Source organism: Mycobacterium sp. ZZG (genome assembly GCF_054786995.1).
On sequence record NZ_JBTBFV010000011.1, the window covers coordinates 1 to 57,671 of the forward strand.

46 protein-coding genes, 1 tRNA gene and 4 pseudogenes (1 of these 51 running past the window's edge) are annotated in these 57,671 nt (G+C 69.0%); 22 read left to right on the forward strand and 29 right to left on the reverse strand.

Going from position 1 to position 57,671, the window contains the following annotated elements; genetic code table 11:
* Positions 1-263, forward strand: a pseudogene (locus ACXMYJ_RS09035) (DNA topoisomerase IV subunit B); the annotation flags it as partial.
* Between the two features lie 16 nt (positions 264-279).
* On the opposite strand, the gene ACXMYJ_RS09040 reads toward ACXMYJ_RS09035, so the two are convergent.
* The gene (locus ACXMYJ_RS09040) at positions 280-600 is read right to left on the reverse strand and encodes a DUF202 domain-containing protein (protein ID WP_460355541.1); all 321 of its coding nucleotides are present in this window, start codon (positions 598-600) and stop codon (positions 280-282) included.
* Positions 597-962 carry a YidH family protein gene (locus ACXMYJ_RS09045; RefSeq protein WP_260757098.1) on the reverse strand — a complete coding sequence of 122 codons (366 nt, stop codon included), beginning with the start codon at positions 960-962 and terminating at the stop codon, positions 597-599. Before ACXMYJ_RS09045 ends, ACXMYJ_RS09040 begins: the two co-directional genes overlap by 4 nt.
* 276 nt (positions 963-1,238) lie before the next feature.
* Between ACXMYJ_RS09045 and ACXMYJ_RS09050 the strand changes: the two genes are divergently transcribed.
* The 5 genes from ACXMYJ_RS09050 (at position 1,239) to ACXMYJ_RS09070 (ending at position 8,149) form a co-directional block, all read left to right on the forward strand.
* Entirely contained in the window at positions 1,239-2,693 is a 1,455-nt protein-coding gene (locus ACXMYJ_RS09050) for an ABC transporter substrate-binding protein (protein ID WP_460355544.1), read from the forward strand.
* A gap of 37 nt (positions 2,694-2,730) precedes the next feature.
* Positions 2,731-3,612, forward strand: coding sequence for an ABC transporter permease (locus tag ACXMYJ_RS09055; protein WP_260757102.1), 882 nt, complete (start codon positions 2,731-2,733; stop codon positions 3,610-3,612).
* The gene (locus ACXMYJ_RS09060) at positions 3,609-4,364 is read left to right on the forward strand and encodes an ABC transporter ATP-binding protein (RefSeq protein ID WP_460355547.1); all 756 of its coding nucleotides are present in this window, start codon (positions 3,609-3,611) and stop codon (positions 4,362-4,364) included. The genes ACXMYJ_RS09055 and ACXMYJ_RS09060 overlap by 4 nt, the downstream gene beginning before the upstream one ends.
* Positions 4,365-4,385: 21 nt before the next feature.
* Positions 4,386-5,888: a SulP family inorganic anion transporter gene (locus ACXMYJ_RS09065; RefSeq protein WP_460355549.1), complete on the forward strand. Its 1,503-nt coding sequence runs from the start codon at positions 4,386-4,388 to the stop codon at positions 5,886-5,888.
* A 104-nt stretch (positions 5,889-5,992) separates the two neighbouring features.
* Positions 5,993-8,149 carry a molybdopterin-containing oxidoreductase family protein gene (locus ACXMYJ_RS09070; protein ID WP_460355551.1) on the forward strand — a complete coding sequence of 719 codons (2,157 nt, stop codon included), beginning with the start codon at positions 5,993-5,995 and terminating at the stop codon, positions 8,147-8,149.
* A 3-nt stretch (positions 8,150-8,152) separates the two neighbouring features.
* Here the strand turns inward: ACXMYJ_RS09070 and ACXMYJ_RS09075 are convergent, their stop codons facing one another.
* The 3 genes from ACXMYJ_RS09075 to ACXMYJ_RS09085 all read right to left on the reverse strand — a co-directional run bounded on the left by ACXMYJ_RS09075 (position 8,153) and on the right by ACXMYJ_RS09085 (position 9,826).
* Positions 8,153-8,416: a hypothetical protein gene (locus tag ACXMYJ_RS09075; RefSeq protein ID WP_443187388.1), complete on the reverse strand. Its 264-nt coding sequence runs from the start codon at positions 8,414-8,416 to the stop codon at positions 8,153-8,155.
* 155 nt (positions 8,417-8,571) lie between these two features.
* Positions 8,572-9,150, reverse strand: coding sequence for a TetR/AcrR family transcriptional regulator (locus tag ACXMYJ_RS09080; RefSeq protein ID WP_396885115.1), 579 nt, complete (start codon positions 9,148-9,150; stop codon positions 8,572-8,574).
* A gap of 97 nt (positions 9,151-9,247) precedes the next feature.
* On the reverse strand, positions 9,248-9,826 hold the full coding sequence (locus ACXMYJ_RS09085) for a TetR/AcrR family transcriptional regulator (RefSeq protein ID WP_260757108.1): 579 nt from the start codon (positions 9,824-9,826) through the stop codon (positions 9,248-9,250).
* A 361-nt stretch (positions 9,827-10,187) separates the two neighbouring features.
* Here ACXMYJ_RS09085 and ACXMYJ_RS09090 point away from each other — a divergent pair, with 361 nt between their 5' ends.
* Positions 10,188-10,595 (forward strand): RidA family protein, encoded by a 408-nt coding sequence (locus tag ACXMYJ_RS09090; RefSeq protein WP_260757109.1) that lies wholly within the window; start codon positions 10,188-10,190, stop codon positions 10,593-10,595.
* A gap of 31 nt (positions 10,596-10,626) precedes the next feature.
* Here ACXMYJ_RS09090 and ilvD read toward each other — a convergent pair whose 3' ends face one another.
* Positions 10,627-12,468 (reverse strand): dihydroxy-acid dehydratase, encoded by a 1,842-nt coding sequence (ilvD, locus tag ACXMYJ_RS09095; protein ID WP_460355556.1) that lies wholly within the window; start codon positions 12,466-12,468, stop codon positions 10,627-10,629.
* Positions 12,469-12,558: 90 nt separating this feature from the next.
* Here ilvD and ACXMYJ_RS09100 point away from each other — a divergent pair, with 90 nt between their 5' ends.
* Positions 12,559-13,404, forward strand: coding sequence for a helix-turn-helix transcriptional regulator (locus ACXMYJ_RS09100; protein ID WP_460355559.1), 846 nt, complete (start codon positions 12,559-12,561; stop codon positions 13,402-13,404).
* On the opposite strand, the gene ACXMYJ_RS09105 is transcribed toward ACXMYJ_RS09100, so the two are convergent.
* Together ACXMYJ_RS09105 and selD are read right to left on the reverse strand one after the other, a co-directional pair.
* Entirely contained in the window at positions 13,380-13,949 is a 570-nt protein-coding gene (locus ACXMYJ_RS09105; protein WP_460355561.1) for a TetR-like C-terminal domain-containing protein, read from the reverse strand. The genes ACXMYJ_RS09100 and ACXMYJ_RS09105 overlap by 25 nt on opposite strands.
* Positions 13,950-13,995: 46 nt before the next feature.
* The gene (selD, locus tag ACXMYJ_RS09110; protein WP_460355563.1) at positions 13,996-15,000 is read right to left on the reverse strand and encodes a selenide, water dikinase SelD; all 1,005 of its coding nucleotides are present in this window, start codon (positions 14,998-15,000) and stop codon (positions 13,996-13,998) included.
* Positions 15,001-15,040: 40 nt separating this feature from the next.
* Between selD and ACXMYJ_RS09115 the strand changes: the two genes are divergently transcribed.
* The 3 genes from ACXMYJ_RS09115 (at position 15,041) to ACXMYJ_RS09125 (ending at position 18,124) form a co-directional block, all read left to right on the forward strand.
* A tRNA-Sec gene (locus ACXMYJ_RS09115) sits at positions 15,041-15,135 on the forward strand.
* The gene (gene selA / locus ACXMYJ_RS09120) at positions 15,135-16,439 is read left to right on the forward strand and encodes an L-seryl-tRNA(Sec) selenium transferase (RefSeq protein ID WP_460355565.1); all 1,305 of its coding nucleotides are present in this window, start codon (positions 15,135-15,137) and stop codon (positions 16,437-16,439) included. Before ACXMYJ_RS09115 ends, selA begins: the two co-directional genes overlap by 1 nt.
* Complete coding sequence (locus tag ACXMYJ_RS09125) at positions 16,430-18,124, forward strand: SelB domain-containing protein (protein ID WP_460355567.1); 1,695 nt, start codon at positions 16,430-16,432, stop codon at positions 18,122-18,124. Before selA ends, ACXMYJ_RS09125 begins: the two co-directional genes overlap by 10 nt.
* Before the next feature lie 70 nt (positions 18,125-18,194).
* On the opposite strand, the gene ACXMYJ_RS09130 is transcribed toward ACXMYJ_RS09125, so the two are convergent.
* Positions 18,195-19,220: a TerC family protein gene (locus ACXMYJ_RS09130; RefSeq protein WP_260757116.1), complete on the reverse strand. Its 1,026-nt coding sequence runs from the start codon at positions 19,218-19,220 to the stop codon at positions 18,195-18,197.
* Positions 19,221-19,302: 82 nt separating this feature from the next.
* On the opposite strand from ACXMYJ_RS09130, the gene fdh reads away from it, so the two are divergent.
* Genes fdh through ACXMYJ_RS09155 form a run of 5 tightly spaced genes read left to right on the forward strand, consistent with a single transcriptional unit; the run spans position 19,303 to position 26,004 of the window.
* Entirely contained in the window at positions 19,303-22,605 is a 3,303-nt protein-coding gene (gene fdh, locus ACXMYJ_RS09135) for a formate dehydrogenase (RefSeq protein WP_260757117.1), read from the forward strand.
* On the forward strand, positions 22,602-23,534 hold the full coding sequence (locus ACXMYJ_RS09140) for a 4Fe-4S dicluster domain-containing protein (protein WP_260757118.1): 933 nt from the start codon (positions 22,602-22,604) through the stop codon (positions 23,532-23,534). The genes fdh and ACXMYJ_RS09140 overlap by 4 nt, the downstream gene beginning before the upstream one ends.
* Entirely contained in the window at positions 23,531-24,472 is a 942-nt protein-coding gene (gene nrfD, locus ACXMYJ_RS09145) for an NrfD/PsrC family molybdoenzyme membrane anchor subunit (RefSeq protein WP_260757119.1), read from the forward strand. Before ACXMYJ_RS09140 ends, nrfD begins: the two co-directional genes overlap by 4 nt.
* A 35-nt stretch (positions 24,473-24,507) precedes the next feature.
* On the forward strand, positions 24,508-25,437 hold the full coding sequence (locus ACXMYJ_RS09150; RefSeq protein WP_460355572.1) for an NAD(P)/FAD-dependent oxidoreductase: 930 nt from the start codon (positions 24,508-24,510) through the stop codon (positions 25,435-25,437).
* A gap of 21 nt (positions 25,438-25,458) precedes the next feature.
* Positions 25,459-26,004: a YceI family protein gene (locus ACXMYJ_RS09155; RefSeq protein ID WP_260757120.1), complete on the forward strand. Its 546-nt coding sequence runs from the start codon at positions 25,459-25,461 to the stop codon at positions 26,002-26,004.
* Between the two features lie 131 nt (positions 26,005-26,135).
* On the opposite strand, the gene ACXMYJ_RS09160 is transcribed toward ACXMYJ_RS09155, so the two are convergent.
* The 6 genes from ACXMYJ_RS09160 to ACXMYJ_RS09185 all read right to left on the reverse strand — a co-directional run bounded on the left by ACXMYJ_RS09160 (position 26,136) and on the right by ACXMYJ_RS09185 (position 35,558).
* Positions 26,136-27,728, reverse strand: a complete 1,593-nt coding sequence (locus tag ACXMYJ_RS09160) for an MFS transporter (RefSeq protein ID WP_460355575.1) — start codon at positions 27,726-27,728, stop codon at positions 26,136-26,138.
* An 84-nt stretch (positions 27,729-27,812) separates the two neighbouring features.
* Positions 27,813-28,871, reverse strand: coding sequence for a TIGR03617 family F420-dependent LLM class oxidoreductase (locus ACXMYJ_RS09165; RefSeq protein ID WP_460355578.1), 1,059 nt, complete (start codon positions 28,869-28,871; stop codon positions 27,813-27,815).
* Between the two features lie 35 nt (positions 28,872-28,906).
* Positions 28,907-32,281, reverse strand: a complete 3,375-nt coding sequence (locus ACXMYJ_RS09170; protein WP_460355581.1) for an ATP-binding protein — start codon at positions 32,279-32,281, stop codon at positions 28,907-28,909.
* Positions 32,274-32,966 carry a DUF4194 domain-containing protein gene (locus ACXMYJ_RS09175; protein ID WP_460355584.1) on the reverse strand — a complete coding sequence of 231 codons (693 nt, stop codon included), beginning with the start codon at positions 32,964-32,966 and terminating at the stop codon, positions 32,274-32,276. Before ACXMYJ_RS09175 ends, ACXMYJ_RS09170 begins: the two co-directional genes overlap by 8 nt.
* On the reverse strand, positions 32,963-34,435 hold the full coding sequence (locus ACXMYJ_RS09180; protein WP_260757124.1) for a DUF3375 domain-containing protein: 1,473 nt from the start codon (positions 34,433-34,435) through the stop codon (positions 32,963-32,965). Before ACXMYJ_RS09180 ends, ACXMYJ_RS09175 begins: the two co-directional genes overlap by 4 nt.
* Before the next feature lie 193 nt (positions 34,436-34,628).
* Positions 34,629-35,558, reverse strand: coding sequence for an NAD(P)H-dependent flavin oxidoreductase (locus tag ACXMYJ_RS09185; protein WP_460355715.1), 930 nt, complete (start codon positions 35,556-35,558; stop codon positions 34,629-34,631).
* 59 nt (positions 35,559-35,617) lie between these two features.
* Here ACXMYJ_RS09185 and ACXMYJ_RS09190 point away from each other — a divergent pair, with 59 nt between their 5' ends.
* Complete coding sequence (locus ACXMYJ_RS09190) at positions 35,618-36,364, forward strand: alpha/beta fold hydrolase (protein ID WP_260757125.1); 747 nt, start codon at positions 35,618-35,620, stop codon at positions 36,362-36,364.
* Positions 36,365-36,566: 202 nt separating this feature from the next.
* On the opposite strand, the gene ACXMYJ_RS09195 is transcribed toward ACXMYJ_RS09190, so the two are convergent.
* On the reverse strand, positions 36,567-37,385 hold the full coding sequence (locus tag ACXMYJ_RS09195) for a CHAD domain-containing protein (RefSeq protein WP_460355588.1): 819 nt from the start codon (positions 37,383-37,385) through the stop codon (positions 36,567-36,569).
* 67 nt (positions 37,386-37,452) lie between these two features.
* Between ACXMYJ_RS09195 and ACXMYJ_RS09200 the strand changes: the two genes are divergently transcribed.
* Positions 37,453-38,106 (forward strand): DUF6766 family protein, encoded by a 654-nt coding sequence (locus ACXMYJ_RS09200; protein WP_443187371.1) that lies wholly within the window; start codon positions 37,453-37,455, stop codon positions 38,104-38,106.
* On the opposite strand, the gene ACXMYJ_RS09205 is transcribed toward ACXMYJ_RS09200, so the two are convergent.
* The 4 genes and pseudogenes from ACXMYJ_RS09205 to ACXMYJ_RS09220 all read right to left on the reverse strand — a co-directional run bounded on the left by ACXMYJ_RS09205 (position 38,103) and on the right by ACXMYJ_RS09220 (position 42,515).
* Entirely contained in the window at positions 38,103-38,318 is a 216-nt protein-coding gene (locus ACXMYJ_RS09205; RefSeq protein ID WP_443187370.1) for a hypothetical protein, read from the reverse strand. The genes ACXMYJ_RS09200 and ACXMYJ_RS09205 overlap by 4 nt on opposite strands.
* Before the next feature lie 43 nt (positions 38,319-38,361).
* On the reverse strand, positions 38,362-39,393 hold the full coding sequence (locus tag ACXMYJ_RS09210) for a threonine aldolase family protein (protein WP_460355592.1): 1,032 nt from the start codon (positions 39,391-39,393) through the stop codon (positions 38,362-38,364).
* A 57-nt stretch (positions 39,394-39,450) separates the two neighbouring features.
* Entirely contained in the window at positions 39,451-41,835 is a 2,385-nt protein-coding gene (locus ACXMYJ_RS09215) for an AAA family ATPase (RefSeq protein ID WP_460355594.1), read from the reverse strand.
* Positions 41,832-42,515, reverse strand: a pseudogene (locus tag ACXMYJ_RS09220) (TVP38/TMEM64 family protein). The gene ACXMYJ_RS09215 and the pseudogene ACXMYJ_RS09220 overlap by 4 nt, the downstream one beginning before the upstream one ends.
* A gap of 106 nt (positions 42,516-42,621) precedes the next feature.
* Between ACXMYJ_RS09220 and ACXMYJ_RS09225 the strand changes: the two are divergent.
* Positions 42,622-43,452: a sulfurtransferase gene (locus ACXMYJ_RS09225; RefSeq protein ID WP_460355597.1), complete on the forward strand. Its 831-nt coding sequence runs from the start codon at positions 42,622-42,624 to the stop codon at positions 43,450-43,452.
* A gap of 14 nt (positions 43,453-43,466) precedes the next feature.
* On the opposite strand, the gene ACXMYJ_RS09230 is transcribed toward ACXMYJ_RS09225, so the two are convergent.
* The gene (locus ACXMYJ_RS09230) at positions 43,467-44,195 is read right to left on the reverse strand and encodes an SDR family NAD(P)-dependent oxidoreductase (protein WP_460355599.1); all 729 of its coding nucleotides are present in this window, start codon (positions 44,193-44,195) and stop codon (positions 43,467-43,469) included.
* Between the two features lie 11 nt (positions 44,196-44,206).
* A complete protein-coding gene (locus ACXMYJ_RS09235; RefSeq protein WP_260757136.1) occupies positions 44,207-45,220 on the reverse strand; it encodes an acetamidase/formamidase family protein in 1,014 nt (337 codons plus the stop codon).
* A gap of 48 nt (positions 45,221-45,268) precedes the next feature.
* Here ACXMYJ_RS09235 and ACXMYJ_RS09240 point away from each other — a divergent pair, with 48 nt between their 5' ends.
* A complete protein-coding gene (locus ACXMYJ_RS09240; RefSeq protein ID WP_460355603.1) occupies positions 45,269-45,700 on the forward strand; it encodes a nitroreductase/quinone reductase family protein in 432 nt (143 codons plus the stop codon).
* Between the two features lie 88 nt (positions 45,701-45,788).
* Positions 45,789-46,610 carry a DUF4344 domain-containing metallopeptidase gene (locus tag ACXMYJ_RS09245; RefSeq protein ID WP_260757944.1) on the forward strand — a complete coding sequence of 274 codons (822 nt, stop codon included), beginning with the start codon at positions 45,789-45,791 and terminating at the stop codon, positions 46,608-46,610.
* Here ACXMYJ_RS09245 and ACXMYJ_RS09250 read toward each other — a convergent pair whose 3' ends face one another.
* The gene (locus ACXMYJ_RS09250) at positions 46,611-47,669 is read right to left on the reverse strand and encodes an esterase family protein (protein ID WP_460355606.1); all 1,059 of its coding nucleotides are present in this window, start codon (positions 47,667-47,669) and stop codon (positions 46,611-46,613) included.
* Positions 47,670-47,820: 151 nt separating this feature from the next.
* On the reverse strand, positions 47,821-50,346 hold the full coding sequence (locus ACXMYJ_RS09255) for a glycogen/starch/alpha-glucan phosphorylase (protein ID WP_443187363.1): 2,526 nt from the start codon (positions 50,344-50,346) through the stop codon (positions 47,821-47,823).
* Positions 50,347-50,496: 150 nt separating this feature from the next.
* Between ACXMYJ_RS09255 and ACXMYJ_RS09260 the strand changes: the two genes are divergently transcribed.
* A complete protein-coding gene (locus ACXMYJ_RS09260; protein ID WP_460355609.1) occupies positions 50,497-52,392 on the forward strand; it encodes a sensor domain-containing diguanylate cyclase in 1,896 nt (631 codons plus the stop codon).
* Here the strand turns inward: ACXMYJ_RS09260 and ACXMYJ_RS09265 are convergent.
* The 5 genes and pseudogenes from ACXMYJ_RS09265 to ACXMYJ_RS09285 form a co-directional block, all read right to left on the reverse strand.
* On the reverse strand, positions 52,357-53,379 hold the full coding sequence (locus tag ACXMYJ_RS09265) for an NAD(P)/FAD-dependent oxidoreductase (RefSeq protein WP_460355612.1): 1,023 nt from the start codon (positions 53,377-53,379) through the stop codon (positions 52,357-52,359). The two genes, ACXMYJ_RS09260 and ACXMYJ_RS09265, sit on opposite strands and share 36 nt — an antisense overlap.
* Positions 53,376-53,891 (reverse strand): annotated as a pseudogene (locus ACXMYJ_RS09270) (isoprenylcysteine carboxyl methyltransferase family protein). The gene ACXMYJ_RS09265 and the pseudogene ACXMYJ_RS09270 overlap by 4 nt, the downstream one beginning before the upstream one ends.
* Positions 53,892-53,896: 5 nt before the next feature.
* Complete coding sequence (locus ACXMYJ_RS09275) at positions 53,897-54,958, reverse strand: type III polyketide synthase (RefSeq protein WP_443187419.1); 1,062 nt, start codon at positions 54,956-54,958, stop codon at positions 53,897-53,899.
* A gap of 8 nt (positions 54,959-54,966) precedes the next feature.
* Positions 54,967-57,202 (reverse strand): annotated as a pseudogene (locus tag ACXMYJ_RS09280) (MMPL family transporter).
* A gap of 99 nt (positions 57,203-57,301) precedes the next feature.
* Positions 57,302-57,671, reverse strand: the 3' portion of a protein-coding gene (locus ACXMYJ_RS09285) for a M15 family metallopeptidase (protein ID WP_260757947.1). The gene runs 353 nt beyond the window's last position; 370 of the gene's 723 nt are visible here — the last part of the coding sequence; its start codon lies beyond the right edge, outside the window; it ends in the stop codon at positions 57,302-57,304.

The window sequence follows — 57,671 nt, forward strand, 5'->3', positions numbered from 1 at the left end:
GTCTGCTCGAAGCCGGCCGCGCCGCGGGCAAGAAGATCAACGCAGAGGACGGCATCCAGCGCTACAAGGGTCTGGGCGAGATGGACGCCAAGGAGCTGTGGGAGACCACGATGGATCCGTCGGTGCGCGTGCTCCGGCAGGTCACGCTCGACGACGCCGCGACTGCGGACGAAGTGTTCTCGATCCTGATGGGCGACGACGTCGAAGCGCGGCGCAGTTTCATCACCCGCAACGCCAAAGACATCCGGTTCCTCGACATCTGAATCCGGACTGTGCCCGTCACAGCAGCGGCAGCACCAGATAGGTGACCACCAGCGCCGCCAAGATGAGCACCGCCGCCCCGGTGCCCATCACCGCCCGTCGGGCGGTGCGCGGCTGGGCGGCAAGCGTACGGCGGCGCACGACCCCGATCAGAATCACGACGCCGGTGACCACCGCGGCCGCGGCGCCGACGGCGATCCGCCCGGGCTGTTCGAACCCGTGGTCTTTGGCCATGAACAGCCCACCGGCCATCAGCGCCGCGAGTGAGGTGCGGGTCCAGGCCAGGTGCGTCCGCTCCGGCTGCAGCCCGCGATCCTGAGCCAGCGCGTCGCGGGTCATGCGGCGACCGCAACACCCACTGTGGTGACCCCGACCACCAGCAGGCCGACTGTCAGGCAGATCGGCGTGCGCGGGCGGGGCAGTGGACGGTCACGCCGCATCGCGTGGTCGACCTGATGCCAACGGTGCAGACCCGCCGCGGCAGTCACCATAGCGAGCAGTCCGACCGCGGCGCCGAGAGCGTGCCGCAGGCCCGGCGAAGCGAGCTCGGGCAGGAACTGCACCACCGCGACCGCGGCAGCCAGCAACCCGAGCGCCGTGCGCTGCCATGCCAGGAACGTGCGTTCGTTGGCCAGGGTGAACCGGTAGTCCGGCTCGAGGAGATCCGAGTCTCCCTCGGCGACAACATGTTCGGATTGCACCGTCCCAGTGTTCCGGGGGTCGATGCGAATGGCCAGCACGGTGTCGGTGGCGTAACCAAGTCTTCACCGGGCGGGGGCGCCGGGACCGCCCGGCGGGCGTGATCAGACGGCGTCGACGGTCGCGCCGGCGATCACGACGGTGGTGCGCCCGGCGGAACTGCGGGCATTTGTCGCCCGCTGCATCCTCGACCTGGGACGATGAACAGCGCCGATGGCGTAACTGTCAGGCAACGTCGGGTGACGGCGAGGTAACAGAAGACCTCGACTCTGGGTTGCGTGAACGACCCAACGCAGAATGTCCCGTCCCGGCGTCGCCGTGCCGCCGCCGTGCTGGCGACGCTGGCCACGGTGGGCAGCCAGGCGCTCACCGGGTGTGGTCTGCTGGCCGAACCGACGGTCACCGTCAACGTCGGATACCAGTCGAAGACCATCAACACCGTCAACGCCGGCACGCTGCTGCGTGACAGCCAGGAGTTCGAGCAGGCGCTGCGCCGCCTCGGCGCCGAGACCGGCCAGAGATACCGGGTGGTGTGGCAGGATTTCTCGTCCGGCGCTCCGCTGACCGCGCAGATGATGGCCACCCACGTCGACATCGGGTCGATGGGTGACTACCCTCTGCTGACCAACGGGTCCAAGACCCGCAGGTACGCCGACGCCGAGACCGAGATGATCGCGACCACCGGCTACAGCCTGCGCGGCTCGCTCAATCAAGTTGTGGTGCAGAAAAACTCGGATGCTCGCACCCTCGATGACCTGACCGGCCGCCGGGTGTCGACCAGCCTGGGCTCCGCCGGTGACGGCATGTTCTCGACGGCGTTGCAGCGCAACGACATCGACAAGAACGCCGTGCACGTCGTGAACCAGGACCCGGCGGTCGGAGCCGCGGCGATCGAAGGCGGGCAGGTCGATGGGCTCGCGCAGTTCGTCCCGTGGCCCCAACTGGTGATCTTCCGGGACCAGGGGCGGCTGCTCTACGACGGTGGTGACAACGAGGTCCCCACTTTCCACGGCGTCGTCGTCCGCAAGCACTTCGCGGACGACAACCCCGAGGTGATGTCCGCGTTCATGCAGGCGGTCAGGACCACCACCGAGGCGATTGTGGTTGACCCGCTGCGGGCCGCGCAGCGGGTCAGCGAGCTCACCGGCATCGAGCCCGAGGTGGTCTACCTCTACAACGGGCCCAACGGCCTGGTGTCGTTCGACATGACGATCAAAACGCAGTTCGCCGCCGCGTTCGATCAGGTCAAGCAGTTCCTGGTGAACCGCGGTTCGGTCACCGCCGACTTCGACATCCCCGGATTCGTCGACGACAGCTATCTACGCGCGCTGTACGGGCCGGATTACGAACGACGCCGCGACGACGTCACCAACCCGGCGGCGCTGAGCGGCACTGATGATTTGTGCCGGCTGCCCGTCGACGACCCGGGACAGGCGTCGGAGGTGTGGCCGGCCGGCGCCGACGCCACGTTCGTCGCCGCGACCCCTACCTGCCTGTTGCGCCGGGTCGCCGCGATCGAGCAGGTGCGCGCCGCTTATGTCCCCGACACCCTCACCGGCATCCGGCTGTTCGCCGACCATGCCGCGTGGCTGCACGACCCGGACGCTCCACCGCTGCGGCGGTACAAGCCGTTCGCCACCGGCGCCGGCGCCGACACCTATCGCGCCGACCATCCGCGGGCCACGCCTATCGGATTCGACACCGCGGTCTCGCAGTCGAGATCGTCCGGCTGACCCACCACTCGCCCCCACCCAACGAAGGAGACACGAGATGACCCTCACCGTCGACGACCTCGGCGCGGTGCCCACCCCGGCACCGGCCGCCCCGCCCCGAACCCCGCTGCGCGAATCCCTCGCCGGCCTGTTGCCGGCCCGGCTACGAAGCCGCAGCGCGGCATTCGTGCTGCCGCTGATCCCGATCGCCGGTTTCCTGGTGCTGTGGCATCTGCTCACCACCTATGGGGTGGTGGCGTGGTTGCGCTTCAACCGGATGCCCACCCCCGCAAGCGTTCTCGATGCGTTCGTCGCCCGGGTCGGCTCCGGCTCCTACTATGACGACCTGCTGGCGAGCCTGCAGCGCATCCTGTTCGGTTTCGGCCTGGCCGCCGTGATCGGTATCGCGCTGGGCATCCTGGTGGGCCGCTCCGAGATCGCACGAATGACGTTGAGGCCGTTCATCGAGATCATCCGGCCGATTCCGGCGATCGCGCTGGTGCCGCTGACGATCCTGCTGTTCCCGTCCAGCGAGCAGGGGATCGTGTTCATCACGTTCTTCGCGGCGTTCTTCCCGGTGGTGGTCAGCACCATCCACGCGATGGACTCGCTGCCGAAGGTGTGGGAGGAAGCCGCCAAGACGATGGGCGCCGGCCGGGTGTCGCTGCTGTTCCAGGTGATCCTGCCCGGAGCGCTGCCGGGTATCTTCGCGGGCCTGTCGGTGGCGATGGGCGTCGCGTGGATCTGTGTCGTCAGCGCCGAGATGATCTCCGGACAATTCGGCATCGGCTACTACACGTGGCAGTCCTACGGACTGCTCGACTACGCCGGCGTGGTGGTCGGCATGCTCTCGATCGGCGCCCTCGGACTGGCCACCGCGTGGCTCGTCGAGTACGTCGGACGCCGGGTCAACCGCTGGCTGCCGAGGGCCGCCCGATGAGCACCGGAGCCGTCACCCTCGACAAGCTGAGGCTGGGATTCAACGGCGTCCTGGCCGCCGACATCACCTTGACCGTGGACCCCGGCGAGGTCATCGTCTTCCTCGGTCCGTCGGGCTGCGGCAAGTCGACGATCCTGCGGGCGATGGCCGGCCTGCTCACCCCGATGGGTGGTATTGCCACGGTGGACGGCGCCAAGGTGACCGGCAACGCGGCCCAGTGCGCCATGGTCTTCCAGGAGGATGCACTGTTCCCGTGGCGCAGCGCTCTGAAGAACGTGCAGTACCCCCTCCGACTGCGCGGGGTCCGCGGCCGGGAACTGAAGAAGGCGGCCACCGCGCGCCTCGAACAGGTAGGCCTCGGCGCTTATCTCGACCATCTGCCCGCTCAGCTGTCGGGAGGCATGCGCCAACGCGTACAGCTGGCCCGCACTCTGGCGTGCGAACCCCGGGTGATGCTGATGGACGAACCGTTCGGGGCCCTCGACGCCCAGACCCGGCTCGACATGCAGCGGCTGCTGATGTCGGTGTGGGAGACGCAGAAGATGACGATCCTGTTCGTCACCCACGACGTCGACGAGGCGCTGCTGCTGGCTGACCGCGTCGTTCTGCTCAGCCACCGACCGGCGACCGTCGCCGAGGTCATCACCATCGACAGGCCCCGTTCGCCCGAGGCGCAGTTCCACGAGGACTACCAACTGCTGCGCCGCGACATCCTCGGCTTCCTCGGACACAGTCCCGCGCAGAGCGCCTGACGTCATCACCAGGAGATCATCGTGAGCACCACCCTTGCCCGGACGAGGGACCGTGTCCCGGCGGCACCCACTGTGCTGCAGGCACTTCGGTCTCCTGCGCTGTTGCGTACCGAGGTGCTGGCCGGACTGGTGGTGGCGTTGGCGCTGATCCCGGAGGCGATCGCGTTCTCGGTGATCGCCGGGGTCGATCCCCGGGTCGGGTTGTTCTCCTCGGTGACGATGGCGATCACCATCGCGATCGCCGGTGGCCGGCCCGCGATGATCTCGGCGGCGACCGCGGCTGTCGCACTCGTGGTCGCGCCGGTGGCCCGTGAGCACGGCGTGGGGTACCTGGTGGCGACGATCGTGCTGGCCGGGTTGTTCCAGGTGCTGCTCGCGGTCGGGGGCGTGGCAAAGCTGATGCGGTTCATCCCGCGCAGCGTGATGATCGGGTTCGTCAACGCGCTGGCCATCCTGGTGTTCGTCTCGCAGGTGCCACACCTGCTGGGGGTGCCGTGGCTGGTGTATCCGCTCACCGCGGTCGGCATCGCCGTGATGGTGCTGCTGCCGAGGATGACGACCGCGGTGCCGGCGCCGCTGGTCGTCGTGCTGGTGCTGACCGCGGCGGTGGTGCTGTTCGGGTGGGATGTTCCCGATGTCGGCGACCAGGGCGCCTTGCCGAATTCACTTCCGGTGCTGGGTATTCCGGTCGTACCGATGACTGTGGAGACGCTGCGTGTGATCGCGCCCTATGCACTGGGTGCAGCACTGGTGGGGCTGCTGGAGTCGTTGATGACGGCCAAGCTGGTCGACGACATCACCGAGACCCCGTCGAACAAGACCCGGGAGGCATTCGGGCAGGGGGCGGCCAACATCGTCACCGCGATGTTCGGCGGCATGGGCGGGTGCGCGGTGATCGGACAGACGATGATGAACGTCAAGGTCGCCGGCGCGCGTACGCGGTTGTCGACGCTGCTGTCCGGCGTGTTCATCCTGGTGCTGGTCGTCGCGCTGGGGCCTGTGGTCGGGATGATTCCGATGGCCGCGTTGGTGGCCGTGATGCTCGTGGTATCGGTGGCGACCCTCGACTGGCACAGCGTCATGCCCCGCACGCTGAAGGTGATGCCGCGCAGTGAAACCGCGGTGATGCTGGTGACCGTCCTCGGCACCGTCGCCACCGGCAACCTCGCGATCGGGGTATCGCTGGGGGTGGTCGCCGCGATGGTCGGCTTCGCGCGCCGGGTCGCCCATCTGACCACTGTGGAATGCGCCGACGAGCCGTCCGGCCGAAGGACCTACCGGGTGCGCGGCGAGTTGTTCTTCGCGTCCAGCAACGACCTGATTCACCAGTTCAACTACGCCGACGATCCCGACGAAGTGGTCATCGATCTCTCCGGCACCGACATCTGGGATGCGTCGTCGGTCGCGACGCTTGACGCGATCCGGCAGAAGTACCAGGCGCGAGGCAAGAGCGTCGTGCTCTCCGGGGTGGACGGGGCGAGCCTGGAACGGCTGACCAAATTGTCCGGCCGCCTGGGCGTATAACCCACCCGCCGCGGTCACAGCATCGTAATATCGGCGCAATTGCCCTGCCACACCGGTGTTTTCTACTGGGAGATGTCCGCAGCCCCCGTCACGAGGACACCACCGTGAAAGAACTGAAGATCGTGCGTGGCGCCTGCCCGCATGACTGTCCCGACACCTGCGCCATGCTCTACCACGTCGAAGACGGCAAACTCGTTGACGTCCAGGGTGATCCGAACCATCCCATGACGCGCGGCGGTCTGTGCGTCAAGGTCAAGAACTTTCACGAGCACCACTACCAGTCCGACCGTCTGCTGTACCCGATGCGCCGGGTCGGCCCCAAGGGAGCGGGCGAGTTCGAGCGCATCACCTGGGACGAGGCACTCGCCGAGATCAAGGCGCGGTGGTCGCAGATCATCGACGAGTACGGCAGCCAGGCGATCATGCCGCACGCTTATCTCGGACATCAGGGCGTGCTCAACGGGCTCACGTCCGGGGACGCGTTTTTCAACCGGCTCGGCTCCACCGTCGCGGAGAAGACCTACTGCGAGTCGGGCTCGTCGACCGCGTGGCACATGACCGTCGGCGGCAGCGGCGGCCTGGATGTCGAATCGATGGCGCACTCGAAGTACATCATCGTGTGGGGCATGAACATGACCAGCACCAATCTGCACGGCTGGCCTTTCCTGCTGGAAGCGCGCAAGAACAACGGCGCCAAGATCGTTGTGATCGACCCGGTCCGCAACCGCACTGCGCGGCAGGCTGATTGGCACATCCCGATCCGGCCCGGCACCGACGGCGCACTGGCGATGGGCATGATCGGTGAGATCATCGCGCAGGGGCTGGTCGACACCGAGTACGTCGAGAAATACACCGTCGGCTACGAGGAACTCGCTGCCCGCGCCGCCAACTACCCGCCCGAACGCGTCGAGCAGATCACCGGCATCCCCGCCGACGACGTCCGCAGGCTGGCCTACGAGTACGCCACCACGCAGCCCGCGGCGATCCGGCAGGGTGTCGCGCTGGAACGCAGCCGCGGCGGCGGACAGGCGATCCGGGCGATCACCTGTCTGCCCGCGCTGGTCGGTGCGTGGCGGCACGTCGGCGGCGGCACCATGGAGATGCCGATCTGGGAGTTCCCCACCAAGTTCGACGCGATCTGCAAGCCGGAGTGGATCCCGGAGGGCACCCGCGTGGTCAACGAACTCGACCTCGGCATGGCGCTGACCGGAGAGCTCGACCTGGACCCGCCGATCAAGTCGTTGTTCGTGTACAACTCGAACCCGGTGTCGCAGGGGCCCGCGCAGGAGAAGACGATGCGCGGCCTGATGCGCGAAGACCTGTTCACCGTCGTCAGCGAGCATTTCGTCACCGACACAGCGAAATTCGCCGACCTGCTGTTGCCGGCCACCATGCAGGCCGAACAACTCGACGTCATGGTGACCTGGGGCCACCTGTACATCTCGCTGAACCAGCCCGCGATCGAGCCGCCCGGGGAGTGCGTGCCCAACGTGGAGCTGTTCCGGCGACTGGCCAGAACCATGGAGTTCGACGAGGAGTCCATGGCGTACTGGGAGCGCACCGACCGGGAGATGCTCATCAACTTCCACGACTGGGACGCCCCCGCCCTGGCCGGCATCACCTACGAGAAACTCGAAGAGGTCGGCTGGATGCGCTTGGCCGTCGGCACCCCCGACACCCGCGCGCCGCACGCCGAGGGCAACTTCCCGACCCCGTCAGGCAAGTGCGAGTTCACGTCCAGCCTCGCCGCGGGCGGCAACTTCGTCGTCCCGGTCTGGCGGTCGATGTATGAGGGCATGCAACCGGGCGGCTACGTCGACCCGGTTCCCGACTACGTGCCGCCGTTCGAATCGCCGCAATCCAATCCGGAACTGGCCGAACGTTATCCGCTGTCGATCATCTCGCCGAAACCGCACGCCTTCCTCAACAGCCAATACGGCAACGCCGCGCACAAGCAGAAGGTGCAGGGCGGTCAGCAGGTGTTCATCCACCCCGCCGACGCGGCCGAGCGGGGCATCGCCGAAGGCGACGTCGTGCGGGTCTTCAACGACCGTGGCTCCTTCCAGGGGCCGGCGGCCTACGAACCGGGCCTGATGCCCGGACTGGTGATGGCCAACGTCGGGCACTGGCAGGGCAAGACCTCGGGCACCACCGTCAACGCGATCACCGCCGACCGGCACTGCGGTCTGGGCAATGCCGGGGTGTACGGCGACAACCTCGTCGAGGTGGAGAAGATCCAGGAGCAGGCCGTCGCCAGCTGAGCGTCACGCCCGCGCAGCGGTGCTGAGCAACTCGGCGAGATCCCGATCGAAGTAGTACACCTGCTGCAGGGTCAGGAGCCGGGCCAGCAGTGGACCGGGGAGCGGCTCGTCGCCGCGGGCTGCCGACTGCAGCGCGATGACCATCGCGTCGTTGTAGTCACCGACCCCCAGACGCACATACGCGGTGTTCCGCTCGGTGGGAGTCATCCCCGTCTGGCAGTGCTCCACCAAATCCCAAGCCGCGATGCTCAACTCGGAACTGTCCATAACTCATTCTCTTTCACGGCTGCCCAACGCGCTCGGCGAGATGGAGACTGTACACACGCCGGCTCCCACTTGCATTTCCGCGCCCTCGGCGTTCACCCGCTGATCTTGAATCGCTCATCTGGCCGCGTCAAGGTCAACCGTCCATCGGCGGTCGGTCAGTTCAGCCGGTGTTCCAGGATTTCCAGCGACTTCGCCAGAGCCTCCTCGGGGAACGGGTTGTTGTGTGACGCCGCGATCAGTACGCCGACGATCGCTCCGGCGATCACCCGCCGCTCCATCTCGTCGTCCGGCCCTTCGGGGCGCTCGGTCAGCGCGTCGGCGATGAGGTCGATGAGCCGCACGTATTCGGTGTAGATGAGGCCGCGGGCTTCCGGGATCGCGTACATGAACTGCTCGCCGGCGAGGACGTCGTCGCGTTCCTCCTGCGACAGGTGCCCGAACACGGTGGCGACGGCATGCCGGTAGGCGGCCACGATGGACAGTTCCGTGGGCGCGGCGATGAACGCCTCGACGATCGGGGAGATCTTGTCGTCAGAGAGCAGCAGCCTCTCCTTGACCCCGAAGTACCGGTAGAACGTGCGCGGGGAGACCTCGGCCGCCTCGGCAATCTGCTCCACCGTGGTGTTGGTGTAGCCCTGCTCATCGAAGAGGCGGAAAGCCTCCCGGCGAATAGCCAGGCGCGTGCGGAGCTTCTTGCGCTCTCGCAAACTCTGGCTCGGGACCGGCGCTGACACTCTCCCAGTTTCTCTCATCGGGCTCGCCCTCCAACAGGGGCGACGTTTCCCAGGATTGCGAAATAAGTCATTGACATCGAACAGGAATTGCGCTGAATCACGACATTTTGGTGTCCAGGATGGTCAGCGCCTTCGACAACGCCTCCTGGGGCAGCGGATTGTTGTGCGACATGGCGATGAGGACCCCGACGATGGCTCCGGCGATCACCCGCCGCTCGAGAGGTTCGGCGCCGTGGCCGAGGCGGCCATCGAGAACCTCGGCGATCGAGTCGATCAGCTGGACGTATTCGGTGTAGATCAGACCCCGCGCCTCGGGCACCTGGTAGAGCAGCCGTTGCCCGGTGACGGCGTCGTCGTACTCGTCGGCGGACAGGTTGCCGAACACCTCTTCCACCGCGTGCCGGTACGCGCCGACGACCGACATCTCCCGCGGGGCGGCGGCAAAGGCCGCGACGATGGGGGCGCTCTGGTCGTCCGATATCAGCAGGGCCTCTTTGAACCGGAAATACCGGTAAAAGGTCCGAGGCGAGACGTCGGCCGCTTCGGCGATCTGGTCGACAGTGGTGTTCGCGAAGCCCTGCTTGTCGAACAGCCGGAAGGCCTCCCGGCGTATCGCCAGACGTGTCTGCCGCTTCTTGCGCTCCCGCAGACTATCGGAGCTGTCCGGCCTTGACACCAGGTAAGTTTCCCTTATCAAAGACCATTCGCCAAAACCGGAAGCGGTTATTTCTCGCCGATCAGGTGTGCAGCGAAGCCGCACATACTCCAAAGACTGCCATAACAACGTCTGGATCACCGGATTTCGGTTACGCCCTTAGATATTGGACCAACTTTCCAATACAAATGACTTGTCGGGCAAACTGCAGGCTGGGTCCATTCGTGGGGGCGGTGTCGGTCAGTCGGCGTCGGCGTGAAGTCTTGTGCGGTTGCCGGCAAGGTACTGCCGCAAACTCCGCGGCCGGCGCCGCGCGGCACGCGCTCGCCCCGCACCCGGACCAGGTCCGGGACAATACCGACGACACCGAGAGGAGCTCACCGTGAGCCAGCCGATTCAGCGCATCAACCCACCTCAGCTGTTCGACTCGACCGCCAACCACCACTCGCAGGGAACCGTGGTGGAGGCAGGCAAGCTCGCGTTCTTCTCCGGGCAGGTGGCGTGGAGCCCGGCCCGGCCGACGCCGCCGTCCTCGCTGGCCGAGCAGGCACGGATGGTGACCGACAACCTGCAGGTGTGTCTGGAGTCCGTCGGCGCCACGCGCGACGACATCGCGATGGCGCGGATCTACGTCGTGAACCTGACACCGGAGCGGCTCGAGGAGGCGTTCCCGGCGCTGGGCGAGTTCTTCGGAACCTCGCTACCGAGCCTCACCGGAATCGGCGTGCAGGCACTGGCGGGCCCGGATCTGCAGATCGAGATCGAGATGGTGGTGCGGGTGCCGTCGTGAGGCGGCTGACGGCGCATCGCGTGTCATGGCCTCACACCGCGTCCACATCGCGCACCGCGCCCTTGTCCGCCGACAATGCCAGCGCCGCATAGGCTCTCAACGCCGCCGACACCACCCGGTCGCGGTTCTTCGGCCGGTATCCGCCGCCGGCCTCCAACACCGCACGGCGACGGGCCAATTCGGCGTCGGCGACGTCGAGTTCGATCGTGCGGTGCGGGATGTCGATGGTGATCGGATCACCGTCGGTGACCAGCGCGATCGTGCCGCCGGCTGCTGCCTCGGGCGACACGTGACCGATCGACAGACCCGACGACCCTCCCGAGAAGCGGCCGTCGGTGACCAGCGCGCACACCGTTCCCAGCCCGCGGCCCTTCAAAAACGAGGTGGGATACAGCATCTCCTGCATGCCCGGCCCGCCTTTGGGTCCCTCGTAGCGGATCACCACGACGTCGCCGGGCTGCACCCGCCCCGACAGGATCGCGTCGACCGCATCCTCCTGGGACTCCACCACCACGGCCGGCCCGGAGAACGCCAGGATCGACTCGTCCACTCCCGCGGTCTTGACGATGCAGCCGTCCGCCGACAGGTTGCCGCGCAGCACCGCCAGGCCGCCGTCCTGCGAATAGGCGTGGCGCACATCGCGAATGCAGCCCTCGGCCGCGTCGGTGTCCAGCGACTCCCAGCGTTCGGACTGGGAGAACGCCGACGCCGAGCGCACGCAGCCCGGCGCGGCGTGGAACAACTCGAGCGCTTCCGAACTCGCCTGTCCGCTGCGGATGTCCCAGCGGCGCAACCACTCCGGCAGCGAGCGCGAATGCACCGAGTGCACGGTCTCGTGCAGGTGCCCGGCACGCCACAGCTCACCGAGAATGGCCGGGATACTGCCGGCACGGTGCACGTCCTCCATCAGGTAGTGCCCGTTGGGCGCCACCTTGCACAGGCACGGGATCGCCCGGCTGCGCTTCTCGATGTCTTCCAGCGTGTAGTCGAGTTCGGCCTCGCGGGCCGCGGCCAGCAGATGCAGGATGGTGTTCGTCGACCCGCCCATCGCGATGTCCATCGCCATCGCGTTGTCGAACGCGTTCCGGTCGGCGATCGCGCGCGGCAGCACGCTGACGTCGTCCTCGTCGTAGTAGCGGCGGCACAACTGCATCACCGTCGTGCCCGCGTCCTCATACAGCCGCCGCCGCGCGGTGTGGGTGGCGAGCACCGAGCCGTTGCCCGGCAGCGCCAGGCCGAGTGCCTCGGTCAGGCAGTTCATCGAGTTCGCGGTGAACATGCCCGAACACGATCCGCAGGTCGGGCAGGCGGACTCCTCGATGCGCGCCAGGTCCTGATCGGACACCTCGGCGCTGGCGGAGTCGGCGATCGCCGAGATCAGGTTGAGCCGGGTCCGCACCGTGCCGTCGACCAGCACCGCGGTTCCGCCCTCCATCGGGCCGCCCGAGACGAACACCGTCGGGATGTTCAGCCGCAGCGCGGCCATCAGCATGCCCGGAGTGATCTTGTCGCAGTTGGAGATACACACCAGCGCGTCAGCGCAGTGCGCGTTGACCATGTACTCGACGGAGTCGGCGATCAGCTCCCGGGAGGGCAGCGAGTACAGCATGCCGCCGTGGCCCATCGCGATACCGTCGTCGACGGCGATCGTGTTGAACTCCCGCGGCACGCCACCCGCGGCCTTGACCGCCCCGGACACGATGCGGCCCACCGGCTGCAGATGGGTGTGGCCCGGCACGAACTCGGTGAAGCTGTTGGCGACCGCGACGATCGGCTTGCCGATGTCGGCGCCGTCCACGCCCGCCGCGCGCAGCAGTGACCGTGCCCCCGCCATGTTGCGTCCGTGAGTGACCGTCCGTGACCTCAGCTCCATGCCGTCCACGCTGCCGCTTCGCGCCGCAGGTCGGGAAGACGGTGCCGATACTGGTAGCGGCACCACCACCGTCGAATACTCTCGGAAGGCGTGGACAGACGCACGCAGCAACGCCACGCCCTCGGCGAGTTCCTGCGTGCCCGCCGGACCGCCGTGTCCCGCGCCGACCTCGGACTTCCCGACCTGCCGCGCTCGCGCACCGGCGGGCTGCGCCGCGAGGAGGTCGCGGTGCAGGCCGGGGTCAGCGTCACCTGGTACACGTGGCTGGAGCAGGGCCGCGACATCAACCCGTCCAAGCAGGTGCTCGACGCGGTCGCGAAAACCCTGCGGCTGTCGGCCGCCGAACACGAGTACGTGCTGGCCCTGGGTGGCTACGTGGTGGACCCGGCGGTGTCCGACGGCCCGCTGCCGCCGCAGATCCAGCGGTTCCTCGACGCGCTGGACGGCTATCCGGCGTTCGCGATCACCCCGGACTGGGGGATCGCCGCCTGGAACGCCGCCTACGCGGCGCTGTACCCGAACATCGAGCAGGCGCCGGTCGCCGACCGCAACCTGCTGTGGCTGGTGTTCATGGACCCCTACATCCGAGAGTTGTTGCCCGACTGGGAATCCGACAGTCGGCGCTTCCTCGCCGAGTTCCGCGCCGATGCCGGGCCGCGGGTGGGGGAGGCGTCCTACACGGCGCTGGTCTCCCGGTTGTCGGCCGGCAGTGAGCACTTCGCGGCGGCGTGGCGAGCCACCAGCATCGAGCGGTTCACCTCCCGCGAGCGGCTCTTCCGCCACCCGGTGGTCGGCGAGCTGAGGCTGGAGCACCACCAACTCGCGCCCGTCGATGTGCCGGAGGTGCAGATCGTGGCCTACCTCCCGGTGCCGGGATCAGGTGCGTCAGAACGCCTTGAGGAACTCGCCGGTCATGCGGCGGACACCGCGCGGTAGACCAGGTCGGCGACCGTTCGGCAGTATGCGTCGTCAACGGGCTCGCCGGTGTACAGCGCCCGCATGTTGATCGGTGCGAACAACAGTTCCAGCGCGGTGAAATGGTCGATGCCGTCGCGCAGTTCCCCGCGCTGGCCGGCTCGTTCGAACACCACCCGAAGGCCGTCTGCACGGGATCGCCACGCCGACCGCCGAACCTCGACGCTGGCGACATGGGAATCGGCGATCAGATGCCCGCCGTGCAATCTGCGGCCGGCGTCGGAGGTCACCATCGCGGCCATCCCGACGGCCAGCGCGAACAAATCGGTGCGCAAGGAACCGGTGTCGGGCAGGGACTGCTCGACACCCGGACGCCGTGCGAGCGCCTCCAAGACCAGCGTGTCGGATTCCGGCCACCGCTGCTGAATGGCCGCGATGTCCAGCCCGTGGCGGTGCGCCATTGCGCCGACATCGAAGCGATCTATGCCCCAGCGGGCGACCTCGTCATGGACGGCGGCGATCACCCGCTCGTGTTCATCGTCAGCACACGATTGGTCAACGGACACGGATCAACCTCCCCAGACTCATCCAGCGTCCACGATGCCACACCGCCTACCGGACGACGATGGTGTGGTCGCCGCGCGCGACGAGTTCGCCGATCACCGGCGCGCCCGGGATCTCGCCGGCGATCAGCAGCCCGCCGGAGGTCTGGGCGTCGGCCAGCAGCAGCGCCTCATCCTCGCCGACCGCGGACAGGTCGGTGTGCGGGGCGACCCAGTCGAGGTTGCGCCGGGTGCCGCCGCTGACGTAGCCGTCGCGCAGCGCCTCCCGCGCCCCGTCGAGATACGGTACCGCCGCCGACTCGAGCACCGCCGTGACACCGCTGGCGCGGGCCAACTTGTGCAGGTGGCCCAGCAGACCGAAACCCGTGACGTCCGTGGCACATTCGACACCGGCCGACACCGCTGCCTCGGCGGCCCCGGAGTTGAGGGTCGTCATCACCGCGATCGCCTCATCGAAGCGCTCACCGGTGCTCTTGTGCCTGCTGTTGAGCACGCCGATCCCGAGCGGCTTGGTCAGTGACAGCGGCACACCGGCTTTGCCGGCATTGTTGCGCAGCAACCGATTCGGGTCGGCGATTCCGGTGACGGCCAGACCGTACTTGGGTTCGGGGTCGTCGACGCTGTGCCCGCCGGCCAGATGACAGCTCGCCACGCCGCACACCTCGAGCCCGCCGCGCAGCGTCTCGGCGGCCAGCTCGAACGGCAGCGTGCCGCGGGGCCAGCCGAGCAGGTTCACCGCCACCACCGGCCGCCCGCCCATCGCGTAGACGTCCGACAGCGCGTTGGTCGCCGCGATCCGGCCCCAGTCGTAGGCGTCGTCGACCACCGGGGTGAAGAAGTCCGTCGTCGCGATCAGCGCGATGCCGCCCTCGATGCGCACCGCGGCCGCGTCGTCGCCGTCGTCGAGTCCGACGAGCAGTTCCCCGACCGGGTTCGTCGGCGTCGCCGCGGTGAGTCCGCGGACCACGTCTTCGAGCTCGCCGGGCGGGATCTTGCAGGCGCATCCGCCGCCGTGCGCGAACTGCGTCAGGCGGAAACTCTCTGCGGTAGCCATGGCGTCCATCCTGCCCTGTCATGATGGACGGGTGGGCCAGGGAGGCGTTTCCGGTCTGGTGACCGGCACGATCTTCAAAATCGGTGAGCGGCAGTTGCTGTCGCTGGCGGGTTCGATTCCCGTCCGCCTCCGCCATGGGTGATGACCCGCGGCGGCGGGTGCCGCGCACCGACGCCCTGCTGGCCGACCCGCGCCTGGCCGAGGCGGGGCAGCGGCTGGGCCGCACCCTGGTCAAGCGCGTGATCGCCGACGCGCAGCAGCGGGCCAGGGACGGCGACATCAGCCCTGAGGACGTCGCCGACCATGCCGTCGCCGCGCTGCCCGCCGGGGCCACCACCCTGCGCGCCGTCATCAACGCCACCGGCGTCGTCGTGCACACCAACCTCGGGCGGGCACCGCTGTCGCAGGCCGCCGTCGACGCGATCGTCACCGCCGCCGGCGCCACCGACGTCGAGTTCGACCTGGCCACCGGCCGGCGGGCCCGGCGCGGCCGGGGCGCCCTCGCTGCGCTGGCTTCGGCCGTGGCGACCGCGCGGGGCGTGCATGTGGTCAACAACAACGCCGCCGCTCTGCTGCTGGCCGCGCTGAGCCTGGCGCCGGGGAGGGAGATCGTCGTCAGCCGCGGCGAGCTGATCGAGATCGGCGACGGCTTCCGGTTGCCCGCGCTGATGGAGTCGACGGGTGCGCGCATCCGCGAGGTCGGCACCACCAACCGCACCCACGTGCGCGACTACGCCGACGCGATCGGCCCCGACACCGGTTTCGTGCTCAAGGTGCACCCGTCGAACTATCTGGTCAGCGGGTTCACCTCGGGGGTGTCGGTGCGTGAGCTTGCCGGACTGTGCCACGGCGCACGTGTCGACGGCCCGGTGCCGCTGGTGGTCGACATCGGCTCAGGGCTGCTGGCTCCGCACCCGCTGATGCCCGACGAGCCCGACGCCACGACCGTGCTGCGCGACGGCGCAGATCTGGTCACCGCCAGCGGCGACAAGCTGCTCGGCGGTCCGCAGGCCGGTCTGCTGTTCGGCGCGAGCGAGCTGATCGAGCGGCTGCGTCGTCATCCCGCAGCGCGGGCGTTGCGCGTCGACAAGCTGACGCTGGCCGCACTGGAGGCGACGCTCGTCGGCCCACCGGCGCCGGTCGCGCAGGCGCTCGACGTCGACGTGGACGTGCTGCGGCGGCGCGCCGAACGCCTGGCCGCCGCGCTGCCGGGCGCTGAGGCCGTCGCGTGTGTCGCCGCGGTCGGTGGCGGCGGGGCGCCCGGAGTCGAGCTGCCGAGCTTCGCGGTCAGCCTGCCCGAGGCCTGCGCCGCCGCCCTGCGCGTCGGTGACCCCTCCGTGGTCGGCAGGCTGGAGAACGGCCGCTGCCTGCTCGACCTGCGCACGGTCGCGCCGGACGATGACCCGCGGCTGCTGGAGGCGGTGCGGGCATGTATGTAGTAGCGACCGCGGGCCACGTCGACCACGGGAAATCCACGCTGGTGCAACGGCTTACCGGGATGTGGCCGGACCGCCTGGCCGAGGAGCAGCGCCGCGGGCTGACCATCGACCTCGGGTTCGCGTGGACGACGATCGACGGGCGCGACACCGCGTTCGTCGACGTGCCCGGCCATGAGCGGTTCGTCGCGAACATGCTCGCCGGGGTCGGGCCGGTGCCGGCGGTGATGATGGTGGTCGCCGCGACCGAAGGCTGGATGCCGCAGACCGAGGAGCATCTGGCCGCGCTGCAGGCGCTCGGTGTGCGGCACGTGCTGGTGGTGATCAGCAAGACCGACCTGGCCGACCCGGCTGCGGCGACCGCTCAGGTGCGGCAGCGGCTGCCCGATGCGCCGGTGGTGAACGGCGGGGACCTCGACGAGGTTCGCGCCCGGGTAGTCGCGCTGGTCGACGCGTTGCCCCCGCCGGATCGGGAGGCCGACGTCCGGCTCTGGGTGGACCGCTCGTTCACCGTGCGTGGGGTCGGCACGGTCGTCACCGGCACGCTGGCGGCGGGCACGCTGCGCGTCGGCGACGAACTGGAGCACGCCGGCCGGCGGGTGACGGTGCGCGGCCTGCAAACGCTGGAACGCGACCGCGCCGAGGTGGGGGCGGTAGCCCGGGTCGCGGTGAACCTGCGCGGGGTGGACCGCCGCGGCATCGGGCGCGGCGACACCGTGCGCACGCCCGGCGCATGGCTGGAGACCGGCGAGATCGACGTCGGGCTGCGGACCGCCGGGAAGCTGCACGAGCAGCTGGTGCTGCACATCGGCTCGGCCGCGGTGCCGGTGCGGGTGCGGCCGCTGGGCGAGACCGGCGCACGGCTGCGGCTGAGCCGGCCGCTGCCACTGCGTATCGGGGACATCGGGCTGCTGCGCGATCCGGGCGAGCACCGCATCGCGGCAGGCGTCGAGGTGCTCGACGTGCGACCTCCTGCGTTGCGCCGTCGCGGCGACGCCCGCGCGCGGGCCGCCGAACTCGCAACCGGGCGGGTTGCGCCGCCGGTGTGCGAACGGTCGGACCTATTGCGGGCCATGGGTTTCGACGTGCACGGCGTGACCGTGGGCGAGTGGGTGGCCGACCCGCAGTGGTGGTCCGGGCGGCGCGAACAGTTGACCGCGGCGGTGACGGCGTGGTCGGCCGAGCACGACATCGCCGCCGGTATGCCGATGGAGGCACTGCGCCGGGAACTCGACCTGCCGTCGGTGGACTTGTTGGCGCCGCTGCTCGAGAACAGCGGTTTGGTGCCGGCCGACGGGCGGGTGCGCCGACCGGGGGTGACGCTGCCCGAACGGGTCGACAAGGCGGTTCGGGTGATCGAGGAGCGGCTGGCCGCGGAGCCGTTCCGCGCACCCGAAGCCGACGAACTCGCCGAGCTGCGACTGGGACCGAAAGAACTCGGCGCCGCGGTGCGCGCCGGGCGGCTGGCCAAGATCGCCGACGGCGTGGTGCTCGGACCCCGCGCGCACGTCCGAGCCGCCGACGTGCTGGCCACACTGCCGCAGCCGTTCACCGTCGCCGAAGCCAAACGCGCATTGCAGACCACCCGCCGGATCGCGGTGCCGCTTCTGGAAAGCCTTGATCAGCAACAGATTACGCGGCGCAATCAAGACGGTACGAGGGTTGTCATCGCCGGCGGCCAGCAGTGACTCACAGCGGCGCTGGTACGGGCGCGATCGGCTGCGTGACGTGCTCAGCGGACACAACGCCTGACGAGGCTCACCCGGCTCGTCTTCGCACGCTGTCGGGCTTCTCCGCGTCCCGCCGCGTGGCGCGCAGCGAACCGGGATGCGCCTTGGCGGTCGGGTCTTTGCGGGTCTTGATCAGGCTGGCGACGGTGACGATGGTCAGGATCACCACGATGACCACCAGGCTGAGGTAGGTGTCGACCTCCGGGATGCTCGGGTTGATGTCCACATGCGCCCAGTGCAGCACCAGCTTGACACCGATGAACGCCAGGATGATCGACAGCCCGGTCGAGAGGTACACCAGCCTGTCGAGCAGCCCCTTGACCAAGAAGAACAACGCCCGCAGACCCAGCAGGGCGAACGCGTTCGCGGCGAACACGATGTAGGGCTCGCTGGTGACGCCGAAGACTGCGGGGATCGAGTCCAGCGCGAAGAGCAGGTCGACGCTGCCGATCGCGATGAGCACCGCCAGCAGCGGAGTCGCCACCCGGCGTCCGTTGGCCCGGGTGAACAGCTTGCCGCCGTCGTACTCCTCGCTGATCGGGATGAACCGCCGGGTGGCCCGGATCATGATGTTGTTCTCGACGTCGGGGTCCTCGTCGCGATGCCGGAACAGCTGAATCGCGGTGAAGATCAGCAACAGCCCGAAGATCAGGAACATGAACGAGAACAGCGACAGCAGGGTCGCGCCGAGCGCGATGAAGATGGCCCGCATGATCAGCGCCAGGATGATGCCGAAGGTCAGCACCTTGTGCTGATGCTCCTCGGGCGCCGCGAAGGTGGCCATGATGATCACGAACACGAACAGGTTGTCGACCGACAGGCTCTTTTCGACGACGTAGCCGGCGAAGTACTGGGTGCCGAAGTCGCCGCCGTAGGTCATCGCGAACCACACCCCGAACCCGATGGCCACCAGGATGTAGAACACCGACCATGCAGTGGCCTCCCGGAAGCCCACCCGGTGCGGCCGCACTGCCGCGAGAACGAGGTCGACCGCCAGCAACGCGACGATGAGGCCGATGGTTGCCGCCCAGGTCATCAGGCTGATCTCGAGCATGGTCCCTTTGTACCTGAGAGTGCGGGGTTGATCTGGCCGCCAAGGGGTACCTTGAGGCAGCGAGGCGGACGAAGGTGGACGGGTGGACATCAGGAAACTCTTCGAATCGTGGCCGGTGTACCGGCAGCTCACCGGTGAGGACACGCTCGGTCGCGGCAAGGCCGCGCAATCCAGGCGCAGCCTGACCCTGACCCCGCGCACCGCCGACGCCGACCGCGTCGCGTATTCGGTGTGCCCGTACTGCGCGGTCGGCTGCGCGCAGAAGGTGTACGTCAAGGACGACAAGGTCGTTCAGATCGAGGGCAATCCGGACAGCCCGATCTCGCGCGGGCGGTTGTGCCCGAAGGGATCGGCCAGCAAGCAACTCGTCACCGGGCCGCAGCGCCTGACCAAGGTCCGCTATCGCGCGCCGTACGCCGCCGAGTGGCAGGACCTCGACCTCGACACCGCGATGCAGATGATCGCCGACCGGGTGCTCGAGGCCCGAGAAAAGGGTTGGCAGGACTTCGACAAGGACCGCCACACGCTGCGCCGCACCATGGGCATCGCCAGCCTCGGCGGCGCCACCCTGGACAACGAAGAGAACTATCTGATCAAGAAGCTGTTCACCGCGCTGGGCGCCCTCCAGATCGAGAACCAGGCGCGTATTTGACACAGCGCCACGGTTCCCGGTCTGGGAGCCTCCTTCGGTCGCGGCGGGGCGACGGACTACCAGCAGGATCTCGTCAACTCGGACTTCATCGTCATCATGGGCTCCAACATGGCCGAAGCTCATCCGGTGGGATTCCAGTGGGTGATGGAGGCCAAGGCGCGGGGCACCGGCGTCGTGCACATCGACCCGCGGTTCACCCGCACCAGCGCGCTCGCCGACCGGCACGTGCCGCTGCGCGCCGGAAGTGACATCGCGTTCCTCGGCGGCGTCATCAACTACATCCTGAGCAACGAGCTGGAGTTTCGCGAGTACGTCACCGCGTACACCAACGCGCCGTTCCTCGTCGACGAACGCTTCGCCGACACCGAGGATCTCGACGGTCTGTTCTCCGGCTACGACGACGTGACCGCCTCCTACGACCCGTCGACGTGGCAATACCAGAACACCGGTGCGCAGGAGGGCGGCGCCGAGGCCAAGGAGCAGAGCGCCGGTGACCGCTACGGGTCCGGCGGCCCGCCGATCGAAGGCGGCGCCGGCGACATCCCCAGCGATCCCACGCTGCAGCATCCCCGGTGCGTCTACCAGGTCCTCAAGCGGCATTACGCCCGCTACACCCCGGAGATGGTCGAGCGGGCGTGCGGCATCCCCGCCGACGTGTTCCTCGAGGTGGCGCGCGCGTGGACGGAGAACTCAGGCCGCGAGAAGACCGCCGCGCTGGTGTATTCGGTTGGCTGGACTCAGCATTCGGTGGGCGCGCAGTTCATCCGGGCCGGGTCGATCATCCAGCTGCTGCTCGGCAACATCGGCCGCCCCGGCGGCGGGGTGTTCGCGCTGCGCGGGCATGCCAGCATCCAGGGCTCGACCGACGTACCGACGCTGTTCAACCTGCTGCCCGGATACCTGGCGATGCCCCATGCCGGCGAGGAGACACTGGCCGACTACCTCGGCGGCATCAAGAGCCGAAACCAGAAGGGCTTCTGGCGCAATGCCGACACCTACATGGTGTCGCTGCTCAAGGAGTACTGGGGCGAGGCGGCCACCGCGGACAACGACTACTGCTTCGACTACCTGCCCCGCATCAACGGCGACCACGGCACCTACCGCACCGTGATGGACATGGTCGACGGCAGGGTGTTCGGCTACTTCCTGCTCGGCCAGAACCCCGCGGTCGGGTCGGCGCACGGACGGCTGCAGCGGCTCGGCATGGCCAACCTCGACTGGCTGGTGGTGCGCGACCTCGTCGAGATCGAGAGCGCCACCTTCTGGAAGGACGGACCCGAGATCGAGACCGGCGAGGTCTCGCCGCAGACCTGCCGCACCGAGGTGTTCCTGCTCCCGGCTGCGTCGCACGTCGAGAAGGCCGGCACGTTCACCCAGACCCAGCGCATGCTGCAGTGGCGGGAGCAGGCCGTGCAACCGCCGGGCGACGCGCGCAGCGAGCTGTGGTTCTTCTACCATCTGGGCCGCATCCTGCGCGAAAAGCTGGCCGCCTCAACCGATCCCCGTGACCGGCCGCTGCTGGACCTGTGGTGGGACTACGAACTCGACGGTGACGAGCCGTCCGCTGCGGACGTGCTGCGCCGCATCAACGGTGTGGACCTGACCACCGGCCGGGCGGTGAACAGTTACACCGAACTTCAGGCCGACGGCTCCACCGCGTGCGGCTGCTGGATCTACAGCGGGGTGTACGCCGACGAGGTGAACCAGGCCGCCCGCCGAAAACCGCACACCGAACACCGCCGGCAGAGCCGGCAATCAGACGAGGGCCCCTACGACCACGAGTGGGGCTGGACGTGGCCGCTGAACCGGCGCGTGCTCTACAACCGGGCGTCGGCCGATCCGCAGGGCCGGCCGTGGAGCGACCGCAAGAAACTGGTGTGGTGGGATCCGGACAAGGGGGAGGCCGGCGAGTGGACCGGGCACGACGTCCCCGATTTCGAGAAGACCAAACCGCCGGACTACTATCCCGAGCCCGGCGCGGTCGGTGTGGAGGCGCTGCGCGGCGACGACGCGTTCGTGATGCAGGCCGACGGCAAGGGGTGGCTGTTCGCGCCGAACGGGGTGGTCGACGGCCCGCTGCCGACGCACTACGAGCCGCACGAGTCCCCGGTGCGCAACCCGCTGTATCAGCAGCAGAGTAATCCGGCGCGCAAAGTGTATGGGCGAGCCGACAATCCGTCGAACCCGTCCTGGCCGGACGCGCACGGGGAGGTGTTCCCGTTCGTGTTCACCGCGGCCCGGCTGACCGAGCATCACACCGCCGGCGGGATGAGTCGGCAGCTGCCGTACCTGGCCGAGCTGCAGCCGGCGCTGTTCGTCGAGGTGTCACCCGAACTGGCGCGGGTCCGCGGATTGACGCACATGGACTGGGCGCACGTGGTGACCAGCCGCGCCGCCGTCGACGCCCGGGTGTTCGTCACCGACCGGATGCGCCCGCTGCACGTCGAAAACCGTGTGGTGCACCAGATCTGGTTGCCGTACCACTGGGGCCACGCGGGCCTGGTCGACGGCGACGTCGTCAACGATCTGCTCGGTGTCGTCGCGGACCCGAACGTCTTCATCCAGGAGAGCAAGGTCGCCACCTGTGACATCCAGCCCGGCCGCCGCCCGCGTGGCCCGCTGCTGCTGGAGTACCTGCGCGAATACCGCGACCGCGCGCATATCACCCCGTCGACCGGCACCGTTCTGGACACCACCGCGCCGTCGCGCGGCCACACTGAGGAGGCGCCATGAGCACCAGCGGGAAGCGCGGCCGATCGCGCGTCGGACCCACCAGTTTCTACGGGCCGCTCGACGACGTGGCCGCTGACGCCGGCTACGACGAGCACCCGCCGCGGGTCGGCTTCTTCACCGACACGTCGGTGTGCATCGGGTGCAAGGCGTGCGAAGTGGCGTGCAAGGAATGGAACGACGTGCCCGTCTCAGGAGATGGGGACGGGTTCGACCTGCTCGGCATGTCGTTCGACAACACCGGCAACCTCGGCGCGAACTCGTGGCGGCATGTGGCGTTCATCGAGCAACCTGGCCACCCAGTCGAGGATCTGGGGATGCCGGGCTTCGAACGTCCCGGGGATGCGACCGGCGCCGAGACCCGGCAGGACTTCCGCTGGCTGATGGCTTCGGACGTGTGCAAGCACTGCACGCACGCCGGCTGCCTGGATGTCTGCCCGACCGGCGCGTTGTTCCGCACCGAGTTCTCGACAGTCGTTGTGCAGCAGGACATTTGTAACGGGTGCGGGTACTGCGTGTCCGGGTGCCCGTACGGGGTGATCGAACGCCGTGAAGGCGACGGCCGGGCCTGGAAATGCACGCTGTGCTACGACCGGCTGCACGACGGTCTGGAACCGGCCTGCGCGAAAGCCTGCCCGACGGACTCCATCCAGTTCGGGGTGCTCGACGAGCTCCGCGAGCGCGCCGCGCTGCGCATCGACGAATTGCACGAGCGCGGGGTGACCGAGGCGCGGCTGTACGGGCACGACCCCGGCGACGGCGTCGGCGGGGACGGCGCTTTCTTCCTGCTGCTCGACGAACCGGAAGTGTATGGGCTGCCGCCGGATCCGGTGGTTCCCACCCGCGATGCCGGTGCGATGTGGCGCTACGCCGGGATCGCGGCGTCGGCCCTGGTCGGGGTCGTGGTGTCGGCGTTTGTGGGGCGCTCATGAAGGAAAAGCGCGGCGACATGGCCGTCCCGCCCGCTGATTTCCGGTCATACTACGGCCGGCAGATCCTCAAGACGCCGGTGTGGAACTGGATGATCGCGGCGTACCTGTTCGCCGGCGGGTTGTCGGCGGGCTCGGCGCTGCTGGCCGCAGGGGCCGACCTGACCGGACGCCGGCGGCTGCGGAAGGTGTCCCGGCTCGGTGCGCTGGCGGGCCTGTTGGCCGGCCTGTGTTTCCTGATCGGCGACCTGGGCCGGCCCGGGCGGTTCCATCACATGCTGCGGGTGGCCAAGCCGACTTCCCCGATGAGCGTGGGCACCTGGATCCTGTTCGGCTACGGCCCGGGCGCAGGCATCGCCGCCGCCGCGGAGCTGATGCCGCGTCGTCTGCGGCGAACCTGGTTGGGCCGCCTGGTTTCTCGGCTGGCCCGGCCTGCCGGACTGGAAGCCGCCGCGGTGGCGCCGGGTCTGGCGGCATACACGGCGGTGCTGTTGTCGCACACCGCGGTCCCGGCCTGGAACGAGGCGCACCCGTATCTGCCGTTCATTTTCACCGGTTCGGCCGCGGCCGGCGGCGGCGGCCTGGGCATGCTGCTGGCGCCGGTGGCGGAGAGCGGTCCGGCGCGGCGAATGGCGGCGACGGGCGCGGTGCTGGAGGTGGCGGCGTCGCGCACCATGGAGCGCCGGCTGGGACTGGCCGGCGAGGCCTACACCACCGGCCGGCCGCACACGCTGAGGCGGGCCTCTGAGGTCCTGACCTTTGCCGGGGCCGTCGGCGCGGTGGTGTCGGGCCGGCGCCGCTGGGCCGTCGCGCTGTCGGGGGCGGCGCTGCTCGCCGGCGCGGCGCTACAACGGTCCGGGGTGTTCGAAGCGGGCGTGGCCTCGACGAAGGACCCGAAGTACGTGGTGGTGCCGCAGCGGGAGCGTCTCGACGCGCGCTGACGTCTAACCCCGCGTTTTCGGGGAACAGACGGTCTGTGGAATTCGAATGTGCAGTCGTCGGTGGCGGCGCGGCCGGCCTGAGCGCGGCCTTGGTGCTGGGCCGGGCCCGGCGCACCACGATCGTCCTCGACGCCGACGACCCGAGCAATCGCGCGGCCCCGGTGATCGGTGGGCTGCTCGGCTACGACCGGCGCCCGCCCGACGAGTTCTACGCGGCCGGGCGCGACGAGCTCACGGAGTATCCGAGCGTGCAGTACCGGCGCGCGGAGGTGCTGGGCGGGCGAGCGGTCGACCGCGGGTTCGTCCTCGACGTCGACGACGGCAGCCGGGTGCACGCGCGGCGGGTGCTGCTCGCGACGGGCATGGCGTACGCGCCGCCGCAGTTGCCCGGGCTGCCCGAGCTGTGGGGCACCTCGGTCTTCCAGTGCCCGTTCTGCCACGGCTGGGAGGTGCGCGACACCCGGCTGGCCGCGCTGGCCTCCGGGGAGCAGGGAGTGCACACCGCGCTGATGCTGCGCGGCTGGAGCGACGACGTGGTGCTGCTGACCGACGGACAATCGCAGCTCGGCCCCGACGACCAGCGGCTGCTGCACGATGCCGGCGTGACTGTCGACGACCGGCGCGTCGTCGAATTGATCGGTACGGAAGGTCAATTGGAGAGCATCGCGTTCGCGGACGGGACCCGGTTGGAGCGGGACGGGCTGCTGGTCGAGGCGCCGGTGCGGCAGCGGTCGCCACTGGCCGCTCAGCTGGGCGCGACGTGCACGCCGGGCCCGTTGGGCACCGAACCGCTGACGGTCGACACGATCTCGCGGACCAGTGCGGGAGGGGTGTTCGCCGCCGGCGACGTCTGCACCCAGCAGCCACACATCGCCGGCGCAATCGCGTCGGGCTCGCAGGCGGCGATGATCATCGTGCAGAGCCTACTGGCCGATCAGTTCGGGTTGCCGTATCCGCCGGAGTAGCGAGATCGGTACCCTCTGTCGGTGGCGGACACGGTGTGGGAATTGGATTCCTCCGACGGTGAGCTTCGGCTGAGAACGGGTGTGACGGGCCCGGCGGCGAAGATGGGTCACCGGCTGACCATCGCGATGACGTGGCGGGCCACCGTGCAGTGGGCAGGTGACGAGCCGGCCTCGGTGCAGCTGACGGTGGACGTCGGGAGCCTGGCGGTGCTGGGCGGCCAGGGTGGCGTCGCCGGACTGTCCGGCCCGGAGAAGGCACTGGCACGCTCCAACGCACTGAAGATCTTGGATGCGAAACGGTTCCCGCACATTGTTTTTCGGACTGAGTCGGTGGAGCGGGCCGACCTCGGCTACCGGTTGACCGGCAGGCTGGAGATCCACGGCAAGGTCCGCGACCGGGTGGTGGAGCTCCGGGTCGAGGAGGTGGGCGACCGCTGGCGGATGTCGTGCCAGGAGACGGTGCGTCATTCCGATTTCGGTCTCAAGCCCTATTCGATGATGATGGGCGCGATGAAAGTCGCCGACGAGGTGACGGTGTCGTTCACCGCGGAGCGCAAGCGCGGGTGAGGCTCGCAGCCGAAACGCGAGCCTCATGCATCGCTGTCCCGACGCTGTGGACGAGATCGACGTGAGGGCTGTTGCTGTCGCCGTGCCGGGTGTCCACGACCGTGGTGTCGATCTCGCGTTCAGTGTGTGAATCAGTCGAGTTCGCGCACCGCGAGGTAGTGCTGGGAGACCGCCGGGCCTTCGGTGTAGCGCTCGACGTTCTGCTCGATGAGCTGGTCCTGCGCGGTGAGCCGGGTGTAATGCTGGTGCATGTGCTCGCCCCAGGAGCGCACGATGAACGTCTCCACGAACGTCGACTCCTGTTCGACACTGCGGAAGAGTCGCCACAGCGACGCCCCGGTGCGCTGCCGGGACCGGCCCAGCACCGCCATCGCGGCCAGGAACGCCTCCTCGTTCTCCGGTGCCACCCGGTAGGAGGTGATCACCAGCACCGGCCCGTCGAGCGGCTCGGGTTCGAAGAGCAGCGTCGGCTCCGGCCAGTGCGACGACGGCGTCAGATCGAGATTGCCGGTGCTGGCGTGCAGCGGCCACCACAGCAGGGACAGACCGCAGAGCACGAGCAGCGTCATGCTCACCAGCAGGCTAGTGACACTGCTGGTGGCGCCGGCGAGCACACCCCACACCAGCGACCCGATCGCCTGACCGCCCATGAAGACCAGCTGATACACCGACAACCCGCGGGCGCGCACCCACCGCGGCAGGCTGAGCTGCATTGACGCATTGAGCGTGGACAGCGTCAGCAGCCATGCGGCGCCGCCGACCACCAGCCCCGCCACCACGGCGGCGACGTTGTGCACCAGCGCGAGCACCCCGGTGGCGACGGCGAACCCGGCCGCACCGACGATGAGCAACACGTTCTGGCCGAACCGGGCCCGCAGCCGCGACAACGCGAACGCACCGAGAACCGCGCCGACCCCGAGCGCACCGAGCAGCACACCGTAGCCGGCCGAGCCGAGGCCGAGCTGGTCACGGGCGATCACCGGCAGCAGCGCCCACACCGCGCTGGCGGGGGCGATGAACAGCACGGTCCGCAGCAGGATGCGGCGCACGACCGGGGAGCTGCGGATGTAGCGGCCGCCGGCGCTGAGCGCGGCCAGCGCCCGCTCGGGCGGGAAGTCGCTCCGCTCCGGCGGACGCCGCCACGAGACGAGCACCAGCACTATCCCGACGAACGACACGGCGTTGAGGGCGAACACTATCGTCGGCCCGGCCACTGACACCAGCGCGCCGGCGATTGCGGGTCCGATCGCCCGGGCGCCGTTCATGCTCATGCTGCCCAACGCCGCGGCAGCCGGAATCTGATGCGGGGGAACGAGATCCGGCTGAATCGCCTGCCAGGCCGGTGCGGTGAGAGCCTGCCCGCATCCGATGAGGAACAGCAGCGTCAGCAGCACGGTCGGGGTGGTCAGCCCGGCACCGGTGAGGGTGGCGAGCAGGCCTACCCCGGCGGCCATCGCGCCCTGGGTGGCGATCAGCAGCCGGCGCCGGTCGACGAGGTCGGCCAGCACGCCGGACGGCAGCGCCAGCAGCATGACCGGCAGCGTGGTGGCGGTCTGGACCAGCGGCACCAGGACCGCGGCGCGGGGATCGTCGACCAGCATCCACTGCGCGCCGACGGTCTGCATCCAGGTGCCGAGGTTCGAGACGAATTGCGCGATCCACAGTGCGCGGAAGATCGGCGATCGCAGCGGCGCCCACGTCGAGGTCGACTCTGTCGATGTCATCCGTCTCCCCATACCGGCTCCGTGGACACTGTAGGCCCGCGACTGCTTACCCGGCGAAGGGTGGGTTCACTCGTTGGGCTGCGTTCAGGCGCGGGATGCAGCGGCGGTCATGCCAGTCCCCGGTGGGGGCGGCAGGGTCAACCGTTGCGCGACAATGCCGTAGCGTTCGAAGCGCTCCGCGTCGGCCAGGGCGTTGTAGAGCACGATGCGGGTCGCGGTGGCGCCGTACCTGGCGGTGAGCGCGTCGGCCAGACCGTCCCACGTCGACTCGGTGGCGAACGTCGCGATGTGCTCGTCGGTGATCTGCGCGGCCATGCCCTGAAAGTCGCCGGCCTTCTGCTTCTCGCGGATGCGAGCCGTGGTGCCCTCGAAGCCGGCCTCGTCCCAGATGAACGCGTAGTTGGGTGTGCTGCCGTAGAAGCTCATGCTCGCCCGCACCAGTTCGCGCTCGCGATGCCGTTGCTCGTCGGAATCGCCGACGATCGTCATCACCGGCACGATCAGCGCCACCTCATGCGGTGATCGTCCCGACCTCGCAGCTCCCTCAGCGACCTTCGGAACGACGTGGCGCGCGATGTAGCCGGGCTCGCCGAGCGGATGCACATGCACCCCGTCGGCCACCTCGCCGGCCATCCGCAGCATCCACGGGTTGACCGCGGCGATGTCGACCTTGGGATCCGGGGCGTCGATCGGGCCTGCGCTCCACTGCGGGGTGATGAAATCGAGCGTGTAGAACTCGCCGTGATGGTCGAGGGTGCCTGTGCGGAACGCCGTGAAGCAGGCTTTGACCGCCAGCACGTAGTCCCGCAGCCGCGGACCGGGATGGGCGAACTCGGCGCCGTAGCGGCGGACCACATGGGTGCGGACCTGGGTGCCCAAACCCAGCCGGAAGTTGCCGCCTGTCGCCTCCTGGAGTTCCCACGCCGTCGCGGCGGTGACGAACGGGCTGCGCGGGAACGCCACCGCCACGCCCGTCGACAACTGGAGTCCCGGCGCCGCCTGCGCCGCCATCGCCGCGTTCAGGTAGGCGGTCCTGCCGGTTTCGGTGAACAGCAGCCCGTCGAAGCCGGCCTTCTGAGTGCGGCGTGCGAGATCGCCGGTCTGCAGGAGCGGCTGGGGAGTCGTCATCACGTCGACATGCACGATCGGCACCCTACGCAGAAAAGTCGTTCCCCGCGTCAGACTGGAGCGGGCACCTTCGCGGTGGCCCGCATCTCGCGGCGCAGCGCACCGAACTCCGAGATGGTGCGCGTCGTGACCGTCGCCACGGGTCGGGCATTGCGGCCCGTCGCCTCGGTCTTGGACACCATCACCACGCTGTCGATGTAGGGCTGGATCGTCGTCGCGTTCTGCACGGTCGCGACGATCACCAGCTGGAACCCGAACTTGCGGAACGCCTGCAGCGCCTGCTGGGCGAACTGCGGATCCGACTTGGAGAACGCCTCGTCGAGCATCAGCTGCGCGAACACCGGCCGGTTGGCTTCGTCTGTTCCTGCGTGTCCGGGCGCCGCAAGGTTGAAGCTCAGCGCACCGGCCAGGCAGAACGCCATCAGCTTCTCCTGCTCACCGCCGGAGTTGTCACCGGCGTTGGAGTGCGTGCGGATCAGCTCCTCGCTGGCGACATCCCACTCGGCGCAGTCGAACGTGAACCGGTTGCGCACGTCGAGCGCGTCGCGGGTCCACGCCTTGTCCTCCGGCGCCGTCGACGCCAGCCGGTTGCGCAGACGCAGGATGTCGGCGTACTGGTCCAGGATGGCCTGCTTGTCACCGAGCCCCACCTCGGCGATGCGCCGCGAGATCGCCCGCACGATCTCGGTCAGCTCCGACACCGCCGTCAACGCCCGCGGGGTGGCCCGGAGCGTCAGCCGGGTGCCGCGGTTGAACTCCACCGCTCCCAAACCGGTGTTCACACGGGCGATCTGGTCGCTGATGCGGCGCGCTTCCTGCTCGGCCACCCGGTGCAGCGTCAGGATCGCATCCGGGGCCTGCTCGGTGACCAGACGCATCATCCGCTCATAGGCCTCGGGCAGCTCGCGTTCGTCGATGTGCCGGCACAGTGCGACGTAGTCGTGCACGCGTTCCTCAAAATTGTCCGAGTTGTTCGGGATGGCGTCCGGGAACGACGTGTCGAACGTGTTCAGGATGCGAGCCAACTCGTCGTAGGAGCGACGCCGGCTCTCCCGCAGCTGTTCGCGTTCCTTCTTGATCGCGCCGAAAAGCGCGTCGCGGTGCGGCTCGGGATCGAGCAGCTCCAACGGCACCGGCAGCTGGGCGGCGTAGCGGTTCAGCAGCTCCGTCAACGGTTCCGACACGAAGGCGGGCTGCAGCCGCTCCTGCAGCTCCAGAAGCTGCGTGCGCCGAGAGTCGAGGTCGTCACGGCGGGTCTGGATCGCGCCGCGGCGCGTCATCAGTTTCTGGATCTGCGTCCAGCATTCGTCGGCGCGGGCGTTGAGCGCCTCGATGTCGGGATGGTCGGCCAGCAGCAGCTCGTACTGCTCACGCAACCGGTCGGCGTGCCCGTCGGCGGTCTCGGTGTCGATCTGGCTCCACTGCGGGAACTGCTCGCAGATCGCCTTGCACGCCGCGGCCCGGTCGCGCCACTGCTGCCGCTGGGCGGCGATGTCGTCGGCGGTGCGCCGCGCCTTCTGGTAAGCCTCCTCGGCCGCGGCCAGATCGACCGTCAGCGCGTTGATCTTCGCCGACACGTCCCCCTGGTACAGGTATTCCGACTGTTTGAGCGGACGGCGGTCGTCCTTGATCGCGAGCCGGTCGGAGTCCTTGTACAGGCCGGTGTCGGTGACCGCGCGGCGGAAACGCGCGAACACATCCGGGGTGTCGACGCACACGTGGTCGCCGGCGGCGGCGACCACGTCGACGGCCTCGGCCGCACAGGGGTGCTTCGGGTCGACCGGGAAAAGCTTGCCCGCCAACGTGTTCGGCTCCGGAGCGACCGGCTCGGCGCCCAGGAACTTGGCCCGCACATGGTGCAGCTGCAGCCGTCCCCGCATGTTGGTCTCGTTGACGAACTGCAGCACCGTGGTCCAGTGCTGATCGGGCACCATCAGCCGCAGACCGACTCCGCGCAGCACCTTCTCGACCGCGGTGCGCCACCGGGTCTGGTCCGTGCGCAGATCCAACAGTTCGGCGATGTAGGGCAGCTCGCCCGCGTCGACCCCGACGGCGGTGCAGATCTGCTCCCGCATCAACAGCGCGAACTCCGGCAGCGCCGACCCGACGTGCTCGACGCGCTTGAGTTCCTTGGCGGCCTCGTCGCGGGCCATCCGCGCCGACTTCTGCGCGTACTCCGCGTCGGTGGATGCCTCCCGGTTGCGCTCCACTTTGGCGAGCAGCTCGGTGGCCTCGGCCAGCAGCTCCTCGCGCAGATTCCAGAAGTCGTCGGCCGTCTCCGGGGTGTCGCGCTGCTGCGCGGCCAGCATGTCCTCGTAGGCGCCGCGCCGACGCGACACCTGCTCGGCCTCGGTCTCGGCCGCGGTCACCTGCGACTGCAGCGGACCGATGCTCGCGCTGGATCCGCTGATCTGCGCATTGAGCGAATCCGCCTCGGCCTTGGCGAGATTCAGGCTCCGGGTGACGTCCTCGTACTCGTTGTCGAGCTGCTCGATGGTGGTGTCGAGCTGCGCGATCTGAGCCGGGCACTGCGCGAACCGGATGTGGTCGGTGTAGGCCCGCACCATCGGCAGATCGACCAGGTCGATGATGCCCAGATCGGTCGACTCCGACGCGTAGCGCTGCTGGATCTTCTCGATGTCGCCGAGGATCTTGCGCTTCTTCTGTGCGACCGCGAGCAGCTCGCGGGCCTCCACCAGCGGGTCGATCTGCTTGAGCGCCTCAGGCAGGCGGGCCAGGCTTTCGGGTTCGTCGAGCATGAACTCGCGGACGAACTGTTCCAGCCCACCAACGCTTTTCAGTGACTTCGCCTTGCCGAGCAGCTGCTGGGCGGCGTCGGAGGCGCGGATGCCGATGGTCGCGTACAGCTGAGCCAGGTACTGCGACTCGACCTTGGTGGTGAACCGCCAGCCGTGAGTTTTGAACACGCCGGTGTCGAATCGTGCTGCCGCCCAACGGTTGCAGACGTCCTCGATGTCGAGGTCACCGTCACCGAGGACGAAGCGGCTCGACGAGTCGTTGCGTGACTCGCCCGTCAGCCATTTGAGCACCAGGCCGGTCACGGTGCGGCCCGAGTCGCTGGAGTAGGTGACCGCCACCGCTGACCATGCGGTGCCGTCGCCGCGCAGGTACATCACCCGGCTGGTGCCGCCGTCGCTGCGCTGCCCCCACGCGCCGCGCACGTACTTGTCGACGGTGCGCCGGCCCGCGCTGGAACCCGCGGCGGTGTTGTCGCCGGAGGCGTTGAAGTTGCGCCGGTTGAACGGCAGGAACCCCAGCGAGATGGCGTCCAGCAGTGAGGATTTGCCGCTGCCCGAGGCGCCGGCGATCAGCGCGCCGCCCCGGCTGAACGGGATGTCGTGGTAGCCGTCGAACACACCCCAGTTGATGACCTGAAGCCGGGACAGATGGAACTGTTCAGTCAAGGTTGGTGTCCTCCTCGGCCGGGGTGCCGCCGCCCAACAGCAGCTCGAACTGCTGCTGCAGCTCGGTGATCACGCTGCCCGTCATCACCGCTGTGATGACGGGGGAGATGGTGTAGCTGTCCTCGTCGTCGCGGCTCTTACGCAGGATCTCCAGGCCGGCGAGCCGCGCGATCGCGGCGTCGATGCGGCCGGCGAACGTGACCGCGTCGCGGTCGGTGTCGTTGAGCACGCCGGAGAACAGATTGTGCATCTCCTCGCGGGAGATCAGCACGCTCTGCCCGCCCGCCGCACGCATCATCTGCGCCAGGTGCAGCGCCAGGATCGAGTCGTAGGTGCCGAGCGGTTCACGGCGCAGAAGCTTGATGCCCTTGGCGGATTCGTAGCGGGCCTGCTCGACGAACGCGACGTCGGTACCGTCCACCACCCGCAGGATCAAGTCGAGCTCGGACAGCCGGACCGACAGCTGGTGGCGGTACTCGAGCACCCAGGCGTAGATGTCGCTGTCGGTCTCGGCGCTAATGTAACGGCGGGTCAGCAGGTGCTGCAACGCCCAGCAGGCGCGGTCGGGCAGCTCGGAGACGTCGCCGTCGAAGCGCGGGCGGCGCTGGTGCGGGGGACGGGCGGTCTGGTCGACTTGCGGCAGCGAGGAGAACGCCTCGAAGTCGGTGTCGTGTTCGGTGGTCACTGCGCGGCTCCGACACTGATCGGTTCTGTGAATATCAATTGGGGAACGGCGATTTCGCGGTCCTTGCCGTCCAGGGACCGGAAGCGCACGGTGGTCGACTCAGGGCTTTCGGTGCCGGGTTGCTTGAGCGCCCACGACCACAACACGATGACGTGACCGAGGTAGGCCCCTTGGCCTGAACTACCGAGCATGCCGATGGCCTCCGGCAGCGACACCGGCCCCTTGGCGACCGCGGTGTTGAGCATGTCCGACATCGCCGGCGCATCGACCTGGGTGGTGAGCGCGGCGAAGCTGGACAGGTCGACCTCGCCCGCCGCCGGCTTGGCCGGTTTCGGGGTGGACAGGTCGCCGATCTTGAAACTCAGCGCCCCGACGGAGCTGATCGCGTGGCGGGCCAGCGGCAGCTCGATGTCCAGCCGCGAGTCGATCAGGCTCGACTTGAGCAGATTGCGTGCCGCGCCGATGGCCTCGTTGAGCTGACGGGCCACGCCGCGGCTCTGCTCCAGCGTGCCGAACGCGGTGAACCGCTTGACCCGCTGCGCGCAGCGCTGCTGGATCCGCTCGACCTCGTCGATCTGATGGCCGACAAGCTCGAAGAACCCGGCCATGACCTTGCGCAGGGCTGGGTCCAGCCCGGGCAGCGCGGCGGCGACGGCGGCGACATCGGCCTCGAACTCGGCACGCTGATCGGGATCGTTGATCATCCGCAGGAACGCCCGGTGGCTGTCCCGGCCCTGCGAATCCCAAGCGGCCTGGTAGTCGGCGTACATCTGGCGCTGCCGGTCGCGGTACTCGACATTGGAGTCGATCGGCTCGTCGAGCGCGGCGGTGGCCTGCTCGATCATCGCGCCGTACTGGCCGATGTCGGTGATCAGCCGCTCCATCTGCATGGCGATCGCGCGGGCCTCGTCATAGGCGTCGGTGAGGTCGGCGTCGTCGGGCGACGGCGACTGGCCGGCGTCGAGGAGCTCGAGCTCGTGACGCAGCGCCTCGATCTCGGCCTCGATGCTCTTGCGGATGCGGGCCGGGTCGTTGCCCACCTTCAGCGCCACATGCTTGAGCCGCGACGCGATGCCGGTGATCGACCCGCCGGTGGCGATGGTGTCCTGGCGGCGCATACCGCGCAGGAAGTCCAGCGCCCGGCGCGCGTCCTGGGTCAGGTAGCAGACGTTGCGGCCTGCGGCGCCTGCGAGTCCCCGGTCATCCACGATGCGGTGCACCCAGCCCTGGCTGGCCCACGACTTGATCAACGCCAGGCCCGACTGGTCGTCGCCGAGGTCGTCGAGGTCGCGTTCCAGCCGGACCACCAGCTCGGTCTCCGGGATCACCCCGTCGGCCAGATGCCGCTCCATCAGCGTCGCGTACAGGCTCAGGTTGGTGGTGGCCAGCAGCCGGATCGCGCGCGAAGACTGCAGGTCGCGATTGAGTTCGAACAGCTCGACGGCAGACACGGTTGCGTTGTCGTCCACCTGGCCCCTCGATGTGTGCGTCGTTTGTCCGTTGCCGGACGCCCCAACATAGGGCACGGCGCAGACATCGCCGGGCGCAGGGAGGGGAGTGTCGCGGCCTTTTCGCCCGCCGGTGTGACTCGTGTGACCAGCGGGATTGCAGTGCGTGCTGGGGTTTCGCGAGACCGCCACCACGGTAGTGGTGCGGGGGAAATCACGACGCTGGTGGCGTTCTCGCGAGGACTGCGCGCGCGTCGCCGACCAGCCGGCCGATGACGGCCGCGGCGGCCTGGGCGGTCGTCACGTCGGCGACCCCCTGCCCGGCGTTGACCGGCGCCCACCGGTAGTCGTCGGCGGCGATCGCCGAACGCAGCTGCTCGCGGGCGTCGGCGTCGATGTCGTCCTCACGGCCGTCCCAGGCGTCGGTGAAGGCGTTGCGCAGCACCCGTTCGGGGATCGTCGCCGGCCACGGGTAGCCGAGCGCGACGTCGAAGGCGCGGGTGGTGACGGTGTCGCTGTCGCCGGCGGTGAGCATCTGTTGTCGGGCCGCCTCGGGCAGCGTGGACTCCGGGCACACCGCGAACGCCGTCCCGATCCACGCGCCGGCCGCACCGGCCGCCAGCACCGCGGTCAGGGACCGGCCCGAGGAGATGCCGCCGGCAGCCAGCACCGGCACGTCGACCCGATCGAGGACCTCGGTCAGCAGCGGCAGGGTGGCGACCGCGGGCCGGCCGTGCCCGCCGCCCTCCGCGCCACGGGCCACCAGGACCTGGACGCCGGCGTCGACGGCGCGCTGCGCGTCGGCCAGGTCGGCGACCTGTGTGGCGCTCACGCAGCCGGCGTCGTGGGCGCGCGGCACCCAGGACCAGTCGTCACCGAAGCTGACCGACAGCAGCGCCGGGGCGGCGTCCAGCGCCGTCTCAAGAAGTGCGGGTTCCTTCTGAATTACCCCACTGATCAGTCCAATCCCATACGGGCGGTTCAGGTTTGCGGTGTGCCTGAGGTGCTGGCGCAGTTGTGCCGCGGATCCGGAGCTGCCGATGCCGATCATGCCCAGCGCCCCTGCCCGGCTGACCGCGGCGGCCAGTTCGCCACCGGCCACGCCGCCCATCGGCGCGTTGACGATCGGCACGTCGAGGTTCATCGCCGTCGACCACTGCGTTTGCACCGGCCCATTATCGGGGCCGTGTCAGGATGTGGGCCATGACGGTGGTGTTCGTGCATGGCAATCCGGAAACCGACGCGATCTGGGGGCCGCTGACGGCCGTGCTGGGCCGCGACGACGTGGTGCTGCTGTCGCCGCCGGGATTCGGTGCGCCGCTGCCGGACGGGTTCGGCGCGACGATGCTGGAGTATCGGGACTGGCTGGAGTCCGCGCTGGAGGGAATCGAGGGCCCGATCGACCTCGTCGGCCATGACTGGGGCGGCGGCCACGTCGTCAACGCGGTGATGCACCGGCCCGAACTGGTGCGCAGCTGGGTCAGCGACTCGGTCGGCCTGTTCGACGCCGACTACGTCTGGCACGACATGGCGCAGGTGTGGCAGACGGCCGGAGCGGGGGAGGAGTCGCTGGACGCGATGATGGGCGGCGGAGTGCCGGCGCGCACGGAACTGATGGTCTCCTTCGGCATTCCGGCCGACGTCGGCGCCGCGCTCGCCGAACAGCAGAACGACGACATGCGGAAGGCGATCCTGGCGTTGTACCGCTCGGCCGCACAACCGGCGATGGCCGAAGCGGGCCGTGCTCTGGAGGCGGCCGCGGCGCGGCCGGGCCTGTCGCTGCAGCCGACCGACGACCCGTTCATCGGGCCTCACGACAACCGGCGCCGGGCCGCCGAACGTGCTGGTGCCCGCGTCGAAGTGCTTGAGGGACTGGGACATTGGTGGATGGTCGAGGATCCGCATCGCGGCGCCGCGGCGCTGACCGCGTTCTGGGACTCGCTGGGGTAGGCCGCACGCTCGCGGGCTGGGGGTGCGAGATGGCGTACCGGCGGTCGCGTCCCGGTGAGCGTGTCGCCGTGGACCGTGTCGACCGTGGGCTGCCCGGCCGGGCAGGCACGAAACAGGGCTACCGCGGCGCGCGAGCGTGCGACTTTGTCGGGGACACACCGGGTGGAGGGCCGCAGACACGCACGTTCGCGGGGGAGGCTTCCTACAGCTGGGCGACGGCGCGGCGGCATTGCCGGGCGAGCTGTTCCTCCCGGCCGTAGAGCAGGCCGAAGGTGAAGCCGTTCTCACCGGATCGGGTGCCGGCTTGTGCGCCCATCTGCCGCAGCATCGGCCGGGCCACCACAGTGTCCTGGAGATCGCCGAGGACACTCTGAATGCGCTTGTAGCGCTTCTTGTTCCGCTTGTTCCTCGTCGACGGATCATCAAGCTCGATCAGCTCGGTGGCATACCGCGCACGCTTGGCGGCCTTGCGGGCGCGATGCAGCAGCGCGTCGTCGGCGCCGTCGAGCGCCTCCTGGAGCCGACGGTCGGCCTTCGCGCCGGCGCGGCGTGCCCGCTTCCGCAACACCTTGGGGCCGACCTTGCTCTGGACCGGCGGGGCTTCCCGCCAGCGCTGAAGTTCGCCGACCAGGTGCTCGAACCGCGCCGTCGCCATCGCCTCGGTCACCCGCCGCCGGGCCGGTGCCTCCACACCCCGCAGGTCGCGTTTGATCCGGCCCGAAACCCGCCCCAGCACCAGCTCGTCGGGCAGCTCTGCGACCGCGGCCCGCAACCGCCGCCGCTGCACCTGCGGATCGCGCACCTCACCCAGCACACCGGCGAACCACTTCAGGTCGTCTTCGAGCGCGCCGGCGTCGTCATCGAGCGCCTTGCCGAAGACGCGGATGGTGCTACGGACGCGTCGGATGGCCACGCGGGTGTCGTGGATCGGGTCGGTGCCGTCCCGCAGCCCGGCCATGCCGTCGAGCACAAGGCCGGCCTGCTCGGTCAGATAGCCATGCAGCGGTGTCCTCGCGGGCATGGCGAGCGCATACCCGCACCCGATCGGGGGTACACGTGACCAGGTGAAAGCCCGGAACGGTCGCTGGATGCACGACCATGGTCTGTTGCTGGCGTGCCTTGGCCTGTTCGTGGTGTTCTTCGCGGCGATGATCGTGTCCGGGGCCGCGAATCACAACCAGGAAGAGCGCGACCACGGCTCGACGGAAACGGTCTCGGTGATCGGATACCTGGCCAGCGGTGACTTCGTGGAGGCGACGTTCGAGAACTGGGAATCGGAGTTCCTGCAGATGGGGATGTACGTCGTGTTGACGGCATTCCTGTACCAGCGGGGCTCTTCGGAGTCCAAGCCGATCGACGGGCAGGCGCCGCAGGACGACGATCCACGCCTGGCCCGGTTCGACCCCGGCGCGCCGTGGCCGGTGCGGCGCGGCGGCGTGGCGCTCCGCATCTACGAACATTCCCTGGCGATCGCGTTCTTCGTGCTGTTCTTCGCATCGTGGGCACTGCACGCGGTCGGCGGCGCCGCGGTGTACAGCGACGAACAGGTGCAACACGGGCAATCTGCGGTGTCGATCGCCGAATACGTGACGACACCGCAGTTCTGGTTCGAGTCGATGCAGAACTGGCAGAGCGAGTTCATCGCGGTCGCGGCGATCGTCGGGCTGTCGATCTTCTTGCGTCAGCGCGGCTCGGCGGAGTCCAAGGCCGTCGCCGAACCCGACCGCGAAACCAGCGCTTAGGTCTTCTGCGGCGGACCCGGATCGGGTGTGGTGGACGGTCCAATCGGCGACTCGGGCACCTCCTCGGGGACGAGCCGTTCGGGAACCTCGACGGGCGTGAGCCGCTCGGGTGGTTCGTCGGGCGCGCTGTCGCACCGGTTCAGAAGGACGCGCGTGACAGGCGGTTCTGCGGCGAGCGGACGCGCGGGGCGGGTGTGCAAGGTGCTGTTCATGACCGGGGCGTACCCGCGGTCGGGCGCCGGGTAACCGGGCCGGTCACCCGCAGACGCGTTGCAGCGCATCGAGCGCGTCGTCGACCTCGGTCTCGGTGGTCGCCCACGAGCAGACGAACCGCACGACGGGCACCCCGGGGTCGGGCTGGTGCACCGAGTACGCCGCGCTGAGTCGGCGCTGGGCGTCCGCGTCGAGCTTGACGAAGACCTCGTTGGATTCGGTCGGCGACGCCAGTTGCAGACCCAGCGCCTCCATGCCGGTGCCGAGCCTGCGCGCCATGGCGTTGGCGTGGGCGGCGTTGCGCAGCCAGAGCCCATCGTCGAACAGCGCGGCGAACTGCGCGGCGACGAACCGGTGTTTGCTGGCCAGATGACCGATCTGCTTCTGCACGAAGTGGATTCCGTCGAAGTGCTCGGGCCGACGGACCAGGATCGCATCGCCGAACAGCAGACCGTTCTTGGTGCCGCCCACGCTGACGACATCAGCGTCCGCGATCGCCTCCTGCGGTGAGACGCCCAGAGTGGCAACAGCATTGGCGATACGCGCGCCGTCGACGTGCACCAGCAGGCCGAGCGCGTGGGCGCGGTCGACGAACTCGGCCAGCGCCGCGGCGGTCCACACCCTGCCGTTCTCCGTGGACTGGGTGACCGACACGATGCGCGGTTGTGAGTGGTGCACGGCCTTGCGGCCCAGCACTCGTCGCTCAAGCTCGTCCGGTGCGATCAGTCCGTCGTCGCTGGCCAGCCGGGTGAGCTGAGCCCCCGACAGCCGAACCGGCCCGCCGGCCTCGTCGACGAGGACGTGCGCGACGTCGCTGCAGAAGATCTCATGCCACGGTCGCACCGCCGACGCCAGCGCGATGATGTTGGCCGCGGTGCCGGTGAACGCGAACAGCACCTCGGCGTCGGGGGAGGCGAACGCGGTCCTGATCGCGTCGGCCGCGTCCGCGGTGAGCGCGTCGTTGCCGTACGACGGGGCGGACCCGGCGTTGGCCCGGAGCAGGGCTTCGAGCACCTTCGGGTGAGCCGGTGCGGCGTTGTCGGAGGCGAAGGCAGAAGACGGCACGCGCTCCATTGTGCGCCGAGCGAGAAGCCAGGGCTGTGATCGAGGGGCTGAACGCAGCCAGGAATGCTATTCCGCGGGGGTGGCGGTGTGGGTGCGCAGCCAGGTGAAGAAATCGTCGGCGCCGAACACCGGTTTGCCGTACTCCTGCGCCTTGCGAGCCTTACCCGACTGCGTGCCCGCCTCGGCCGTCACGAGCACGTCGCAGCGGGTCTTGGTCACCGATTTCACCGGTGTCAGCCCGGCCGCGGCGGCCATGCGCTCCATCTCGTCGCGCTCGACAATGCGCCCCGAAGCATCCTGTGCGGTGCCGGTGAAACAGATGCGCATACCCGGCGTCAACGTCGCACCGATGTCATGGCGGGCCAGAAGCTCGGTGCCGGAAAGGATCTCCACACCGAGCAACTCCTCGACGCGACGCAGGCGATCCATGACGTCTTCGGTCAGCTGCACCCGCGCCGCCGCCACGCGCAATTGATCGGCCACCGACTGCCGGGCCGCCGGTTCCCACCCGGTATCGCCGCGCGGGGCCGTCCCCTCCCCGTCGGGTGACACCTCGTCACGTCCCAACAACACGGCACCGACGTCCCGACTGATCCGCAACACCGCCGACAAACCCGGTAGGTGATCGGCGATGGGTGTCGGCGCCGACGTATCCCGGCTCACGAGAAGCCCTGCCGTCTCCACGGATTCGGGTTCGTCGAACGCCGAAGAGCCTGCCCGGGACTCGGCGCCGCGATGGGCGTGCAACGCCGAGCGGGCGCGCTCCAGCGCGGTGCGGCCCGTCATTCGCGCGCCGCGCAGCTCGACCCCCAACGGCATCGCCGTCACATAGCCCAGGCGCTTGAGCTCGAAATCGATCAGCCCGAGTTGTTCGTCGATCCCGACGCCGACCGGGGTGCATCCCGCCAGCATCGGAGCGATCACCGCCCACGCCTCACGCAGGGTCGGGGCCAGCAGCACGTCGGCGACGGTGATCCCGAATCGTGTTCGCGCGTCGGCGAGGTCGCGCTGCGGGTTGACCAGCGTGGTGATCGCGGTGCCGTCGTCGAACGCGACGGCCAGCTCCACCGGCCGTGGACGCGACATCCGGCCCTCGTCGCCGACGGTCAGCATCCCGATCGCGCAGTACCGGCGCACCGCCGGGTCCGCCGCCGAGGTACGCAGGAAGCGGGCGATGCGCCGGTCGGTCTTCAGATCCTTCGGCAGCACAGGCCTTTTCAGCACCAGACCGCCCAGCGAGGTACACCGGCTCAGCGCCACATAGAGCTGTCCCGTCGAGAACATGCCCCCGGTCAGGTCGACGACCACCCTGTCCAGCGTCTGGCCCTGGCTCTTGTGAATGGTGATCGCCCACGCCAGCTTGAACGGCAACTGTGTATAGGAGCCGACCACCTCGCGGCCCAACGAGGAACCGGACATCACCGGCCGCGTCACCTCCCACGTGAAGGCGGTGACCTCGGCACTGGTGCTGTCCGGGAACTCGACCTCCACCACCGCGCCGTAGCGGTCATAGCCGACGCCGACGACGCGGCCCACCGTGCCGTTGACCCAGCGGTTGCCCTGGTCGTTGTTGAGCATCATCACCTGCGCGCCCACCTTGAAGCGCAGTGTCTCCTCGACAGGCGGGTCGAACAGCGTCAGGTCACCGGATGCCTTGGCGTGGTGCACCATTTCGTCCCCGGGCAGTGTCTCGAGCTGCTGCCGGTTGCGTGCCGTGACGAGCCGGTTGGTCGGCGCCAGCGTCAACCAGAACTCGTCGTCAGGTGGGACGAAGTCGTTGTCGGCGCGGGCGTTCAATTGCTCCTGCGCGTGGCCGAGCAGCACGCCTTCGCGAATCTCGTTGATAATGGCCGTCATCCGGTCATCGCCGAGCTGGCGGAACACCGTCGTCAACGACACGGTCGGAAAGTCGGCGCGATCGAACGAGTGCGCCGAGAAGAAGTACGGGGTCTCGTAACGAGGTGGGGAGGCCGACGAAAAGAAATGGGCTTCGTCCTCGCGGACCACCGGCGGCAACTGGTACAGGTCGCCGACGAGCACGATCTGCACACCGCCGAAGGGTTCACCCGGCACCGGGCCGAACCGCTGCAGCGCGGCGGCAACCATGTCGAAGACGTCGGCGCGAACCATCGACGCCTCGTCGACGATCAGGGTCTGCAGCGAGGCCAGCGTCTTGGTGAATCGGCCCGGCCGGTAACCGCCGGTGCGGATCTCCTCCAGTGTGGTGGTCGACCGGAAGCCGAAGAGCCGGTGGATGGTGTAACCGTCGACGTTCAGAGCTGCGATACCCGTCGGCGCGACAACGACTGTGTTGCGGTCGGTGTCGGCCAGGAAGCGGCGGATCAACGTCGACTTGCCGGTGCCGGCCTTGCCGGTCAGGAACAGGTGCTCACCGTCGGACAGCCGCGCCAACGCGTGGCGGAACTCGTCGGTGAGGACGAGGCCCGTCATTCCCGGGACCGCCACCGCTGCCAGCCGCGGCGCGCCGCGAGTGCGCCGACCACCGCCGTCGCGCACCACACCACGATCGCGGCGGTCAGTAGCGGCGCGGAGAACTCGCCCAGCGTCGACCCCAACGCGGTGTAGGCGAACGCCTTGGGCGCCGACCCGATGAACGCGCCCGCGGCCATCTGCCACAGCGGCACTCCGAACGCCCCGAACGTTTAGGAGGCCAGCGCGTCGTTGACGCCCGGGATCCAGCGCTGTCCGACCACGGCCCACAGGCCTCCGCGCCGGATGAGACCGTCGACGCGCGCCGCGCGGTCCGCGCCCAACAGCGCGCGGGCGCTGTCGCGGCCGGCGCGGCGGCCCGCGAACGCCGTGATCACCGCCGACCCGATCGTCGCGCCGAGGGTGACGAAGGTGCCCAGCAGCGGGCCGAACAGGAAGCCGCTGCCGGCCGCCAGGAGCGGGCCCGGCACCAGCAGCGCGCCGAGCACCGACGACACCGCGACGTAGGTCAACGGCGCGAGCGGGCCCGTCGACTCGATGAGCCCGCGCACGTACTCGACGTCGATGACCCCTTCGATCGCGGTCAGATAGAACAGCACCGACAGCACGGCCGCGAACAGGGCGAGCCGGGTGATGTGCCTGCGCCGGGAAGTTCCGGGAGTGTCGTCGATGTCAGCCATGCCCCCGCAATCCTGCCCTAACCCCCCATTGCGGTGGCGAGATCGCCGGTCGGCGAGCACGGGCACCCCGAAAGCGCGGAGGTAGCCTCAGGTCCTGGAGGTAATCATGACTGCCCGCGACGACGTGTTCATCACCGCGACGGAACTGGCCCGGCTGCTCGACGCCGGTGAGCCCGTCACCCTGCTCGATGTGCGGTGGACGCTGGCCGAACCCGACGGCACCGCCGCCTACGAGGCGGGGCACCTCCCCGGCGCGGTGTACGTGTCCCTGGACGACGAACTGTCCGACCACACCGTGCCGGGGCGCGGCCGCCACCCGCTGCCGTCCGGGTCCGCCGTCCAGGACGCCGCCCGACGCTGGGGAGTGCGCGACGGTGTGCCGGTGGTGGTCTACGACGACTGGAACCGCGCCGGGTCTGCCCGTGCGTGGTGGGTGCTCACCGCGGCGGGCATCTCCGATGTGCGCATCCTCGACGGCGGCCTCGGTGCATGGACACGCGAATTGGATTCCGGCACAGTGATTCCCGCCCCCGGCAACGTGACCGTCACGCACGAGGACCTGTACCGGGGTGCCCGCAGGACCATCACCGCCGACGACGCGCTCGACGCGCCGGCGCTGATCGACGCCCGTCCCCCCGAGCGTTACCGCGGCGACAACGAGCCCGTCGACCCCGTCGCCGGGCACATCCCCGGCGCCGTGAACGTGCCGAGCACCAGCCTGCTGGCCCGCGACGGTACGCTGCTGGCCGATCCCGGGCTCACGCAGCGTCTGGGTGCCCACCACTCCGACGTCGCGGTCTATTGCGGATCGGGAGTGACGGCGTCGCTGGTCGTCGCGGCGCTGGCCGTCACCGGCGTGGACGCCGCACTGTTCCCGGGTTCGTGGTCGCAGTGGAGCTCGGATCCGGCCCGCCCGGTGGCGCTCGGAGAGGAGTGAAACCCCCCGGGGATTCAGAACTGGACGCCGCGGGTCAGCGCACCGTCGACGAGCAGGTTGGTGCCGGTGATGAAGCCGGCTGCGGGGCTGGACAGGAACACCACCGCGTTGGCGACCTCCTGAGGTGTCGCCATCCGGCCCGTCGGATTCAGTGCCAGCGCCGCGGCGAACAACTCCGGGTCGTTCTGCTCGATCGACGGCCACACCCCGCCCGGGAAGTAGGTGTTGCCCGGGCTGACGGTGTTCGCCCGCACCCCGTTGCCGGCCAGCTTGAACGCCAGCCCCTGGGTGTAGTGGATGATGGCGGCCTTCATCGTGCCGTACGGTCCTGCGGCGAAATCGATCTCGCGGCCCGACACACTGGAGATCGTCACGATCGACGCGGCGTCGGATTCCAGCAGATACGGCAGCGCGGCATCGACCAGACCGACGGTGCCCATCATGTCGACCTCGAAGGTGGTGCGCCAGTTCTCGTTCGACTCGGGGATGGCGAGCGCGCTCACATTGGCGACCACGCCGTCCAGTCCGCTGAACGCTTCGGCGGTGGCCTCCACCCACGTCGCGAGCGCGGCACCGTCGGCGACATCCACCGCGGTGCCCACCGCGCCGGGCACGGCTTCGTAGGTGCGGGCGCAGTAGGCGACCGACGCCCCTTCTGCGAGCAGACCCTCGACGACCGCGCGGCCGATACCGCGGGTGCCACCCGTGACCGCGAACCGCTTACCCGAAAGCCCCAGATCCATGGCACTCCTTCTCAGTAGTTGATCGCACCCAATGACTTTGCCGCCGAACGAAGTTCAGCATGAATACCGCCGTACGAGGAGGACGAGGGCAGCAGCCGCTTGTCGATCTTGGTTACCGAGCTGTAGTTGGTGTCGACCACGTTGGCGATCGGCGCCAGGGAGATCTGGGTGAGCAACTGGTAGGCGTCGAGCCGGTCGAGGCCGTAGAGTTCGCCCAGCCAGGTGATCATCTCGACCTGACCGGCGCGCCAGGCCTCCTCCAGCGGTCGCCCGGATCCGACACACATCAGGTGGGTGTCGGTCTCCAACCGCGGCCATGCCGGGCCGCCGCCTTTGATCAGGTCGACGATCGCGGTCACGTGCATGGCCCCCTCGACGGCGGTGCCGCACGACTCGCCCTCGCCCTGGCGGTAGTGCCCGTCGCCGAGGGAGAACAACGCCCCGGGCACGTTGACGCGCAGGAAGCATGTCGCGCCGGTCGTCATCTCGGGGGTGTCCATGTTGCCGCCGAACACGTCGGGCACCAGTGACGTCCGTACCTCGCGGCGGGCCGGCGCCACTCCGACGGTGCCCAGCATCGGGTTGGACGGCAGCGCGACACTGAAATCGCTGCCTTTCGCATTGAATGCCAAAGTGCCTGCTGCCGAGTCATATTCGTAGATCCAGGTACGCTCGGGCAGCGCGTCCTGCAGGGTCGGGCTGACCGGCACGCTGGTCAGACCGCCGAAGAACGGGATCAGCGTGGACGCGCCCCAGGTGCGCGCCGGGGTCAGGTCGACCAGGTGGACGGCCAGCGTGTCGCCGGGTTCGGCGCCCTCGATCCAGAACGGACCCGTCTGCGGGTTGAGGTCCTCGGTGTCCAGCGCCATCGACGCGACATCGTCCCCACTGGTGATGCGCCCGCCGAAGGCGTCCTCGGTCCACAGCGTCAGCACGGTGCCCGGTCGGATCCGTCGCACCGGCTCCGCACCGCCGAAGGTGAAGCTGAATTGATCGGGCGTCGGGACGAAGGTGACGTGGTCCATCCGACCATCCTGGCCCGGCAGCGGTCGGACCGCCATACGATCGACGACATGGCAGACCAGTCCGCCGGGGAGCGCGACTTCAACCAGGGCATCATCGACGAGTTCCGCGCCAACCGAGGCAAGGTCGGGGGCCAGTTCGAGGGCTTTCCGCTGCTGCTGCTCACTTCCACCGGCGCCAAGAGCGGGCGGCAGCGGGTGGATCCGGTGGCCTACTTCGACATCGACGACAAAATCTACGTTGTCGGATCCTCCGCCGGCCGCGAGCGAGATCCTGCCTGGGCGTTCAACATTCGTGCCCACCCCGACGCGAGCGTGGAGATCGGATCCGATGCGCCGCTGCCGGTGACGGCCCGTGAGCTGCCGCGTGAGGAGCGCGACCGGGTCTACGCGGTGGTCGCCGAACGCGCCCCGGGATTCGCCGAGTACGAGACCCAGACCGACCGCGTCATACCCGTCTTCGAACTGGTGCCCGCCGGCTGAGGGGCATGCGGCCGCAACGCTGGCTGAGCGCGGATTACTCCAAAAACCCGACACGGGCCGCTAATCTGCGACCGTGTCAATAACTTGGTTGCGGCGTGGTGTGGTGCCGGTGATGGCTTCCGGGCTGCTCGTCGTCGGATGCGCGGGCGCACCCGAACCCCCGCAGGCGGCCGACCCCGACGTGGATTCGGCGCCGCAAGACAGCGGCTCGATGCTGGTGACCTACGAGGACGCCGACAGCCCCGAGGCGATCCGGGGCAGGAAGCTGCTGCAGGATGCGCAGCTGCTCGAGGACATGGCCGACGACCTCAACCAGTCGCTGATCCTGCCGTACGACATAGCGCTCACCGGCGCGCAGTGCGACGAGGCCAACGCGTACTGGGACGCGGACGCCAAGTCCATCACGATCTGCTACGAAGACGTTTCCACCAGCGAGGACATCTTCGCCGAGGCCGGGGATCCCGATCCGGCGGCTGCGGCGGTCAACGCCGAGTGGGCCACGTTCTACCACGAGGTCGGCCACATGGCGATCACGGTGTACGACCTGCCGATCACGGGACGGGAAGAGGACGTCGCGGATCAGCTGGCCGCCTATGTGCTGTTGCAGCCCGGCGAGGACGGCCAGGCCGATCCCGGATCGGTGCAGGCGGTCAAGGACTTCGCGTGGGTGTTCGGTGCGAGCGGAGCCGAGCGCGGCGCGGCGGGCGAGGCGGACTTCGCCGACGTGCACACCCTCGACGAGGCCCGGATGTACAACCTGCAGTGCTGGATCTACGGGTCGGACCCGCAGTCCAACGCCGACCTCGTCGGCGACGGCCAGCTGCCGGCAGACCGGGCCGAGGGCTGCGAGGACGAATGGAGTCAGCTCGACAACGCCTGGTCGACGCTGCTCGACCCGCACTTCAGGTAGTCAGCGGGGTGCCGCGGCCGGTGCTGCGGCGGCCGGCGGCGGCAGCGGGGGTGCGCCCGGCGGCAGGGGTGCGCCCGGCGGCAACGCCGTCGGCGGAGGCGGTGGCGGTGGCGGCGGGGCCAGCAGCCGCACGATGTCGGCTTTCATCGCCTGCAGCTGCGCACCCCAGTACCCCCAACTGTGCGTGCCGTTGGGCGGGAAGTTGAAGATCGCGTTGCGGCCGCCGGCGGCCAGATACTTGTCGCGGAACTCCTTGTTGGTGGCGATAGTGATGGTCTCCAGCGAGCCCGCGCTGATGTTGACGCCGAGATCGGTTCCGGTGTCGAGATCCGAGGCGACTCCGTTGCCGCAGTAGATCCACAGCGCGGTACGGTTGGCGACCAGCCGGTTGATGTTGAGCATCGGGTCCGCCCGCAGCCAGGCCGGTGAGCCGGGTTTGCCCCACATGTCGAAAGAGTCGAAGCCGCCCGCGTCCTGCATCGCGATGTCGATGAGCGGAGGCCAGAACTTCTGCGACGGCGCCAGATACCCCGACAGCGAGGCGGCGAACTTGTACTGGCGGGGATAGTAGGCGGCCATGGTCAGTGCCGCGCTGCCCGACATCGACAGTCCCACAACAGCGTTGCCGAACGGGTCCTGGCCTCGGTTGGCTGCCAACCACGTCGGCAGTTCGCGGGTCAGGAACGTCTCCCACTTGTAGGTGAGCGTCCCGTTGTGACTCCTGGCCGGCCGGTACCAGTCGGCGTAGAAACTGGACTGACCGCCCACCGGCATGATCACCGAGACGCCGGACTCGTAGAACCACTCGAAGGCGGCGGTGTTGATGTCCCAGCCGTTGAAGTCGTCCTGGGCGCGCAGGCCGTCCAGTAGGAGCACCGAATGCGGTCCGCCGCCCTGGAATTCGACGCGGATGGTGCGTCCCATCGACGGTGAGGGCACGTCGAGCTGTTCGATCGGCAGCCCGGCCCGCGAGAACGCCTGGGCCGAGGGCGGGGTGCTCACCGTCAGCAGGCCGGCGGCGAGCAGCACCGCGACGGCGATGCGGGCGAGAAACGTCACGCGCGCGAAGTTAACAGCGCCGGCGGGGTGGACTCCTCGGGCGCGCAGGGGCGGTGACCGGCTTGTTACCGACTCATGACCCCGCCGAGATTGCGTCTAGCGTGGGATTTTCGGGACTTGACGCGCGTGGAATGCGATTTCGGCGGAAAAACTAGTCGAGGTCGACCGACATCGGGCCCACGCCCCAGATCTCGTCGCAGTACTCCCTGATCGCCCGGTCGGAGCTGAACTTGCCGCTGCGCGCGGTGTTGCGGATCGACATCCGCGACCACGCGTCCCGATCCAGCCAGGCCCGCGACACCGCGTCCTGGCAGTCGACGTAGGAGCGGTAGTCGGCCAGCGCCAGGAACGGGTCGTGGTGCAGCAGATTGTCGACGATCGGGCGCAGCACCTCGGTGTCGCCATGGGTGAACTCGCCGCGGGCGATCAGCTCCAGCACCGCGGCCAGTTCCGGATCGGACTCGACGAAGCTCAGCGGGCGGTAGCCGTCGGCCTTGACCTGCTCGACCTGACTCTCGGTGAGCCCGAACAGAAAGAAGTTCTCCGCCCCGGCCTCCTGCCGGATCTCGACGTTGGCGCCGTCGAGCGTGCCGATGGTCAGCGCGCCGTTGATCATGAACTTCATATTCCCGGTGCCGGAGGCCTCCTTACCGGCCGTGGAGATCTGCTCGCTCAAATTCGCCGCCGGATACACCAGGTGCGCGGTCTTGACGTTGAAGTTCGGCAGGAAAACCACTTTCAGGAAACGGTTGACGCCCGGGTCGGCGTTGACCGTCTCACCGACGGCGGTGATCAGCTTGATGATCCGCTTGGCCATGAAATAGCCGGGCGCGGCCTTGCCGCCGAAGATGAACACCCGCGGCGGGATGGACAGCCCCGGGTTGGTCTTGAGCCGGTGGTACAGCGCGATGATGTGCAACACCATCAGGTGCTGACGCTTGTACTCGTGGATGCGTTTGACCTGCACGTCGAACATCCACGACGGGTCCAGCTCGATGCCGGTGATCGAGTGCACGTACTCGGCCAGCCGGGACTTGTTGGCGCGCTTCACCTCTCGCCAACGTGACCGGAACGCGGGATCGTCGACGAACGCTTCCAGTCCGTGCAGGCGCTGAAGGTCGGTCAGCCAGCCGGGGCCGATGGTGTCGTCGAGCAGCCCGCGCAGGCCCGGGTTGGACAGCGCCAGGAACCGCCGCGGCGTCACCCCGTTGGTGACGTTGCCGAAGCGCTCCGGCCACATCTCGTAGAAGTCCTTGAGCACGCTGGCCTTGAGCAACTCCGAATGCAGCGCCGCGACCCCGTTGACCGCGTGGCTGCCGACGGTGGCCAGGTGCGCCATCCGCACGCTCTTGCCGCCGTCCTCACCGATCAGCGACATCCGGCGCACCCGCTCTTCGTCGCCAGGGAACCGGGCCCGCACCTCGTCGAGGAACCGTTCGTTGATCTCGTAGATCAGCTCCAGATGGCGCGGCAGCGCCTCGCCGAACATGTGCAGCGGCCAGGTCTCCAGCGCCTCGGGCAGGAGCGTGTGGTTGGTGTAGCCGAAGGTGCGCACCGTGAGGTCCCACGCCTCGTCCCAACCGAACTGGTGCTCGTCGATGAGCAGCCGCATCAGCTCCACCACCGCGATCGACGGGTGGGTGTCGTTGAGCTGGATCGCCCACTTGTCGGGCAGCATGCGCAGCGGCAGGTGCGCCCGCTGCAGATGGATGTTCAGGATGTCCTGCAGCGAGCACGTCACGAAGAAGTACTGCTGCAACAGGCGCAGCCGCTTGCCCGCCTCGGGCTCGTCGTTGGGGTAGAGCACCTTCGACACGGTCTCGGAGACGACCTCCTCGTCGACCGCCTTGTAGAAGTCGCCGGTGTTGAACGCCTCCAGCGCGAACGACTCGACCGCCCGTGCGCTCCACAACGTCAGCGTGTTGCAGGTGTTGACGCCGTAGCCCTGCACCGGGGTGTCGTGGGATACGCCCTTGAGCACGCGCTGGGGCACCCAGCGCACCCGCAGCTTGCCTGTGACGTCCTCGTAGGTCTCGGTGTGACCGCCCCAGTTGACGATGTAGCTGGCGTCGGGCTTGTCGATCTCCCACGGATTGCCGTGGACGAGCCAGTTGTCGGTCTTCTCGACCTGCCAGCCGTCGGCGATCTCCTGGGTGAAGATGCCGAACTCGTAGCGGATGCCGTAACCGATCGACGGCCGTTCCAGCGTGGCCAGCGAATCCAGGTAGCACGCCGCCAGCCGGCCGAGCCCGCCGTTGCCCAGCCCCGGTTCGCCCTCGCAGTCCAGGATCACGTCGAGGTCCTGACCCAGGTCGGCCAGCGCCTGCCGCGCGGCGTTCTCGATGCCCAGGTTGAGCAGGTTGTTGCCCAGTTGCGGGCCCATCAGGAACTCCGCCGACAGATAGCAGGTGACCTTCGCCGACAGGTCCAGCCAGTCCTGGGTGGTGGCCATCCACCGTTTCTGCATGCGGTCACGCACCGCCAGCGATAGCGCGCGGTAGTAGTGCTCGGGGGTGAGTACCGCGGCGGGGCGGGCGATCGAGTACACCAGGTGATCGGTGATGGCCGCGCGCAGCGCATCGGCGGTGAGCCCGGACCGGGTCTGCCCGGTCGGGCCTCTCTGCGCGCCGTTGACCTCGGTGAATGCCTCCGAGGCGGGGTTGACGACGTCGGTCACGTGCTCTCCTGTGGTCGCGAACTCGAGGTTGCGGACGCGTCATTGTGTCCTGCGCGCGTTTCCACGGCGGGTCGGGGGTGTGAACGACACGTACGCCGCCATTTGGGGCCAAGGATTGCCGAGACAATATTGACGCTGTTGACTGTTTGAATGTCGAAGGGCCGTGCGGTGCCTCTGACCGGCGCGAGGAGCCGCCGGCAGTCGTGGCGTGCGTGGTTGGCGGCGGCCGATCTGCTGCCCCCGTTCTGGAGTCTGGTGGGCTGGACCGCGGGCGTGGTGGCCGCCTCGGAACTGGTTCGCTTCCTGGCTTCGGTCGACGGCCGGACCTTCACGGTGGTGTGGTTGGCGGCGGCCCCGCAGTTGGTGGCGCTACTGCTGGCCCGGCGCCGGCACTGGCCTGTCTATCTGCTGACCTTCGCGTTCTTCCAGTACGTGCCGGCCTGGGTGCTGCTGGACCGGCCCCCGGAGCTGGCGGCGCTGTCGACGCTGACCGCGGTGGTCTTCGCCGCGGCGACGCTGCACTCCGACCAGGACTGGATCCACGGCCGGACCGACTCCCTGCGCAGCTGGCGCCGCTTCGTGCTGTACGCGGTGATCGTCGCGCCGGCGTTCGCCGGAACGATCGGGGCGTTGAGCGTGCTGGTGCATCAGCAGGGCCGCACGGATCCGAAGTCGTTGTGCATCGTCGCGCTGATCTGGTATCTCGCCGAGGCGGTCGGCATCGCGTTCCTGGCGCCGGTGCTGCTGCGGTGGCGCCGGTACTGGCGGCGGCACACCGCCCGCCAGGTGTTCATGACCGGCGGCTTCACGGTGCTGATGGTGGTGTTGGGAACCGTCGCGGCCTACGAGTCGAACTTCGTGCTGATGTTCCTGACCGCGGTGCCCGCCCTGCTGGTGCTGATCGAGTTCGGGATCGCGGCGGCGTTCTGGCAGATGGCCGTCGGCGCGGTGATCCTGCTGAGCACCACGTTCGCCGGGATGGGGCCGTTCGTGGCGACCGCCGTCGACCGCACCGAGGCGATGATCCACACCCAGGTGTTCCTGCTCACCGGCTACGCGATGGTGGTGCTGGTGGCGGCGGCGCTGGAGGAACGCAACCGCCTGACCGCGCTCGACCACGCCAGCCACGAGGTGTACGACCTCGTCGCCGACCTGACCGGCGACCTGGTGATCGTCGTCGACGCCCACGGGGATGTGCTGCACCACGCATTCACCGGGCACAGCGACCTCAACCTGCCGGCCGGGCGCATCGGGCGCCACCAATGGCGCCACCAGGTGCATCCCGACGACCTGCACCTCATCGCCGAGCACTGGTTCGCCGCCCGCCCCGGCGCGTCGCTGCCGTTCCGGATCAAGGCCCGCGACGGGTCGTGGCGCTGGCTGGTGATGCACACCCGCCATGCCGCCAAGGGGCTGACGGCGGCCGTACTGCGCGACGTCACACTCGAGCGCGAGGTGCAGGAGTCGCTGAACGACATGGCGAACTCCGATCCGCTGACCGGGCTGCCGAACCGGCGCGGACTGGCGGCGCGGGCCCGCGACATCTGGCTGCGCGCCCTGGAGCGCGACGAGCCACTGACCGCGATGTTCGTCGACGTCGACCACTTCAAGGCGTACAACGACCGGTTCGGGCACCAGGCCGGTGACGTCTGCCTGCGCGAGGTCGCCGAGGTGCTGGCCCATCTCGCCGATCCGGCCAGCTGTGTGGCCGCCCGGTACGGCGGCGAGGAGTTCGCGGTGGTGCTGTCCGGATGCGGCGACCCGTACACGTTCGCGACCGGGCTGGCCTCGGCGATCCGGGCGCTGGGGATCAGCCACCCAGCGTGCGCGTCGGGGGTGGTCACCGTCAGCGTCGGTGTCGCGACCGTCTTCCCGCGCGACGAGGCCCGGTTCGGCGGCGCCGATCCCGACGCGGCGGTCAGTGAACTGCTCGACCGCGCCGACAAGGCCCTGTACTCGGCGAAATCGAAAGGGCGCAACGCGATTTCGGTGGCCCACGACGACGCGCTGCTAGTCGGCGAGCAGGTTCACCACCCCGGTGAATAGACCCGGAAAGGTGCTCGAGGCCGGGACGATGACTGAGCGCAGCGGCGACGTACCGGCCCGCAGCACCCCCGCAGTCGTCAGCCGGTAGCGGCGGGTGGCCCGCCGCCACTGCTGCTCATAGTCCTCGGGCCGGTCGGCCAGCACGGACTCGACCAGCAGCCGGGCCGCGGCGAAGGACAGCCCCAGCCCCTCCCCGGTGAGCGCGTCGACGTAGCCGGCCGCGTCGCCGACGAGAAGCACCCGCCCGGCGACCCGGCTGCGGACCCGCTGCCGCAGCGGGCCGGCGGCCCGGTCGGGCTGGTGCGGCAGTCCCGCGATGCGTTGCCGCAGTGCGGGAAACGCGTCCAGATGCGACTCGAACCCTCCCTGCCGGGAGGTCAGGACGGCGATGCCGACGCAGTCGTCGGCCACCGGGGTCACATAGATCTCCCCGGCCTCAGGGTCCGGTGACCAGTGCACCTCGACGTTGTCGCTCCACGGCGCGACGGCCACGTGGCGTTTGATCCCCCAGCGCCGCGTCCGGCCCGCGGGGAGCCCCAGGCCCAGGCCGGCGCGAATCGGGGAGTGCAGCCCGTCCGCGGCGGCCAGATACCGGGCGCGGAAACCGTTGACCGACACCGACTCCGCGTCCTGGGTGGGCTGGCCGACCCTGTCGTGCACGACCGTCACCCCCGCCTCGGCGGCCGCCTGCAGCAGCGACGCGTGCAGCGTGGTGCGGCGCACGCCGAGCCCGGGCCCGGAGCGCAACCGCGCGGTGACGCGGCGGCGGCCGTCGACGTAGGTGATGCCGTCGAAGGGTTTCCCGGCGGGACGTGCCCCGAGCTGATCCAGCTGCCGGACCGCGTGCGGCATCAGGCCCTCGCCGCAGGCCTTGTCGATCGGGCCGGACCGCGCTTCGATGACGACGGTCTGCAGGCCGGACCGCGCGGCGTGGATCGCCGTGGCCAGACCGGCCGGACCGCCGCCGGCCACCAGCAGGTCGATCATGGCGGCGACGGTGTCAGAGACCGTAACGCGGTGTTCTCCACCGAGATCCGCACCCACAGCAGCGCGGCGTTGAGGGCGGTGAACACCAGCGCCGTGATCCAGGCGGTATGCACCAGCGGCAGCGCGATGCCCTCGATGACGACCGCGACGTAGTTGGGGTGCGACAGGAATCAGTACGGCCCGGCGGCGACCCGGCCGGCGTTCGGAACCACCACGACCCGGGTGTTCCACTGCCGCCCGAGCGTGCTGATGCACCACCAGCGCAGCGCCTGGGCGGCCAGCACCAGCGCGAACATCGGCCAGCCGAGGGCGGGGATGAACTCCCGGTGCATGGCCTCAAGCAGGCAGGCCGCCAGCAGCGCGGTGTGCAGTGCGACCATCACCGGGTAGTGGCCGGCGCCGAACTCGACACCGCCGCGGTCCCGGCTCCACTTCAGGTTCTGTTGCGAGACAACCAGTTCGGCCACGCGCTCGAGCGCGACCGCGCCGATCAGCAGGGTGTAGGCGAGCATGGCGGTCAGCGCCACCGCAGCAGCACGAGCTCGGAGCAGAAGCCCGGGCCCATCGCCATCAGCAGGCCGGGCGTTCCGGCTGGGGGTTTCTTGGCCAAGGTGTCGCGCAGGATGTGCAGGACCGACGACGAGGACAGGTTGCCGACCTCGGCCAGAGACCGCCAGGACAGCTCGAGCGCGTCGTCGGGCAGGTGCAGCGCGCCGGAGATCGCCTCCAGGACCTTCGGGCCGCCGGGATGGGACACCCACGCGGCGATGTCCTCGGCAGCGAGGTCGTGCTCGCCGAGGAAGCCCGCGACGTCGTCGGGCAGGTAGCATTCGATGAGCTCGGGCAGGTCGGGCGAGAGGAGCAGCTGGAATCCGTTGTGGTTCACCGACCATCCCATGATGTCCAGAGAGTCGGGGTACATCCTGCTGCGGCTGTCGAGTACCGCCGGGCCTGCCGCGTTCATCGTGCCGACCCGGTCTTCTCCGACGGCGATCACCGCGGCCGCACCGTCGCCGAACAGCGCGCTGCCGACGAGGCTGCCGATGGTCGGCTCGAGCGCGGGGCGCGTGAGCGAGCACAGTTCGACCGAGACCAGCGCGGCGACGTGGCTGGGTGCACCGCGCAGGTAGTCGTGCATGCGGGCGATGCCCGCCGCCCCGGCCACACAGCCGAGTCCGAACAGCGGCACCCGCCGGACGTCGGGGCGCAGACCCAGCCGGGCGGCGATGCGCGCGTCCAGAGACGGAACGGCGATCCCGGTCACGGTGGTCGACATGATGATGTCGAGATCGGTGGGCATCAGCCCGGTTTCGTCGAGCGCCGCGGTCAGCGCCTGGCAGCCGAGTTCGACGGCATGCTCGATGTAGAGATCGTTGGCCTCGCCGAAATCGACCAGGTCCGGGTACTGCTCCAACGGCAACACCAGGTGGCGGGCGTCGACCTTCGCATTGTCGTGCAATCCGCGCAGCAGCTCACCGACGCCGGCGAAAGCCGGTTCCTGGACGAACCGTTCGGTGATCTCGGCTTGTGTGTAGCGGTATGGCGGCAGTGCGCCCTGCACGCCGGCGATGACGCTGATCGGGTTGTTCATGATGACGTGATCCGTTCGGGTTGGGGGCTCGGTGCCTCGGCGAAGCCGAGGCGTTCGTGTACGCGTTTGAGCCAGGCCGGGGCCCACCAGTTGAACCCGCCCATCAGCCGCATGAACGCCGGCACGAGGACCATCCGCACCAGTGTCGCGTCGACCAGGACGGCCAGGGTCAGGCCGAGGCCGAACATCCGCATGAATGACACGCTTGCGGCGATCAGTGCGGCGAACGAGATCGACATGATCAGCGCGGCGGCGGTGATGATGCGGCCGGTGTGGGCGATGCCCAGCGCCACCGACTCGTCGGAATTGCCGGTCCGGAGCCAGAATTCGCGGATACGTGCCACGAGGAACACCTCGTAGTCCATCGACAGCCCGAAGGCGATGCAGAACAGCAGCACCGGCATGTTGGCCACCAGCGTGCCGGTCGGGGTGGTGCCGAGGCCCCCCAGATGCCCGTCCTGGAAGATCCACACCAGCGCGCCGAACGCGGCGGTCAACGAAAGCATGTTCAGCACAAGGGCTTTGAGTGGGACGATGACGCTGCCGGTGAGCAGGAACAGCAGCGCGAACATGATGACCGCGATCAGCGCGAGCACCACCGGCAGTGTCGAGGTGATGGCGTCCAGGCTGTCGCGGTTGACTTGGGCGGTGCCGGTCAGCAATACCTCTCGTCCGCCGGGACCGGCCACGGCGTGCAGCCGGTCGAGCTGGCTCTCGGATGCCGCGGAGAACAGCGGCGCCGTGCTCGCGACGGTGAGGAAGGTGCTGCCGTCCTTCACGCCGGCCGGCGCCGACGGAGGACCGGACCGGACGCCGCCGACGAACGTGCCGGTGGGTGCCGACACCGCGGGCACGTCGGGCACGCGGGACAGTTCGGCGGCATACCCCGACAGTTCTTCTGGGCTGAGCCCGGCACTGTCGGGCACGACCACCGTCATCGCGGTGTCGGTGTTGTCCGCGAACCCGGCGCGCAGCTGGTCGCCCACCTGATGCGCGGACGCCGACGTCGGCAGCACCCGCTCGTCGGGGAACCCCCACTTCACACCCAGAAACGGGGCGCCGAGCACGAGCAGCAGCGCCACCACGGCCAGCCCCAGCGGCAGCGCCCGGCGCATCACCGCCTTCGCACAGCGGTACCAGAAGCGCTGCTCGACGGGCAGCGGCTGCGGGTCCGGCCGGCGCAGCAGGCGCCGCGCCAGTCTGCGGACGTCCAGCGACTCGACGCGGTCGCCGAGCACCACCAGCGCCGCCGGGGTCACGACGACGGCGGCTGCCGCGGCGAACGCGACGGTGGCCACGCCGGCGTAGGCGAACGACTTCAGGAAGTGCATCGGGAACAGCACCATCACCGCCATCGACAGCGCGACCGTCGTCGCCGAGAACAGCACGGTGCGCCCCGCGGTGGCCACGGTGCGCCGGATCGCGTCGGGACGGTCCGCACCGGCGGCGAGTTCGTCGCGGTACCGCGACAGGATCAGCAGCGTGTAGTCGATCGCCAGTGCCAGCCCCATCGCGGTGGCGAGGTTCAGCGCGAAGATCGACACGTCGGTGGCGAAGGTGACCAGCCGCAGCACCGCCAGCGCCCCGATGATCGCCATGCCGCCGATGGCCACCGGCAGCGCGGCGGCCAGCAGCCCGCCGAACACCCACACCAGCACCAGGAAACTCAACGGGATCGCCAGCGCCTCCATCACCAGCAGATCGCGCTGGGAGTGCTCGGTGATCTGCACGTTGACCATCGCGGTGCCGCCCGTACGCACGGTGATGCCGTCGCGGTCGCCGGTGACGTCTTCGGAGATCTGCTTGGCGTAGGTCTGCTGTTCGGCCTCGTCGCCTCGGATACCGGCCACGACCAGACCGGCGGTGCGGTCGCGGCTGATCAGATCGGCGGCCGCCGCGGGAGGCGAGGTCCACGGCGACGACACGTCGGTCACATGGGGATCGGTGTCCAGGCGTCGAACGATGTCGAGTCCGGTGTCGCGCACGCGGGGGGCGTCGATACCGTCGGCCGAGGACACCACGATCAGCATCTGCACGTCGCCCTGGCCGAACCTGTCGGTGAGAAGCGCCGAGGCGCGGGCGGATTCGGAGCCGGGATCGGAGAACCCGCTCGGCGACAGGCTCTTGGCGACCGGCACACCGAATACCGCCAGCACGACGGTCAACAATGCCGCGGCGAGAAGGATCCGCCGGGGGGGCGGCCAGAGCCAGTGAGGCGATTCTGGGAAGCAGCTGAGTCTCCCGTCCACGTAGAGCGCCTTAATCTACGACACGTAATACGCCCTGCGGGGGTTCACGTATTGCACATGATCGCCCGCGAAGTCGGGAGGGTCAGTCGATTTCGAAGTGCTGGTAATCGAGCGGGGTGCGCCAGTGCCCGCCCCACCGCCAGCCCCGGTCGGTGAACGCGCGCACGGCGGCGTCCCCGTCGTGCAGCATCCCGGGATCGGTGCGGCCGCGGTCCACCCAGGGACCGGCGTTGGCGGGTTGGAAGTCGCCGCGCCGGTCGATGTACGGGTTGAGTTTCGGGTTCACGTCCACCGCCCGGCCGTAGGCGTGCAGCGACCAGCTGCCGGTGCCGGGGATGTCGCGGCAGTTGAACGCCGAGGTGTTGTTGTCGCGCATCGAAAGTTCGTCGTAGGCACCGGGATAGCGCTCGACGGTGTCCATCTTCTCGATCGGATACCTTAAGCGGTGAAGT

What these genes read in the sequence shown, in the direction of transcription:
- ACXMYJ_RS09040 (WP_460355541.1), bottom strand. Translation starts at nt 600, where the DNA reads ATGACCCGCGACGCGCTGGCTCAGGATCGCGGGCTGCAGCCGGAGCGG.
- ACXMYJ_RS09200 (WP_443187371.1), top strand. Translation starts at nt 37,453, where the DNA reads ATGCACGACCATGGTCTGTTGCTGGCGTGCCTTGGCCTGTTCGTGGTG.
- ACXMYJ_RS09210 (WP_460355592.1), bottom strand. Translation starts at nt 39,393, where the DNA reads ATGGAGCGCGTGCCGTCTTCTGCCTTCGCCTCCGACAACGCCGCACCG.
- ACXMYJ_RS09075 (WP_443187388.1), bottom strand. Translation starts at nt 8,416, where the DNA reads ATGGACAGTTCCGAGTTGAGCATCGCGGCTTGGGATTTGGTGGAGCAC.
- ACXMYJ_RS09185 (WP_460355715.1), bottom strand. Translation starts at nt 35,558, where the DNA reads ATGAACCTCGACGTGCCGATCGTCAACGCGCCGATGGGCGGCGTGGCC.
- ACXMYJ_RS09235 (WP_260757136.1), bottom strand. Translation starts at nt 45,220, where the DNA reads ATGGACCACGTCACCTTCGTCCCGACGCCCGATCAATTCAGCTTCACC.
- ACXMYJ_RS09060 (WP_460355547.1), top strand. Translation starts at nt 3,609, where the DNA reads ATGAGCACCGGAGCCGTCACCCTCGACAAGCTGAGGCTGGGATTCAAC.
- ACXMYJ_RS09055 (WP_260757102.1), top strand. Translation starts at nt 2,731, where the DNA reads ATGACCCTCACCGTCGACGACCTCGGCGCGGTGCCCACCCCGGCACCG.
- ACXMYJ_RS09195 (WP_460355588.1), bottom strand. Translation starts at nt 37,385, where the DNA reads ATGCCCGCGAGGACACCGCTGCATGGCTATCTGACCGAGCAGGCCGGC.
- ACXMYJ_RS09140 (WP_260757118.1), top strand. Translation starts at nt 22,602, where the DNA reads ATGAGCACCAGCGGGAAGCGCGGCCGATCGCGCGTCGGACCCACCAGT.
- ACXMYJ_RS09125 (WP_460355567.1), top strand. Translation starts at nt 16,430, where the DNA reads ATGTATGTAGTAGCGACCGCGGGCCACGTCGACCACGGGAAATCCACG.
- ACXMYJ_RS09260 (WP_460355609.1), top strand. Translation starts at nt 50,497, where the DNA reads ATGTCGAAGGGCCGTGCGGTGCCTCTGACCGGCGCGAGGAGCCGCCGG.
- ACXMYJ_RS09265 (WP_460355612.1), bottom strand. Translation starts at nt 53,379, where the DNA reads ATGATCGACCTGCTGGTGGCCGGCGGCGGTCCGGCCGGTCTGGCCACG.
- ACXMYJ_RS09240 (WP_460355603.1), top strand. Translation starts at nt 45,269, where the DNA reads ATGGCAGACCAGTCCGCCGGGGAGCGCGACTTCAACCAGGGCATCATC.
- ACXMYJ_RS09230 (WP_460355599.1), bottom strand. Translation starts at nt 44,195, where the DNA reads ATGGATCTGGGGCTTTCGGGTAAGCGGTTCGCGGTCACGGGTGGCACC.
- ACXMYJ_RS09225 (WP_460355597.1), top strand. Translation starts at nt 42,622, where the DNA reads ATGACTGCCCGCGACGACGTGTTCATCACCGCGACGGAACTGGCCCGG.
- ACXMYJ_RS09215 (WP_460355594.1), bottom strand. Translation starts at nt 41,835, where the DNA reads ATGACGGGCCTCGTCCTCACCGACGAGTTCCGCCACGCGTTGGCGCGG.
- selA (WP_460355565.1), top strand. Translation starts at nt 15,135, where the DNA reads ATGGGTGATGACCCGCGGCGGCGGGTGCCGCGCACCGACGCCCTGCTG.
- ACXMYJ_RS09130 (WP_260757116.1), bottom strand. Translation starts at nt 19,220, where the DNA reads ATGCTCGAGATCAGCCTGATGACCTGGGCGGCAACCATCGGCCTCATC.
- ACXMYJ_RS09190 (WP_260757125.1), top strand. Translation starts at nt 35,618, where the DNA reads ATGACGGTGGTGTTCGTGCATGGCAATCCGGAAACCGACGCGATCTGG.
- selD (WP_460355563.1), bottom strand. Translation starts at nt 15,000, where the DNA reads ATGGCTACCGCAGAGAGTTTCCGCCTGACGCAGTTCGCGCACGGCGGC.
- ACXMYJ_RS09160 (WP_460355575.1), bottom strand. Translation starts at nt 27,728, where the DNA reads ATGACATCGACAGAGTCGACCTCGACGTGGGCGCCGCTGCGATCGCCG.
- nrfD (WP_260757119.1), top strand. Translation starts at nt 23,531, where the DNA reads ATGAAGGAAAAGCGCGGCGACATGGCCGTCCCGCCCGCTGATTTCCGG.
- ilvD (WP_460355556.1), bottom strand. Translation starts at nt 12,468, where the DNA reads ATGGAGCTGAGGTCACGGACGGTCACTCACGGACGCAACATGGCGGGG.
- ACXMYJ_RS09205 (WP_443187370.1), bottom strand. Translation starts at nt 38,318, where the DNA reads ATGAACAGCACCTTGCACACCCGCCCCGCGCGTCCGCTCGCCGCAGAA.